Annotated in this window: 59 protein-coding genes, 1 tRNA gene and 1 pseudogene (2 of these 61 running past the window's edge); 20 read left to right on the forward strand and 41 right to left on the reverse strand. The window is 37.6% G+C overall.

Annotation, left to right across the window (positions count from 1 at the left end):
• Nucleotides 1–1,022: the 5' portion of a putative amidoligase domain-containing protein gene (locus ACO1DI_RS15755; protein WP_014461511.1), read on the reverse strand. It extends 1,600 nt beyond the left edge of the window; only the first 1,022 of its 2,622 coding nucleotides appear in the window; it begins with the start codon at nt 1,020–1,022; the stop codon falls past the left edge of the window.
• A 245-nt stretch (nt 1,023–1,267) separates the two neighbouring features.
• Here ACO1DI_RS15755 and ACO1DI_RS15760 point away from each other — a divergent pair, with 245 nt between their 5' ends.
• Nucleotides 1,268–1,942 (forward strand): hypothetical protein, encoded by a 675-nt coding sequence (locus ACO1DI_RS15760; RefSeq protein ID WP_226556132.1) that lies wholly within the window; start codon nt 1,268–1,270, stop codon nt 1,940–1,942.
• Between the two features lie 3 nt (nt 1,943–1,945).
• Here ACO1DI_RS15760 and speE read toward each other — a convergent pair whose 3' ends face one another.
• Complete coding sequence (gene speE, locus ACO1DI_RS15765) at nt 1,946–2,833, reverse strand: polyamine aminopropyltransferase (protein ID WP_042992322.1); 888 nt, start codon at nt 2,831–2,833, stop codon at nt 1,946–1,948.
• 360 nt (nt 2,834–3,193) lie between these two features.
• Here speE and ACO1DI_RS15770 point away from each other — a divergent pair, with 360 nt between their 5' ends.
• Complete coding sequence (locus ACO1DI_RS15770; RefSeq protein WP_014461515.1) at nt 3,194–4,375, forward strand: MFS transporter; 1,182 nt, start codon at nt 3,194–3,196, stop codon at nt 4,373–4,375.
• Between the two features lie 49 nt (nt 4,376–4,424).
• Here ACO1DI_RS15770 and nasC read toward each other — a convergent pair whose 3' ends face one another.
• Together nasC and nirB are read right to left on the reverse strand one after the other, a co-directional pair.
• Nucleotides 4,425–6,575, reverse strand: a complete 2,151-nt coding sequence (gene nasC, locus ACO1DI_RS15775) for an assimilatory nitrate reductase catalytic subunit NasC (RefSeq protein ID WP_406866636.1) — start codon at nt 6,573–6,575, stop codon at nt 4,425–4,427.
• 19 nt (nt 6,576–6,594) lie between these two features.
• On the reverse strand, nt 6,595–8,940 hold the full coding sequence (gene nirB, locus ACO1DI_RS15780) for a nitrite reductase large subunit NirB (RefSeq protein WP_226556134.1): 2,346 nt from the start codon (nt 8,938–8,940) through the stop codon (nt 6,595–6,597).
• A 337-nt stretch (nt 8,941–9,277) separates the two neighbouring features.
• On the opposite strand from nirB, the gene ACO1DI_RS15785 reads away from it, so the two are divergent.
• Nucleotides 9,278–9,712 carry a hypothetical protein gene (locus tag ACO1DI_RS15785; protein ID WP_016763097.1) on the forward strand — a complete coding sequence of 145 codons (435 nt, stop codon included), beginning with the start codon at nt 9,278–9,280 and terminating at the stop codon, nt 9,710–9,712.
• Nucleotides 9,713–9,767: 55 nt separating this feature from the next.
• Here ACO1DI_RS15785 and lrgB read toward each other — a convergent pair whose 3' ends face one another.
• The 12 genes from lrgB to ACO1DI_RS15845 all read right to left on the reverse strand — a co-directional run bounded on the left by lrgB (nt 9,768) and on the right by ACO1DI_RS15845 (nt 21,185).
• Nucleotides 9,768–10,448, reverse strand: a complete 681-nt coding sequence (gene lrgB / locus ACO1DI_RS15790; RefSeq protein WP_013055484.1) for an antiholin-like protein LrgB — start codon at nt 10,446–10,448, stop codon at nt 9,768–9,770.
• A gap of 33 nt (nt 10,449–10,481) precedes the next feature.
• Nucleotides 10,482–10,916 carry an antiholin-like murein hydrolase modulator LrgA gene (lrgA, locus tag ACO1DI_RS15795; protein ID WP_028407516.1) on the reverse strand — a complete coding sequence of 145 codons (435 nt, stop codon included), beginning with the start codon at nt 10,914–10,916 and terminating at the stop codon, nt 10,482–10,484.
• A gap of 162 nt (nt 10,917–11,078) precedes the next feature.
• On the reverse strand, nt 11,079–11,819 hold the full coding sequence (locus ACO1DI_RS15800; RefSeq protein ID WP_048020050.1) for a LytR/AlgR family response regulator transcription factor: 741 nt from the start codon (nt 11,817–11,819) through the stop codon (nt 11,079–11,081).
• A gap of 1 nt (nt 11,820) precedes the next feature.
• Nucleotides 11,821–13,572, reverse strand: coding sequence for a sensor histidine kinase (locus ACO1DI_RS15805; protein ID WP_014461521.1), 1,752 nt, complete (start codon nt 13,570–13,572; stop codon nt 11,821–11,823).
• Nucleotides 13,573–13,692: 120 nt separating this feature from the next.
• Nucleotides 13,693–15,021: a 6-phospho-beta-glucosidase gene (locus tag ACO1DI_RS15810; RefSeq protein WP_014461522.1), complete on the reverse strand. Its 1,329-nt coding sequence runs from the start codon at nt 15,019–15,021 to the stop codon at nt 13,693–13,695.
• A complete protein-coding gene (locus ACO1DI_RS15815; protein WP_014461523.1) occupies nt 15,018–15,347 on the reverse strand; it encodes a PTS lactose/cellobiose transporter subunit IIA in 330 nt (109 codons plus the stop codon). Before ACO1DI_RS15815 ends, ACO1DI_RS15810 begins: the two co-directional genes overlap by 4 nt.
• A 13-nt stretch (nt 15,348–15,360) precedes the next feature.
• Nucleotides 15,361–16,719 carry a PTS cellobiose transporter subunit IIC gene (gene celB, locus ACO1DI_RS15820; RefSeq protein ID WP_014461524.1) on the reverse strand — a complete coding sequence of 453 codons (1,359 nt, stop codon included), beginning with the start codon at nt 16,717–16,719 and terminating at the stop codon, nt 15,361–15,363.
• Between the two features lie 13 nt (nt 16,720–16,732).
• Nucleotides 16,733–17,038, reverse strand: coding sequence for a PTS sugar transporter subunit IIB (locus ACO1DI_RS15825; protein WP_014461525.1), 306 nt, complete (start codon nt 17,036–17,038; stop codon nt 16,733–16,735).
• Nucleotides 17,039–17,200: 162 nt separating this feature from the next.
• The gene (locus ACO1DI_RS15830; RefSeq protein ID WP_115653082.1) at nt 17,201–19,150 is read right to left on the reverse strand and encodes a BglG family transcription antiterminator; all 1,950 of its coding nucleotides are present in this window, start codon (nt 19,148–19,150) and stop codon (nt 17,201–17,203) included.
• 259 nt (nt 19,151–19,409) lie between these two features.
• Complete coding sequence (locus ACO1DI_RS15835; RefSeq protein WP_014461527.1) at nt 19,410–19,988, reverse strand: TetR/AcrR family transcriptional regulator; 579 nt, start codon at nt 19,986–19,988, stop codon at nt 19,410–19,412.
• Between the two features lie 4 nt (nt 19,989–19,992).
• Nucleotides 19,993–20,715: an MBL fold metallo-hydrolase gene (locus ACO1DI_RS15840; protein ID WP_014461528.1), complete on the reverse strand. Its 723-nt coding sequence runs from the start codon at nt 20,713–20,715 to the stop codon at nt 19,993–19,995.
• Nucleotides 20,716–20,846: 131 nt separating this feature from the next.
• Nucleotides 20,847–21,185: a general stress protein gene (locus ACO1DI_RS15845; RefSeq protein WP_014461529.1), complete on the reverse strand. Its 339-nt coding sequence runs from the start codon at nt 21,183–21,185 to the stop codon at nt 20,847–20,849.
• Between the two features lie 447 nt (nt 21,186–21,632).
• Between ACO1DI_RS15845 and ACO1DI_RS15850 the strand changes: the two genes are divergently transcribed.
• On the forward strand, nt 21,633–23,024 hold the full coding sequence (locus tag ACO1DI_RS15850) for an amino acid permease (RefSeq protein ID WP_014461530.1): 1,392 nt from the start codon (nt 21,633–21,635) through the stop codon (nt 23,022–23,024).
• Nucleotides 23,025–23,096: 72 nt separating this feature from the next.
• Here the strand turns inward: ACO1DI_RS15850 and ACO1DI_RS15855 are convergent, their stop codons facing one another.
• From ACO1DI_RS15855 to ACO1DI_RS15875, 5 genes are all read right to left on the reverse strand, one after another.
• Nucleotides 23,097–23,231 carry a hypothetical protein gene (locus ACO1DI_RS15855; protein ID WP_014461531.1) on the reverse strand — a complete coding sequence of 45 codons (135 nt, stop codon included), beginning with the start codon at nt 23,229–23,231 and terminating at the stop codon, nt 23,097–23,099.
• Nucleotides 23,232–23,360: 129 nt separating this feature from the next.
• On the reverse strand, nt 23,361–23,990 hold the full coding sequence (locus tag ACO1DI_RS15860) for a copper homeostasis protein CutC (protein ID WP_014461532.1): 630 nt from the start codon (nt 23,988–23,990) through the stop codon (nt 23,361–23,363).
• 64 nt (nt 23,991–24,054) lie between these two features.
• Nucleotides 24,055–25,500: a DEAD/DEAH box helicase gene (locus ACO1DI_RS15865; protein ID WP_182421375.1), complete on the reverse strand. Its 1,446-nt coding sequence runs from the start codon at nt 25,498–25,500 to the stop codon at nt 24,055–24,057.
• Nucleotides 25,501–25,694: 194 nt separating this feature from the next.
• Nucleotides 25,695–26,048: a hypothetical protein gene (locus tag ACO1DI_RS15870; RefSeq protein ID WP_423145460.1), complete on the reverse strand. Its 354-nt coding sequence runs from the start codon at nt 26,046–26,048 to the stop codon at nt 25,695–25,697.
• 160 nt (nt 26,049–26,208) lie between these two features.
• Nucleotides 26,209–26,280: transfer RNA gene (locus ACO1DI_RS15875), tRNA-Val, on the reverse strand.
• 130 nt (nt 26,281–26,410) lie between these two features.
• Between ACO1DI_RS15875 and ACO1DI_RS15880 the strand changes: the two genes are divergently transcribed.
• Together ACO1DI_RS15880 and ACO1DI_RS15885 are read left to right on the forward strand one after the other, a co-directional pair.
• Nucleotides 26,411–26,560, forward strand: coding sequence for a DsbA family protein (locus ACO1DI_RS15880; protein WP_423145461.1), 150 nt, complete (start codon nt 26,411–26,413; stop codon nt 26,558–26,560).
• A gap of 48 nt (nt 26,561–26,608) precedes the next feature.
• Nucleotides 26,609–27,364 carry an arylamine N-acetyltransferase family protein gene (locus ACO1DI_RS15885; RefSeq protein WP_115653079.1) on the forward strand — a complete coding sequence of 252 codons (756 nt, stop codon included), beginning with the start codon at nt 26,609–26,611 and terminating at the stop codon, nt 27,362–27,364.
• 27 nt (nt 27,365–27,391) lie between these two features.
• Here ACO1DI_RS15885 and ACO1DI_RS15890 read toward each other — a convergent pair whose 3' ends face one another.
• On the reverse strand, nt 27,392–27,841 hold the full coding sequence (locus ACO1DI_RS15890; RefSeq protein ID WP_014461537.1) for an Lrp/AsnC family transcriptional regulator: 450 nt from the start codon (nt 27,839–27,841) through the stop codon (nt 27,392–27,394).
• 172 nt (nt 27,842–28,013) lie between these two features.
• Here ACO1DI_RS15890 and ACO1DI_RS15895 point away from each other — a divergent pair, with 172 nt between their 5' ends.
• The gene (locus tag ACO1DI_RS15895; protein ID WP_014461538.1) at nt 28,014–28,634 is read left to right on the forward strand and encodes a YitT family protein; all 621 of its coding nucleotides are present in this window, start codon (nt 28,014–28,016) and stop codon (nt 28,632–28,634) included.
• Nucleotides 28,635–28,672: 38 nt separating this feature from the next.
• On the opposite strand, the gene ACO1DI_RS15900 is transcribed toward ACO1DI_RS15895, so the two are convergent.
• The 5 genes from ACO1DI_RS15900 to gnd all read right to left on the reverse strand — a co-directional run bounded on the left by ACO1DI_RS15900 (nt 28,673) and on the right by gnd (nt 35,306).
• Nucleotides 28,673–29,284, reverse strand: coding sequence for a DUF1349 domain-containing protein (locus ACO1DI_RS15900; protein ID WP_423145462.1), 612 nt, complete (start codon nt 29,282–29,284; stop codon nt 28,673–28,675).
• Nucleotides 29,285–29,438: 154 nt separating this feature from the next.
• Nucleotides 29,439–30,767 (reverse strand): gluconate:H+ symporter, encoded by a 1,329-nt coding sequence (locus ACO1DI_RS15905; RefSeq protein WP_014461540.1) that lies wholly within the window; start codon nt 30,765–30,767, stop codon nt 29,439–29,441.
• Nucleotides 30,768–31,035: 268 nt separating this feature from the next.
• Nucleotides 31,036–32,562 (reverse strand): NCS1 family nucleobase:cation symporter-1, encoded by a 1,527-nt coding sequence (locus ACO1DI_RS15910; protein WP_014461541.1) that lies wholly within the window; start codon nt 32,560–32,562, stop codon nt 31,036–31,038.
• A 277-nt stretch (nt 32,563–32,839) separates the two neighbouring features.
• Nucleotides 32,840–34,381, reverse strand: a complete 1,542-nt coding sequence (gene gntK, locus ACO1DI_RS15915; RefSeq protein WP_014461542.1) for a gluconokinase — start codon at nt 34,379–34,381, stop codon at nt 32,840–32,842.
• A 25-nt stretch (nt 34,382–34,406) separates the two neighbouring features.
• Entirely contained in the window at nt 34,407–35,306 is a 900-nt protein-coding gene (gnd, locus tag ACO1DI_RS15920; protein WP_014461543.1) for a phosphogluconate dehydrogenase (NAD(+)-dependent, decarboxylating), read from the reverse strand.
• Nucleotides 35,307–35,456: 150 nt separating this feature from the next.
• Between gnd and ACO1DI_RS15925 the strand changes: the two are divergent.
• Both ACO1DI_RS15925 and ACO1DI_RS15930 read left to right on the forward strand, forming a co-directional pair.
• A pseudogene (locus tag ACO1DI_RS15925) lies at nt 35,457–36,303 on the forward strand (MurR/RpiR family transcriptional regulator).
• A 167-nt stretch (nt 36,304–36,470) separates the two neighbouring features.
• On the forward strand, nt 36,471–36,950 hold the full coding sequence (locus ACO1DI_RS15930) for a GNAT family N-acetyltransferase (RefSeq protein ID WP_014461545.1): 480 nt from the start codon (nt 36,471–36,473) through the stop codon (nt 36,948–36,950).
• Nucleotides 36,951–37,075: 125 nt separating this feature from the next.
• Here ACO1DI_RS15930 and ACO1DI_RS15935 read toward each other — a convergent pair whose 3' ends face one another.
• Nucleotides 37,076–37,612, reverse strand: a complete 537-nt coding sequence (locus ACO1DI_RS15935; protein WP_014461546.1) for a phosphatidylglycerophosphatase A family protein — start codon at nt 37,610–37,612, stop codon at nt 37,076–37,078.
• Nucleotides 37,613–37,784: 172 nt separating this feature from the next.
• Here ACO1DI_RS15935 and ACO1DI_RS15940 point away from each other — a divergent pair, with 172 nt between their 5' ends.
• The 5 genes from ACO1DI_RS15940 to ACO1DI_RS15960 all read left to right on the forward strand — a co-directional run bounded on the left by ACO1DI_RS15940 (nt 37,785) and on the right by ACO1DI_RS15960 (nt 41,086).
• Nucleotides 37,785–38,171: a hypothetical protein gene (locus tag ACO1DI_RS15940; protein WP_050689356.1), complete on the forward strand. Its 387-nt coding sequence runs from the start codon at nt 37,785–37,787 to the stop codon at nt 38,169–38,171.
• A 387-nt stretch (nt 38,172–38,558) separates the two neighbouring features.
• A complete protein-coding gene (locus tag ACO1DI_RS15945; RefSeq protein ID WP_014461549.1) occupies nt 38,559–39,284 on the forward strand; it encodes an alpha/beta hydrolase in 726 nt (241 codons plus the stop codon).
• An 82-nt stretch (nt 39,285–39,366) separates the two neighbouring features.
• Nucleotides 39,367–39,879, forward strand: a complete 513-nt coding sequence (locus ACO1DI_RS15950) for a YjcG family protein (RefSeq protein ID WP_115653077.1) — start codon at nt 39,367–39,369, stop codon at nt 39,877–39,879.
• Nucleotides 39,880–39,884: 5 nt separating this feature from the next.
• Nucleotides 39,885–40,319: a GNAT family N-acetyltransferase gene (locus ACO1DI_RS15955; RefSeq protein ID WP_013055454.1), complete on the forward strand. Its 435-nt coding sequence runs from the start codon at nt 39,885–39,887 to the stop codon at nt 40,317–40,319.
• Between the two features lie 89 nt (nt 40,320–40,408).
• The gene (locus ACO1DI_RS15960; protein ID WP_014461551.1) at nt 40,409–41,086 is read left to right on the forward strand and encodes a DUF421 domain-containing protein; all 678 of its coding nucleotides are present in this window, start codon (nt 40,409–40,411) and stop codon (nt 41,084–41,086) included.
• Between the two features lie 77 nt (nt 41,087–41,163).
• Here the strand turns inward: ACO1DI_RS15960 and ACO1DI_RS15965 are convergent, their stop codons facing one another.
• On the reverse strand, nt 41,164–41,415 hold the full coding sequence (locus ACO1DI_RS15965; RefSeq protein WP_014461552.1) for a hypothetical protein: 252 nt from the start codon (nt 41,413–41,415) through the stop codon (nt 41,164–41,166).
• A gap of 378 nt (nt 41,416–41,793) precedes the next feature.
• On the opposite strand from ACO1DI_RS15965, the gene ACO1DI_RS15970 reads away from it, so the two are divergent.
• Nucleotides 41,794–44,112 (forward strand): ATP-dependent helicase, encoded by a 2,319-nt coding sequence (locus tag ACO1DI_RS15970; protein WP_115653076.1) that lies wholly within the window; start codon nt 41,794–41,796, stop codon nt 44,110–44,112.
• Nucleotides 44,113–44,378: 266 nt separating this feature from the next.
• Entirely contained in the window at nt 44,379–45,167 is a 789-nt protein-coding gene (locus tag ACO1DI_RS15975; protein ID WP_226700934.1) for a M48 family metallopeptidase, read from the forward strand.
• A 47-nt stretch (nt 45,168–45,214) separates the two neighbouring features.
• On the opposite strand, the gene ACO1DI_RS15980 is transcribed toward ACO1DI_RS15975, so the two are convergent.
• The 4 genes from ACO1DI_RS15980 to ACO1DI_RS15995 all read right to left on the reverse strand — a co-directional run bounded on the left by ACO1DI_RS15980 (nt 45,215) and on the right by ACO1DI_RS15995 (nt 46,687).
• Entirely contained in the window at nt 45,215–45,472 is a 258-nt protein-coding gene (locus ACO1DI_RS15980) for a stage VI sporulation protein F (protein WP_013055449.1), read from the reverse strand.
• A gap of 133 nt (nt 45,473–45,605) precedes the next feature.
• Entirely contained in the window at nt 45,606–45,728 is a 123-nt protein-coding gene (locus ACO1DI_RS15985) for a YjcZ family sporulation protein (RefSeq protein ID WP_423145463.1), read from the reverse strand.
• Nucleotides 45,729–45,815: 87 nt separating this feature from the next.
• The gene (locus ACO1DI_RS15990) at nt 45,816–45,995 is read right to left on the reverse strand and encodes a hypothetical protein (protein ID WP_014461555.1); all 180 of its coding nucleotides are present in this window, start codon (nt 45,993–45,995) and stop codon (nt 45,816–45,818) included.
• A gap of 305 nt (nt 45,996–46,300) precedes the next feature.
• Nucleotides 46,301–46,687, reverse strand: coding sequence for a hypothetical protein (locus ACO1DI_RS15995; protein WP_014461557.1), 387 nt, complete (start codon nt 46,685–46,687; stop codon nt 46,301–46,303).
• Nucleotides 46,688–46,948: 261 nt separating this feature from the next.
• Between ACO1DI_RS15995 and ACO1DI_RS16000 the strand changes: the two genes are divergently transcribed.
• Complete coding sequence (locus ACO1DI_RS16000; protein ID WP_208732728.1) at nt 46,949–47,686, forward strand: hypothetical protein; 738 nt, start codon at nt 46,949–46,951, stop codon at nt 47,684–47,686.
• A 140-nt stretch (nt 47,687–47,826) separates the two neighbouring features.
• Nucleotides 47,827–48,660, forward strand: a complete 834-nt coding sequence (locus tag ACO1DI_RS16005; RefSeq protein ID WP_014461559.1) for a hypothetical protein — start codon at nt 47,827–47,829, stop codon at nt 48,658–48,660.
• 47 nt (nt 48,661–48,707) lie between these two features.
• On the opposite strand, the gene ACO1DI_RS16010 is transcribed toward ACO1DI_RS16005, so the two are convergent.
• From ACO1DI_RS16010 to mgtE, 4 genes are all read right to left on the reverse strand, one after another.
• The gene (locus ACO1DI_RS16010) at nt 48,708–49,043 is read right to left on the reverse strand and encodes a DUF1360 domain-containing protein (RefSeq protein ID WP_033578057.1); all 336 of its coding nucleotides are present in this window, start codon (nt 49,041–49,043) and stop codon (nt 48,708–48,710) included.
• Between the two features lie 77 nt (nt 49,044–49,120).
• Nucleotides 49,121–49,633, reverse strand: coding sequence for a CotO family spore coat protein (locus ACO1DI_RS16015; RefSeq protein WP_014461561.1), 513 nt, complete (start codon nt 49,631–49,633; stop codon nt 49,121–49,123).
• Between the two features lie 458 nt (nt 49,634–50,091).
• Nucleotides 50,092–51,951 (reverse strand): monovalent cation:proton antiporter family protein, encoded by a 1,860-nt coding sequence (locus ACO1DI_RS16020; RefSeq protein ID WP_014461562.1) that lies wholly within the window; start codon nt 51,949–51,951, stop codon nt 50,092–50,094.
• A gap of 158 nt (nt 51,952–52,109) precedes the next feature.
• Nucleotides 52,110–53,486 (reverse strand): magnesium transporter, encoded by a 1,377-nt coding sequence (gene mgtE, locus ACO1DI_RS16025; RefSeq protein ID WP_014461563.1) that lies wholly within the window; start codon nt 53,484–53,486, stop codon nt 52,110–52,112.
• Between the two features lie 177 nt (nt 53,487–53,663).
• Here mgtE and prpE point away from each other — a divergent pair, with 177 nt between their 5' ends.
• A complete protein-coding gene (prpE, locus tag ACO1DI_RS16030) occupies nt 53,664–54,404 on the forward strand; it encodes a bis(5'-nucleosyl)-tetraphosphatase PrpE (RefSeq protein WP_423145464.1) in 741 nt (246 codons plus the stop codon).
• Between the two features lie 18 nt (nt 54,405–54,422).
• Here prpE and ACO1DI_RS16035 read toward each other — a convergent pair whose 3' ends face one another.
• The 4 genes from ACO1DI_RS16035 to ACO1DI_RS16050 form a co-directional block, all read right to left on the reverse strand.
• Nucleotides 54,423–55,331 (reverse strand): RluA family pseudouridine synthase, encoded by a 909-nt coding sequence (locus tag ACO1DI_RS16035; protein ID WP_423145465.1) that lies wholly within the window; start codon nt 55,329–55,331, stop codon nt 54,423–54,425.
• A gap of 14 nt (nt 55,332–55,345) precedes the next feature.
• Entirely contained in the window at nt 55,346–56,143 is a 798-nt protein-coding gene (locus tag ACO1DI_RS16040; protein WP_423145524.1) for an NAD kinase, read from the reverse strand.
• Between the two features lie 61 nt (nt 56,144–56,204).
• A complete protein-coding gene (locus ACO1DI_RS16045; protein WP_014461566.1) occupies nt 56,205–56,840 on the reverse strand; it encodes a GTP pyrophosphokinase in 636 nt (211 codons plus the stop codon).
• 27 nt (nt 56,841–56,867) lie between these two features.
• The gene (locus ACO1DI_RS16050; RefSeq protein WP_014461567.1) at nt 56,868–57,254 is read right to left on the reverse strand and encodes a hypothetical protein; all 387 of its coding nucleotides are present in this window, start codon (nt 57,252–57,254) and stop codon (nt 56,868–56,870) included.
• A gap of 216 nt (nt 57,255–57,470) precedes the next feature.
• Between ACO1DI_RS16050 and ACO1DI_RS16055 the strand changes: the two genes are divergently transcribed.
• Nucleotides 57,471–57,671: the 5' portion of a CYTH domain-containing protein gene (locus ACO1DI_RS16055; RefSeq protein WP_182421376.1), read on the forward strand. It continues 390 nt past the right edge of the window; only the first 201 of its 591 coding nucleotides appear in the window; it begins with the start codon at nt 57,471–57,473; the stop codon falls past the right edge of the window.

A 57,671-nucleotide genomic window follows, 5' to 3' on the forward strand; every position in this document is an offset into this window, starting at 1 on the left:
GGGTCGATAATCCAAGAGCTTAAAGTTAAATACTCAAATCCATACGGTTTCTCACGATAGCGTCCAAGACCTCCATGGTTCGTTTTTCGTCTGAGTTTAGCGGTCTTAGATTCTTCTATCAGCGCTACGGGAATAGCAAGGTAGTGGTCAAGAGCTCTTAATAAGGATAAAGAAAGCGGAATGCCAAAATGAATATGTCCTCCACATTGATACCCTGAAAACGGCATGCTGCCTGCTCGAAAATGAACATTTTCATATGGTACCTGTGCAGATGCTTTTTCTATTAATTTTTGGATATTCTCAAATAGCTCTGTTGATGAATTCGCTTTTTCAGGCCTAACTTCTACTAATGCATACTCACCGCTATCTTGCTCTATTTGTCTTTCATCACAGCCTACCGGACCTTCAACAGAAAAAAAAGTAGAAGCTGGTAGAAGCTCTCCATCACAACTTAACATAAACTCAACATCAGCACCCATGCTAAAAGGAAGACTAGGCTTTAATGGATTTTCTATCCATTCACTCTCTGATGAGTTAATATCGGTGACGATACACTCTCCATTTTCTAATACCCCCATTTTGACAAAGCCGCTTTTAGCTCCCGTTACGTAGAGCGCTCGAATGGCTACGTTCGTCAGCATTTCCGGTACATCCATGCTGTTTATCTGCTCTAATTTCCAACCGAAGGCTTGCGTTCGAATGGGTATTTCATTAAATACAACATGTTCACTGGTTACTACTTGTACTTTTTTCACGCTCAGTCCTTCTACTTCTAGACAATATTCTTTGTCTATTGCATATATTTTCGTAAAATAATCATATCCTTCATATATTGCTTGGTCCTTTGTATTGACGATAACAATATCTCTTCCGCTATAGTGACCATATTTCCTACCTATCACTGGATATGAACAGGTTTTTGGGTCAACTAATTCAACAGACGGTATATTATTCAGATTAAGAGTTTGCAACGTCATTTCTTTATCAGATAATATCCCTAACTCTTCTCTCATTGGATCCATTTTAAAGCCTCCTAGTTAGAACTTTCTATCGTATTTTGCTCCTTTAATGCCCTATAACAACAATCAGCTACTCATATAGTATGTAACTATACAAAATACTCCTGTACATATATCTATTTATTTCCACCACCTCCGAAAACTTTTTATGTATGTATTTAACTTCTGTAATAATTCACCGATTTTATTTTTACTGCATTTATTATAGAAAGGATAGATTTCAAACGATATAAAAGGAGAAATAGTAAATGACATTAAAATTCATTCATGGAAACTACTTAAAATACAATAAAGGAACTGGCTTTATAAGCTGTCATGTGGATGCACTTCATGCAGAACCACCCGCTGCTGATTTATTTACGGATAAAATTGTAGAGAATTTAGTCAAGAAAACAGGATGTGCAGGAATCGTTAGTACGGTTTCTAGAACCACAGCAGATTTAAATAGAAATCTAAATGAAACAAACTATGAGGGAATACAAGAATATAGAAGAACAATCCAAGAAATTGTTAAATCTTTAAAGATAGTAGATAGTAATAATTGCCTTCTGACACCCTACCTGCATTTATCTTTTCATGGAATGAAGGATACACATTACGGGCCTTATGCAATTGAAGTGGGGACTTTATATGGACAATCCTGCTCAAAGGAAGTTAAAGATTGGTTTCAACAGGCCCTGACTAAAAAAGCTGAAGATTCGTTCCCTAAAATCCATGTAATATTTGATAATAAATTTGTTGGAAACGAATCAATTGCCTTTCACAGACAAGGTGACAATAAGAACTATACAGGTTACAGTCATAATTTTAATACGTTTCAAATTGAATTATCCCGAACTCTGCGCAGCAAACACAGAACTACCATAATAAATATATTTTCCGAGATTATTGATGACTTTCAACAAACATTCGTCGCTACTTAGTTTTTAGGAATCTTTTCCGTCTACTATTTCTTTTATATATTTAGGTAAAACAAATGATGCACGGAAAATTTCAGGATCAACATATTGAGTATGTGTATGCTGTAGCTTCGTCAGATCGGCCTGAAGAGGATCCATTTTTTTAGAAGCAATTGTAAAACTCCAAATGCCACAAGGGAACAGAGGTATAGTCACTAAATATGTGCGGACAATTGGAAATAGCTCCTTTAAGTTTTTAATTGTGCCTTGTAACGTAGAAGTATTGTAGTAAGGAGATCCTGATTGAAAAACAACCACGCCATCATCTTTAAGGCTGTTGTAGACATATTGATAAAAATCAGGTTGAAATAGTTTTTTTCCCGGTCCAACAGGGTCAGGTCGATCAATTATGAGAACGTCATAAACTCCCTTTTGTTCTTGAATCCAATCTATTCCATCGCGATGTATCATATTGAGCCTGGTTTCACCATCGTAACAAGAAGCCGGAGTTAGCCATGTGCGGCAGATTTCTGTAACTTTTGGATCGATTTCGACTACATCAATTTGTTGAATTCCGTCATACTTCATTGCTTCACGTGCAGGACCGCAGTCTCCTCCGCCAATCATTGCAACTTTTTGGGGATTTGAATGCGTTATAATTGGCACATGGCTAATCATTTCATTATAAATAAACCCTTCTCCTGTTGAAATTTGTGGGGTACCATCTAGCACCAGCATTTTCCCATACCATTTTGTATCCACAATACTGATTTGTTGATAGGAAGATTGCTCATAGTGAAGCAGACTTTTTACTTTATACCCCATTTTCACTCTAGCCTGTCCAACGTAACTCCATATCCAGAGAACTCCATTATCATCCTTTTTATAACCTGAAAGAGGATGCTTTTCTGTCACTTTTTCCACCTTCTATTTCGAAAATTTGTGTTCTATATAAAATATGAATTATTTTTGATTTGGCTATAATTCGATAGCACAAATTTATAGGTGCTGACTCTATTAATCTCTCTCATTTTGAATTTCTTTCCCAATTTCCACTATATTTTCACTTACTTTTTTAAAGTCTTTTAACCGTTTCTTTATGAGCACTTAGAGTTTACGACTAGGTTATCCTTTCACTTTTTTCTGCATCCTTTCTCCAGTAAAACCACGGAAGAAAACCTAACACAAAATGATACATAACAAAGAAAGCGTAGTATCATAATTACCATATTGCAACAGCTTTGCGCTGCATATAAAAAAGGAGGTTTTTAAGCAATGTTTTCTAAACGGCCCTTATCTGTACTTCTTATCTCGACTTTATCTATGATTATTGCTTTTTCAGTATGGTCTGTCTTCGCACCTATCGCTGCAGATATTCAAGTGATGTATTCATTAACCAATGCTGAAAAAAGTATTTTAATTGCCACTCCCGTCTTACTAGGTTCTCTGATGCGAATTCCAATGGGGATTTTAACAGATCGCTTCGGGGGAAGAAAAGTGTATTCGTTGACTATGCTGGCTCTTTTGCTCCCCACCATTTGTGCAGGCTTTACTCATTCTTACTCCATGCTGCTCTTTTGGGCATTTTTTATCGGCATGGCTGGAACAACATTTGCTATTTCCATTACATATGTCTCTAAATGGTATTCACCTCAAAAGCAAGGTTTTATTTTAGGAATTGCCGGGATGGGCAACTTAGGATCGGCGGTAGCAAGCTTTAGTGTTCCACTTATCTTTTCTTCTTTTGGCTTGCCTTGGGTATTTTGGAGTTTAGCAATTGCGGTAGCCTTGATGGCTCTTTTATTATGGGTAGGAACTTCAGACCACCCTTCTGCTGCTTCTCCTAAAACGCTTCAGGAATCTTTATCGGTATTAAAGTTTAAAGAAACGTGGTTTTTATCCATTTTCTATTTTTTAACATTTGGTGGATTTGTAACGTTCAGCATCTATCTTCCTACCATTTTGCATGATCAATTCGATGCTTCAACTGTAGACAGTGGGCTAAAAACAGCTGTTTTTGTTATACTAGCGACGTTTGTACGGCCTCTTGGAGGATATTTATCGGATGTATTCGGAGCAAAAAAAGTACTCACCCTCGTCTTTACCGGAATGCTACTAATAGGGTTATTTATTGCATTTACCATCACGGCCTTCTCCCTATTTAGCGTAGGTTGTTTACTTGCAGCTCTTACTCTTGGTATCGGAAATGGAGCTGTTTTTAAAATGGTTCCATCTGTTTCGACAGGAAACATTGGAGCTGTTACCGGGATCGTAGGAGCATTCGGAGGAGTAGGCGGCTTTTTCCCTCCTATTGTGCTAGGCTTTATAAAAGATACAAGCGGAGATTACGTTGTCGGTTTTTCCTTGCTAGCGCTTTTTTCCCTATTCTGTCTCTTACTGAATTATTCTGGATTCAAAAAACAAGATGTACGTATTAACCAAAAGCACCTTGCCTGATTCCACGTAAAAAGCCTCTTTTTTCAAGAGGCTTTTTGCATCAGCATTTTTAATAGCTGCTTCTTTTTACAGAAGGGCTAATATTCACAGCACTTACTTTAAACCCCGGCATCTTACAGGCGGGATCTAATTTCTCAGAGACAAGGTTATTAACATTTTGAGAATCCGCCCAGTGAAAAGGAACAAATACGGTATCTGGCCGAATGCCCTCTGAAAATTTGCTTCTTACAACAATCCTTCCATATGAAGATTCAATTTGTACTAATTCTTGATTCGAAATTTCATATTTTTTCGCTGTTGAAGGGTGAATTTCCATAAAAGATTCGAAATTTCTAGCAGATAAAGACGCACTTTTTCGCGTTTGTACACCCGTTAAATAGTGTGACATCACTCTCCCTGTTGTTAAATAGAGAGGATATTTTTCTGTTATTTTTGCCTTAGGAACAATAGCTTGATTCGAGACAGGGACCATCATCGCTTTTTCATCACTATGAGCAAAACGCGTTTCAAACAGGCGCTCGGTTCCTTTATCTGTTAAGCTTCTGCATGGCCATAAAATTCCTTTTTCCTCTCGTAATCGTTCGTACGTAATACCGGAGTAATCAGCGATCCCTCCTTTACTTGCCGTTCGCAGTTCATTGAATATTTCTTCAGCTGATGAAAACGAAAAATGTTCCTCTTTCCCCAAAACTTTAGCAATTTCACATAGTATTTCCCAGTCGTGTTTGATTTCGCCGCGGCATGGAAAGCTAGCTTCGCGTAATGTAACTCTTCCCTCTACATTTGTCATGGTTCCTTCATCTTCCAAGTAGGAAGATGCTGGTAAGATCAAGTTTGCTAATTTTGCCGTTTCTGATTCAAACATATCTGCTACCACTAGAAATTCAAGCTTTTCAAAAGCCTTCTTAACAAAATTAGCGTTTGGATTTGAAACTGTTGGATTTGAACACATCAAAAACAGCCCTTTAATTTCACCGTCATGAATTTTTTCAATCATCTCATATGCAGAAACACCTTTTCTAGGAAGATCTTTCTCCTCTATGTTCCACACATCTGCTATATACATCCGGTGCTCATGATTTTCGATTGAGCGGTAGCCTGGAAGCTGATCCGCTTTTTGACCATGCTCTCGGGCTCCTTGCCCATTTCCTTGACCGGTAATGGCCCCATATCCGCAGCGGGGTTTACCGATTTTCCCAACAGAAAGTAGAATATTCAAAAAATTTCGCACCGCAGCACTTCCGTCTGTTTGCTGCTCTACTCCTCTAGCAGTAAAAATCATTCCTGTTTCTCTTTGACCAAACATACGGGCAGCTTGATACATTTCCTCCAGTGGCACTCCCGTTATTTCTTCAATGACATTAAACTCTAGAGACGCCACATATTGCATCACCTCTCTAAATCCATTAACACGTTCTTGCAGAAATCGTTCATCCAGATAATTTTCTTCAATAATGATCTTTAAAATTCCATTGGCTAATGCTGCGTCGCTTCCCGGTTTAAGTTTTAGATGTAAATCTGCTATTTTAGTTGTAGCTGTTTCTCTTGGATCAATGGCAATAATAAAAGCTCCGTTTTCTTTTGCTTTTTCAAAATAAGGCATAATCGTTGGCTGACATTCTGCAATATTTGTTCCAGCTAACATAATACATTCAGTAAACGGAATCTCTTGCAAGCTATTCGTAAATCCTCGGTCCATGCCAAATGTTTTACTAGCAGCAGAAGCAGCAGCCGACATACATAAGCGTCCATTGTAATCAATATACTTTGTTTTTAATGCAACTCGAGCAAATTTCCCTAATAAATAAGCTTCTTCATTTGTAATAGAGGCACTTCCATAAACACCTAGCGCATCTGCTCCATTCTTCTCTTGAATCTCTGTAACCTTTTCTTTAATATAGTGAAGAGCTTCTTTCCAAGAAATCTTTACAAACTCTCCGTTTACTTTTAATAAAGGGTATTGAATCCGATCTTTATGCAAAGGATGCTGATGCGCATTCATTCCTTTGATACATAACCTTCCTTGAGAAGTAGGGTTGTCTGTTCCAATTGTTTTATACGTTTTCCTTTTTACATGTGTTTGTTCAACTAACTGCATTTTACACTGCATGCTGCAGTAAGGACACTGCGTATTATAGATACGCTCGGTTTCAACATGCTTTTGCTGCTCACGAAAATATTTCAATAGCATCTCAGTCATCGTAGTTCACCCTTCTTTCCTATAATAAATATGTGATTGCACGAGAGCGTTCTGAGCTGAGCTGCTTCATTAAATACTCTCGATTGTCTACCTCAAACAAAACTTCTCTGACATGAACAATTCCTACTCGTTCGATCCAGCTCCCGACAGTTTCTAAATAGTTCCCCGTTTCACGGTAATATTGAATCAAAGAACAGCTGATTTCTACTGCTTCTTCGTTTGTTTCGGCCACATAAAACAGCTCCCCGCTTCTGGCTTCTGCGCTGCTTCCGCCAGCATATATTTCCCATCCTCTTTCTATTCTTCTTAATCCTATATCACTTGTTGTTACACTCTCTGCAATGTGAGAACACGAAGCAATACTGATTTTGATATCACATGGGGTCTTTACATATTCAAGCTGTTTATCCAATTCATTTGATAAAGCAAGAGCAGGTTCATACTGACAAATACACGTTCCTTTTCCTATATAAACAGATACATTTTTAACTGTACGTTCATATAGCTGCTGAAGTCCTCTATCTACTTCCTCACTTATCAACGGAAGATATTCTTTTTTCACTCCAATAAGTTGAATGCGCTGATCACTTGTTAAACGAATATTAGAGATGTTGTACCTTTCAGCTACATCTGCTATGTTCCTTAATTCCTGTACATTTGTCAGACCACCATGAATTTGCGGTACCACTGCATAAGTCCCATCGTGAAGCAAAACTGCCTGGTCATTCTCCGTAGTAAATAAAGAATGTCGATTGTTTTTATAATGAGGATTCATCATATCTAAATAGTAATGAAGACCGCCTTCACATAACGAACAGCCTTTCATGTCTTTAAACTTTAATATTTCTCTTACTTGCTGAACCGTTTCAAATTGATATTGCTGCATTTCTCTTACCAGCTCATCTTCTGATAAATGTGTACATGTACAAAAGGTTTTTTGTTCAATGATTTCATCAAACTCATCGCTTTGAATATATGTTAAAAGATCTGTTACAAGGGGTTTGCATCCTCCGCATGAACCAGAAGCTTTCGTGCAATTTTTTATTTCATCTACTGTCGTTAAATCATTTTTCTGTACTGCTTCAATAATGGCTCCCTTTGTTACACCGTTACAGTTGCATACGGTATCTGTAAGTGGCATAGAAGTTACTGCATTTTCTTTTTCATGTTGAGAAGGAAATAGTTGTACTTTTTCCGCTTGCGACAAATCCTTTTTTTCATTAATCATTTGTGACAGCTTTATAGCCTCACTGGTATCTCCAAAAAGAACAGCTCCCACTATTTTCCCTTCGCGAAAAACTACTTTTTTGTATATACCATCTAACATATTCGAAATCGTAATGGCTTTTGCACCTTGATTTTCTTTGAACTCTCCGACTGAGTAAACGTCTATTCCTGATATTTTTAATTGAGTGGAAAGAACGGACCCGCGATAACCATCGTTTGTTATTTGGCAAAGGTGTCTTGCTAAGACTTTTCCTTGTTCGTAAAGAGGAGCAACAAGGCCGTATGTCATCCCTCGATGTTCAGCACATTCACCTACTGCATAGATATCCGGGATGCTCGTTTCTAAATAATCATTTACGATAATTGCTCTATTTGTTTTTATTCCGCTTTTTTTAGCTAGATTAACATTTGGCCTCACTCCTGTAGCCATTACAACTAAATCAGCTGCAATTTTACTGCTATCGTTAAATCGGACGCCTTCTGCTCGGTTGTTCCCTATAATCTCATCTGTATGTTTGTTTAACAGAAAACTCATGCCTTGCTTTTCTAATTCTTCTCTTAACATAGCAGATGCTGCTCTGTCTAACTGTCGCTCCATTAAGAAACCCGAATGATGAATCACTTGAACGTCCATTCCCAAATTTAATAGTCCTCTAGCGGCTTCCAGCCCTAACAGACCTCCTCCAATAACCGCTGCTTTTTTATACTGTTTAGAAATTTCAATCATTTTTCGACAGTCTTCGATGGTACGAAAACCGAGGACACCTTCTTTGTCAGACCCTTTAACGGGGAGCATATACGGGCTCGAACCAGTAGCAATAATAAGCTTGTCGTACCTCGTCTCTCTGTTTTTATCTGTTTTTATTATTTTTCTCTCGGTGTCTATGTGCGTAACGCTTTCTCCTTTACATAAAGTGATATTATTTTCCTTATACCATGCAAAAGAATGAATATTTATATCTTCAAGCTTTGTACTACCTTGTAAAACGGTTGATAATAAAATTCGATTATAGTTAACGTGAGGCTCACTTCCAAAAACAGTAATATCAAAACAACCTGGAGAATGAATAAGAATTTCTTCAATACAGCGCATTCCCGCCATTCCATTTCCGATTAATATCAGCTTTTGTTTCGTCATATAAAAACCTCCAACACATAGATTCAGACCGTAAAATATACAGTTTTTATTATTTCATAAACTGCTCTAAAAGAAATGAACCTTGTTATAACTTCTAACACTAAAATCTGTTTAAAGCGTATGAGTACGCCGATACCGTTCGTTGAAAGCAAGCTTTTATATAGAAGATTAATATGCTTTAAAAAGGGGTAGAAAAAAGGATGCTGTGCTTATATCACCTTTCCCTACGCCTTATAAGTAATCTATATAAAATTTTGTTATCTTCTTTTTGCCTACTATTTATTTATTTTGAAATCAATTATGATAAAAGAAAGAGTCTGAATTGGAGGTTTAAAACATGTCAATAACCGTTCACGCCACTCAGTGGATTCATTTTCAGATTAAATTGTATAACCTTCATTCCAAAACGAGATCGCTTAAAGATCAAAAACTAGAATTACCTCTGCCAGAATTCCATCAAAACCTGATCATATTTACATCAGCAGCTCATCATGGCCTTACGTTTGGATATCAAGCCATTCAATGGGATACACCCTATACTTCCTGTCCGATTTACATAGAGCATCAGTCTATTCCATGGTCCACTTTAGAACAACGTTCCCATAAGCACATAACCGAACATATTACAGCTATTTTCTTAGAGACAATGTTTTATAGACAAAGTCAATTCAAACAATGTCAATTTTGTTTTGAATTTATCATTCCTGAGAGTCTTTTTGACCATACAACCTGTCAAAACTGCGCATCACGACATTTTGGAGTGGTGTATTAATTAACAAACAAAAGCCTGAAGGAGTCAGAGGTTCTCTGACTTCTTCAGGCTTTTGTTACATAACTAGCTGAACAAAAAGTGGAATAACGGCAACTGTAACGACGCCTACAATAACAACGGCAATACTTGCCATGGCTGCCTCTACTTCTCCCATTTCAATCCCTACGGCTACCCCTAATGCATGTCCAGAAGTTCCAAGAGCTAACCCTTTCGAAATTGGATTTTTCACCTTGAATACTTTTAAAAATAAAGCGCCAAGCGCATATACGATGACTGCATTAAAAATAACAGCAAAGGATGTAATAGCAGGAATCCCTCCAATATCTTGAGACAATGGAAGCGCAATCGCTGTTGTAGCTGCTTGTGGAAGCATTGATTTCATCACGACTTCGTCCATATGAATACCTTTAGCAATCGCAAAAATAATGGCTACCGAACAAACTGACCCTACCGCAATAGAAGAAAGAATTTGCCACCAGTACTTTTTTAATTTATCGGCTTGCTTATATAAAGGGATGGCAAAAGCAATTGTTGCCGGTTCTAAAAAGAAGCTGATAATCTTCCCACCGCTGCTATATTCCTCATAAGAAAAGTGACCAATTTTCAAAAAAGCAATTCCGAGTACCATTGCCACAAATAAAGGAGTAAATAAGAAAAACCCTTTTGACTTTTTAAATAAATACGTTCCAATGCCGTACGCAGCTAAAGAAACCACGATTCCAAAATACGGATTCATCTTTCCAACCACCTTGTCTCTTTATAATTGATGTTAAGCAATACCTTGTTTTTTTGTTTTTTCACTCATAGCTACATCTTTTATTTCTTCTTTTGCTTTATTATCTTTTGTCATGCCAAGTATAAGCTGTGAAAATAAGCCTGTAACACCTAACAAAATAATCGTTGCCACGATGATGACTAAACAAATTTGAATGCCGTACTGCTGCATAACACCTAATGAATTCATAACAGAAATACCTGCTGGCACAAATAAAAATCCGATCAAAGAAGTTAAAGCCGTTCCCAGTGATTCAACTTGCTCTAGTTTAATAATCTTCAAGCAGAGTGCAAGAAATAACAGCACAAGTCCAATGACTGAAGCTGGCATTGGAAAAGGCAAATGCTCTGCAATAAAATCTGAAATCAACATAATTACGGAAAAAATAAATGCTTGTGTTAAAAAGCCATACACTTTTTTAGCACTCATTTCTTTCACCTCTCTCTGTTTGTTGACTTCATTATATAAAATGAAAATCAATTAGAAAGCGTTTTCAAACCGAAGAGTCAAATATTTATGCTCACTTACAAAAATCGAGCCTTGAAATGCAAAAAGCAGCTTGCCAAAATGCATACGCAAGCTGCTTCTTACTTAAATTCCTAAACGTTTCTTCAATTCTTTAGCATATGTACGGCTGACAGGAACTCGCTCATCGTTTTTCATTACTAAATTATACGTAGAATTAAACCATGGCTGTACCTCAGAAATATGATGTACGTTGACGATATAACCACGGTGCACACGAATAAACGACTGAGAAGGAAGCTTTTTTTCTAGCATAGCCAGCGTATCAGCAGTATGATAGGATTCTGTTATGGTCTGAACCGTGACTTCTCCTTCTATCAATCCTGCAAATAAAATATCCTCTATATTCACTAACACAATCGAATCATCTACAGAAATCGCTAACTTTCCAGTTTGTGAAGAAGAATCTCCTATCGATTCTTCTTCTTTGACAGGGTGATGAGGAATACGCATTTTTTTATATTTATGAATGGCCTGCACAACTCTTTCTTCATCGAAAGGCTTCAAAATGTAATCAATTGCATCTACTTCAAAGGCTTGTAAAGCGTACTGATCGTACGCAGTTGCAAATATAATAGCAGGCGGGTTTTTCATTTTTTTAAGCCTTTTAGCAATATCAAAACCGCTGTCATCTGACAATTGTATATCTAAGAATAATAAATCCGGTTTTTCATCCATCATTTTATCCAACGCCTCTTCGATACTTTCAGCTTCTTCAATGAAGTCTACTTCTTTCGTTCGGTGCAATAAGTATTTTAATTCATCTCGCGCTAACATTTCATCGTCTACTATTAGTACTCGCAGCATATTACATACCCTCGCTTTTTAATTCAATTGGTATAACAAACGAAACCGCTGTTCCTTCTGTTACGTCAAACTCCAGCGCTGTTTCTTTTCCAAACAATCCATGTAAACGTTGTTTAATATTGTAAAGAGCCGTCCCCGTTCCTTTTTCTGAAAAAACGGGCTGATTGCCAAGCAGTTCCAATCGTTTTGTGTCTATACCTTGTCCATTGTCTTTTACCTTTACGTATACATATTTATCTTTTGTCTCAATATAAACTTCTACGCGACAGTGCTTTTGTTTGCGCGGAAATGCGTGCCGAATGGCATTTTCCACAAGTACTTGAAGAATAAACGGCGGAAGCAAGACATCATCTAGCCCTTCTTCAATATACATGTCAATTTCGTATTTATTAGGGAACCTGGCTTGTTCAAGCGATAAGTACGCGTGAACATGATCAAGCTCTTTTGATAACGGAATCAGCAGCTGCCTTGCACCTTGCAAATTGGAACGAAAATAAATGCTTAGCTGCAGTAGCAGCTTTCTGGCTTTTTCTACGTCCTGTCTGCACAGCGCCGATATCGTATTAATGGCATTAAATAAAAAGTGAGGATTCACCTGTGCCTGTAAAGCTTTAATCTCCGCATCTTTTAGCAATTTACTTCGAAGCTCTGCTTCGCCGAGCTCTAGCTGAGTTGAAAAAAGTTTAGCTAATCCTTCTGCCAGCTCTTCCTCCACCCGGCTTAACCCGCTCGCATCTTTAAAGTACATTTTTAGTGTTCCAATGGTAGTACCGTGAGAAGTAAGCGGCATCACAATAGCGGCATGAAGCGGGCAGTCTTTATGCTGACAATCAATTTGTTCTCTCGATTTTGCTTTCATAATTTTCCCCGTCTTCAGCACTTCATGAGACAGCCCGGTAATTAAACTATGGGAAGGAACGTGGTGATCAATTCCTTCTCCCACATGAGCTAAAATTTTGTGCGTATCAGTTAACGAAACAGCATCCGTACCTGTGAAGCGATGAATAATATTTGCAACATTTTCACATGATTCACTAGTGAGGCCCTGACGAAAATGTGGAAGCGTTTGATCCGCGATTAATAATACTTTGTGTGTCTGAAGCGCTCTCATTTGTTCCTCTTGCCGTAAAATGGACTGAATAATTGATAAGAAAATATAGCTTCCCGTACCATTTACAATAATCATTGGAATAGCAATGATACTCACTAGCGTCCATGCCGCATCAAACGGTTTAGCAAATAATAAAATAATCAGCATCTGAAGCGTTTCCATCGCTATGCCTACAAGTGCAGCAAAGCGCGGTGTAATCGTTCGACGTTTTTTCCGGTAGGCATAGCCGATATATCCAGTTAACACCCCTGCTAAAACGGACGAAACTGCACAGCTAAACGCCGTACTCCCTCCTAACATAAAGCGATGAACACCAGCAAGCAGTCCGACTCCTAAACCAACAAAAGGACCGCCAAGCAGACCGCCCATTTCCACACCCATAATTCGCGTATTTGCAATCGAGCTTGATGGATCTACTTTTAATAATAAATCTTCACTTCGAATAATGGTTCCTTGAATTTCAATTCCCGTGTAGTTACTAATAATGCTAAAAAGAGAAAAAATAAAAATAAGTACAGCCTTTCCTTTATACCCTTGCTGTTTGCGGAGAAATTGCCGAAAAACTTTTGTATGTGCCAGCAAAAAACCTAAAATGACAATAACTCCGACTCGTTCTACCATCATAATTAATAAGTGAATCATTTTTAGCCACCCTTTGCTGTCTGTTTCTATTTTATATTGTTACACTGATGGTGGCAGAAATCTAGCTTTACACATATAAAAAAGCTGTTCGAATACGTACTGTATTCGAACAGCTTGACTTTAAGCTTGAACCGTTTTAAAAAATTGAGGCAAGTAATCTTTATGAGCTTCTAGCATCTCATCGACAATTTGTTTAGCTAGTTTATCAGAAGCCACAAGAGGATTAATGGTTAATGCTAAAATAGCTTTGTCATAATCTCCTGTCACTGCTGCTTCAGCTGAAATCCGCTCAAATGACTTAATTGTTTGAACAAGACCTCGGACAGGTACGGGAAGGTCTCCGACTGAAATTGGTTTTGGACCATCTTTTGTAATGATACAGCTCACTTCTACAGCAGAATCAGCTGGAATGCTTGCAATAGCGCCATTGTTTACTGTGTTTACAGGTTGAATATCCCCTTTATCCGTATAAATGGATGTAATCAATCGTACCGCTGCATCACTATAATAAGCACCGCCGCGCTGTTCTAATTGAGGCGGTTTAATGTCTAGGTTAGGATCTTTGTACAGTTCAAACAGCTCTTTTTCCAACTGTTTTACGACTTCTGCTCTCGTTTCACCTTTTTCATAATTAACAAGCTCTTTTTCTACCATTTCACGCGTTTTGTAATAGTACATGTGATATGGACAAGTTAATGCATTCAGCGATTTTGTAAATTCCGGCTCCCACCCAAGTCCCGCTACATTCTTTACAAAGCTGCTGTTAGTTGGATCACTCAATAAATCAATAACTTGATCTTTGACACTTACCCCATCTACATATACATCTAATCCGTAGACCATGTGATTTAAACCAGCAAAATCAATTCGAATGCGAGAGTGGTCTACATCAAGCAGCTTAGCAATCCCCATTTCCATTCCGATTGGCACATTACAAAGTCCTACAATCTTTTTAATGTTACTATAGCGGAGCACAGCTTCTGTTACCATGCCCGCAGGATTTGTGAAATTAATCAGCCAAGCTTCTGGACATAACTCTTCAATGTCACGGCAGATATCTAAAATAACGGGAATTGTGCGAAGTCCTTTAAATAATCCGCCCGGTCCGTTTGTTTCTTGACCAAGCACCCCGTATTTAAGCGGGATTCTTTCATCTTTCGCTCGTGCATCTAACAAGCCAACTCGAAATTGAGTCGTTACGAAATCCGCATCTTTTAGTGCTTCTCTTCGATTTAACGTTAAATGAACCTCGATTGGCAAACCTGATTTTTTCACCATTCGCTTCGCTAAATTTCCAACAATCTCTAATTTTTCTTTTCCTTCTTCCACGTCTACTAGCCACAGTTCTCGAACTGGAAGTTCATCATATCGTTTAATAAACCCTTCTATTAGTTCAGGCGTATAGCTTGAACCTCCGCCAATCGTTACAATCTTAATACCTTTTGTCATAATGTAATCCCCCCAGAAATTTTGATTGCTTCATATAAATCTACAAATTCAGTAGCCATTTCTTTTACCGTCATCGCATTCATTAAATGATCTTGAGCATGAATCATGAGCAGAGAAATGTCTGTGCTATCCCCTCTAATTTCTCCTTGAATTAACGACGTTTGGATATGATGAGCAGCATTTAATTCTTCCGCAGCTTGTGTAAGCTTTTCACGTGCTTCTGAAAAATCCCCATTTTTGGCAGCCGCTATCGCTTCCATTGCTGAACTTCTGCCGTTTCCACCATGTAAGATTAATTTAAAAATATATTCTTGAACGCTTTCCATTCTTTATCCCTCCTCACACAATATCTTTCTGTGTATCATTCGGTACCCCTTCAACTGCAGGCTGTATACCATTTTCTTCAGTGAATTTTTGTTTATCCCACATTCTAAAGAAAGGATAATAAATGCAAACAGAAATTCCGATGTTAATAGCTTGCATAACTGCACCCGATAATTTTCCTCCTGTGGCCAAATAGCCAGAAATAATCGGAGGCATGGTCCAAGGAACCGCAATACCTGCTGGTTTTGCTACCAGTCCTGTCGACATGGCAATATAGGTTGCTACTACCGTCACAAGAGGGGTAATAATAAACGGAATAAGCATCATTGGATTCATCACCATCGGAAGTCCAAAGATGATTGGCTCATTGATATTAAAAAGAGCTGGCCCTATTCCTAATTTACCAAGCTGCTTCATTTGTTGACTGCGCGCTTTTAAAATCATGGCAACGACTAGAGCTAGTGTCGCTCCGCTGCCTCCGATATTAATCCAAATATCAAAGAACTGCTGTGTAAAAATATTTGGTAATGCTTCATGGTTAGCAAATGCAATTCGGTTTTCATCCATAGCTCCATACCAAATTGGAGCCATAATTCCACCGACAATATTCGCTCCATGAAGTCCACATGACCACATGAGCATAATAACAAGCTCGGCAACTAGCGTACCGCCTAAACTACCGCCTAACACACCTAAAGGCTTTCCAAGCAATTCTCCAACAATATTGTGAAGACTTCCAAAATGCGTTTGTTCTACTAACAAACGTAAAATCCAAATAAATGCTATTACCGTGAAGCCAGGAATAAGAGCGGCAAACGATTTTCCAACAGCGGGTGGAACTCCATCAGGCATCTTGATGACAATATCTTTTTGAATAAACCATCTGTAAATTTCCGTAGAGAGAATCGCGACAATCATTGCTACAAAAAGTCCTTTACTTCCCATTAAAGCGGTTGGAATTCCGCCGTCTACTAAAATAGCTTCTTTAGCGCCGCTTGGGAGAAAGGACACTTTATACGGAGTAGCAAGTAAAAAAGCAGCAAGTGAAATAGCACCTGCGGACAAAGCATCTACTCCGTATTTTTCGGCTAATCGATAGGCTATTCCGAAACAAGCAAGCAGCGCCATAATATCGAATGTAGCTCCAACTGGATAGGCCATTTTTGTTGCCCATTCTTTTCCGAAAATCCCTGCCATAAAGTCGTTGTAACCTGGTATCGGTAAATTCGACAGTATTAAAAATACTGAACCGATAATAATGAGCGGCATTGTCAGAACAATACCGTCTCGAAGTGCTTGTAAATGGCGTTGACCCGCCATTTTTCCGGCGATAGGCATTACTTTGCTTTCAAGCATACTATTAAATTTGCTCATGTAGTCCACACTCCTATTTTGAAACTAGTTGAACTGCAAATTTTAACACTTGTTCTCCATTACACGTTCCGTAGTGAACAGGATTTATAACGTCAACTGGCACTCCTTTTTCTTCACCTAGCTTCTTAAGCTGCGGCAGCAAGTAGCGCACTTGAGGTCCTAATAAAAGTACATCTGCTTGATCAATATGGTTGCGAACAGAGTCACCAGGAACCGCCCAAATTTTATACTCCGTACTTTGGTCCTGAGCACTTTTTTCCATTTTTGTTACTAGTAAACTTGTAGACATTCCAGCTGCACAACATAATAGAATATTCATTTGTCATTCCCCCGTTTTTTTATTTTGCTATCTGTTTTGTTGATAGTTTTATCTTAAAATAAAAGCGCTTACATTTATACACAACCTTTTTCCGCTACTAACGGAAAAATTATGTTTGAACATTCAGATAAAAAAAGAAGTCCCTCTCTCAGACTTCTTTTTTTATCTAATATTTTTCATAAACACCTCGATAAATTCCTCATAATCCTTGCACTTTACTAAGCGCTGCACGACCTGCTTATCATCCACAACGCGGACTAACAAACTGTACATCTTCTGCAAATCGCCTTGATTATTCGCTTTTACACTTAAAAGGCAAATAAATTGTACGAGGTTTCCTTCCCACATAATCGGTTTTTTCAACGTGCAAATGGCCCAAAACGTCGTATCCGTTTGAGGAACCATAGGATGAGGAATCGCAACGAGATTGCCAAAACTTGTTGGTGATGCAGCTTCTCTTTCAAAAACAGATTCTATAAATTGAGAAGGAACTAGTCCTAGATGAGTTAATTTCTCTCCTAAAAAATGAAGTACTTCTTCTCTCGTTTGAAATTCTTGCTGTAAATATACTAATTCTTTTTTCGTGTATTCTAACGAAGACTGCGGTTTATTCTTCATTAAACATTCAATTTTTTTAAAATCATTGTTTCCTAGAATTGTGCTTACTTGTACTACAGGAACAGGAAGATCCTCTGGAATTGGAATGGTACTAACAATAAAATCTAAAGAGTGCAGCGACATTTGGTGAAGCTTATAATACTGAGTTGTTCCTAAAATAGTAAGATTTAATCCAAACGTAGCCTGCAGCTTATATGATAATAGCTTGGCACTCCCTACTCCCGATGCACATACAATCAAACAGCGCTTAGGCTGATTGATAATTTTCCGACGTTCAATGGCCCCTCCAATATGTAAAGCTAAATAGCCAATTTCCGTTTCATGCATGTCAATTTCAAGGCGATTTTTTAAAACCTTCCCAGCAATAATTCCAGCTTCAAAAGCAAGAGGGTAATGACTCTTAATTCCTTCAAGCATCGGGTTTCGCAAATTCATTCCATATTTATAGCGGTTGATAGCCGGTTTCAAATGTAAGCTCATACCAAGAATCAGCTCTGAATCTTGACTAATTCCTAAATGAAGCTCTTTTTCAATTGCTTCTAATATAGCCGCTGTTAATTCATAAATATCTGCGGCAATAAACTGCTTCACTTCTTTGTCTTCATGATTGCTACTGTTGAGCATTTTTGTACCTAACAAATGAATGGCAATATACGCTGTTTCTGATTTCGGAAAACGAATCTTGAATGCCTTTTCAATTTCCCTCACAATTTCAGCTGCTACTTCATATTCTTTATGCTCCATAATTTCAAGCAAGTCTTCTGAATACAATGAGATAAAATTTTCTTCTTGTATTCGCTTACAAGCTATTGCTAAATGAATGATTAAATTGTTTAATCCAATATCTGAAACCATAATATTATATCGTTTTATTTGATTTAAAATGTGGGCTTTAATCGTTAAGATTGATTCTTGCGGCAGGATGGATATTTCATTGTATACCATATCTACTTCTTTATCTTTTCGGTTAAATATGTACTCAGAAATACAAAACCTCATTTTCATTTCGTCCCCTTTAGCTTTCAAGCCGTAGTTAGGACGTTTTTCTAAAAGAACATCATACTTACACAGCTGTTTTTTAACATCTCTTAAATCATTTTGAACCGTTGATTTGCTAATATACAACTCGTCTGCTAAATCTTCGAGCTTCAAATATTCGTCTGCTAGCAGCAGTCTTTTAATTAAATAATGCACACGGTCATCAGGAACGGTTGGAATAGAAGTTGAATCAAATAATTGATTAGCCGAAAGTTCTTTTAATAGCTGATGAAATTGTTTTTCATCTAAAACGCTAAGCTCATATCCTGTCCCTCTAGCTGATTTAATTTTGGCCCCGTACTGAGACAAAATGTCATCTAACTGTTTTATATCCGTTCGAATAGTTCGAGAAGATACCTGATTTACTGTTGCTAAATATTCACTCGTAACGGTTGATAATGTAGACTGTACGGACATTAGTTCTCTTAATATGACGATCATTCTTGAATTAAGCATGTTTGTTTCTCTCCATTCTCAGAAGATTTCCCCTTTATAACATAAATTAAAAGGGCTGGTTATTTTAAACAAAAGCAAAAAATACCTAAACAGCAACAAACAGAAACTATCTTTTCTGTCCTTGCAGCTTAGGTTTTGCCTGCTTCATCAGTAACAACCCTAAAACAATAGGAATAAATGTCTTTATTTGTAATCTATCATTCTTTCTGTTTTTTTTCAATTTCCACTAAAGCGTTAGGCTTAGTGGCATTAATGAAATTTATGGGGTCTGTTCATACCGGTGTAACCCCAATACGAACGTACGAATTAAAAAATCTAGTGTCTCATCAGTACTTAACGGCATCCCAAATCCCCCTTTTTGCTCCAAAGAAGAAAACCCATGTAAAATGCTGCGAAGACTTCTAACAGCATGAAGGGCTTCATTTTCCGGAAGATGATACGGTTTCAACACCTCCAGCACTAAAAACACGATGTTATCAGATGCTTTTTGTACTTCCTCATCCTGTATCCTTGGTGCTACCGTTGCCGTTGCTTCGTATATTCCGGGAGACTTTCTTACAAATGAAACGTACGCTTTACTTAGCTGATAAACAGCGTCTTCTGCAGAAGCATGTTCAACAGCACTTTTTAGAAGATAGTGTAGCTGCTGCAGTCCACTTAAAGCCAGTTCTTTGCGCAGCTCTTCTAACCCTTTTATATGGTTATATAAAGACGGTGGACGAACATTTAATTCTTTGGCTAATGAAGCAATTGTAACAGCATAAAATCCTTCACGATTGGCTAAATTTTCACCTGTTTGAATCACCTTTTTGAAATCTAGTCCTTGTCGTGGCGACATCCCTTCATCCCCTTTTCTCTATTTTTATTTTTGCTTGTTGTATTGCTTTTTCCATCAATTTTAGCGGCTGAGAAATAATTCTTCCGTGTCCAACAGCAAGAAGTGACGGATTTAATTCATATAACTTTTCTGCACTTTTAAGCGCTAGCTCTTTGCTCCACGTTCCAAAGGCAGGAAACGGAAACAGCGGTTTTAACTGACCTGATACCGCAACTCCTCCCCGCACTTGGAAAGAATCTCCGGCAATTAATGCGTTCGTTCTCTGGTCTAAAAATGACATAGACCCAGGTGTATGTCCAGGTGTAAAAATAGGAGCAAGTGAGCCTATATAAGACTCTTCTTCGATGAAATGATCAATTTTAGTTGAAATCTTTCCTGGTTTTGGTATTCCTCCACGGATTGGGTTTTGAGGTTCTTCAGAATTCAGTATGAAATCTCCTGAAAATAATCGATAATCTCTTTGCGACATATAAACAGAAGCATTCGGCAAACTTTTCTTCAAATTATCAATCGCTCCGATGTGATCTTCATGAGTATGTGTAAAAACAATGCGAGTAATCGGTTTTCCAATTTGATCTGCAGCTTTCAAAATACCTGACGCGCTGTAAGGAAGAGCTGCATCAATTAATGTAAGACTGTCTTTCTCTTCGACTAAATAGCAATTCACTGGAAAAAAGCGAGGCAAAAACGTCAATTGATACAACATTTTCTCACAAACTATTCTCATTTCCTCATCCCCTATTATCAAAATAAAAACTAATGCCATTAGTTTTTATTTTAACTAATGCCATTAGTTTTATCAATCATATATTGGAAAAACAGAAAAAAGATAGATGCACCAGCACCTATCTATCAAAACTAAACGTCTTTTCTTTCTCCCGTAGCAGCCACTACAATCGCACTACCTTTCTTTAACTCTTCTTCATATTTTTTAGTTTCGTCTTTTGATAAGCCTAGTGAAGCCATTTTTGTTCGAAGCTCATCTTCTCTTGTTAAAAATAAACTCGCTGCTGAATGTAAAGGACCTTCTTCAGACAGTCGAATAATATTTGTATCCGTTACTTCTGTTAAATTTTTAGAATTTTCCTTGTCATAGGTAAAAACGTATACTTCATTTTTCTCAAAACCTTTATCTGTAAATTGATTAACTGCTTCGTTAATATTCGCTCCGTTTTCTACTACTTCAACATGTTTCATAATTTATAACCTCCTGTTTCTATTGCGCATCTTTCTTTTATACTTAGGAAAAAAATAAACTTCTTACTACTATATATACCCGTTTTCAGAAAGGAAAACCCGCATTTAGCGCTTTACAGAGAGTTTGAATCTTATTTCATATTATCTTTTAATTAAATATATACCTCTTTTGATTAACGCATCTAAAACAATCATTCAGCTTATTTTCAGCTACCATTCATGAGAAATTCATCTACATTGCTTACTATAAGAAAGGGAAAAGACGCTAATCAGGTACTTTATACGCATAATGAATGTCTGTGTCAGAGTAAGCCAGATATGGATGCAACAATTCATATCCGGTTTTTTTACATGAAAGAACTTCTGACAATATCCTGTCCTTGCACCTTATAACATACTATAATTCTCCATATTAACTAAAAATTCAGGTTATATAGGAGGTCACAAATGAACAGCCATCCACAGCCACAGTTAAAAAAAGAGTTAAAGATCCGGCATATCACAATGATTTCTCTTGGAGGAATTATTGGGGCTGGATTGTTTATCGGAAGCGGATCACTTATTAACACCGCTGGACCTGGCTCTATTTTTTCGTACGCATTTGCTGGTTTGCTCGTTATTTTAGTCATGCGAATGCTTGGCGAAATGTCTACTGCAAATCCTTCCAGCGGTTCTTTTTCCACTTATGCAAAAGAGGCATTAGGCCCTTGGGCCGGCTACACAATTGGCTGGCTATACTGGTTTTTCTGGGTTATCGTTATTGCTGTTGAAGCCATTGCAGGTGCAAATATTATTCAATACTGGTTCCCGTTTTTGCCATCTTGGGGAGTAAGCCTGGCTCTTACTTTTTTATTAACAATGACCAATCTGTACTCTGTTAAATCTTTCGGAGAATTTGAATATTGGTTTTCCCTCATTAAAGTCGTCAGTATCGTTCTTTTTTTACTTTTAGGTATAGCTATTATTTGTGGATTCATTCCAGGAATCGATTCTCCCGGCACTTCCAACCTTTTGCACAAAGGCGGCTTTTTACCGAATGGAATTAGTTCTGTATTTTTAGGCATTGCCCTTGTGATGTTCTCCTTTATGGGAACAGAAATTGTCGCAACCGCAGCAGGTGAATCTTCTCAGCCTGAAAAAGCCATTACCATCGCGACCAATACCGTTATTTATCGCATTTTGTTTTTCTATTTAGGATCTATTTTTATTTTAGTAACCGTTCTTCCTTGGAATTCATCAAGCCTAATGAAAAGTCCATTTGTATCTATCCTTGAATTAGTGAATATACCTGCTGCAGCTCAAATTATGAACTTTATTATTTTAACAGCTGTTCTTTCCTGTCTGAATTCTGGTCTATATACAAGTTCTCGTATGCTGTTTTCCATGTCTCAAAATGGTGATGCGCCAAAAAGCTTTTCAAAGTTAAATAAAAAAGGCGTACCGGTTAGCGCGATATTAGCGTGTACAGTTATCTCGTACATCAGCGTCATCTTTAACTACATTTCACCGGACAAAATCTTTTTATTCTTGGTAAATGCATCAGGTGGCGTAGCACTTCTTGTCTATCTGGTTATTGCATTTTCACAGATTAAAATGAGAAAAAAATATGAAAAAGAAAATCCCGAAGCATTAAAAATTAAAATGTGGTTATTTCCTTACTTAACTTACGCTACAATCCTTGCCATCACTAGTATTTTTATAGCCATGGCATTTATTGATTCATTACGTTCTCAGTTCTTCTTAACTCTTTTAATTGCTGTACTCGTCGTAGGTTCTTTTTTCTTTCAGCGTACCAAAATGACGAGCGGCTTAGCAGGCAAAGAAAATACATCAAAATAAACGCGGTTGAGACATAACTAAATGAATCCAATCTAAAGACGAACAAGTGAGATAGATGAGCTGGACTGCTTATTACACCGCAGTTGATTTCCGTGCAAGGCTTCGCTTTCCGCGGGCGGCCGCTGAGCCTCCTCGTCGCTTGTGCTCCTGCGGGGTCTCATCTGTTCCGCTGTTCCCGCAGGAGTCTTCGCCTTGCCCTCCAATCAACTGCTAGAAGGAACGAAACACATAAAACTATATTTACCATCACAAAAAAACGAACCATCAATCAAACATGTTGATTAGTGGTTCGTTTTTCACTTTGACTAAAATATTTTTGTCCCAGCCTCTTTTTATTTAATCCGATAAATCTCCTACAATTTTTGTTCCGTGTAATTCAGCTGCTTTTGTTTCTTTCATAACCCGCTCTGCGTCGCCTTCATGAATTCCTCCGCCGGGCAAAATAATAATACGGTCATTAGCATATGTGATCAATTCTCGGATCATATGCAAATTTTGCAAAGCAGATCCTTTCCCTCCTTTGGTCAAAATACGGTCTGCTCCCAATTCACTAAGTATATCAATTGCTTTGTATTTATCTTTAATCTCATCAAATGCCATATGAAACGTAACGCTTAAAGGACGAGCTTCTGTTATTAACTCTTTAGTACGTCCGTAGTCGATTTCACTTTCTTCTGTTAATATGCCGAATACTACTCCATTTACTCCAAGGTTTTTACATGCTTTAACGTCTTTTTTCATAATTTGAAATTCTGCTCCCGAATATACAAAGTTGCCGCTTCTCGGGCGAATAATCACGTTGATATCTGTATCAAGATGTTCGCTTGCATATTGAATGGTGCCGTAACTTGGCGTAGTGCCTCCTTGACTGAGATTGTCACATAATTCAATGCGGTCTGCTCCTAGCTTTTCCGCTTTTTTTGCCTGCTCATACCCTTCTACACACGCTTCTTTTATGTACTTCATACTCTCAACTCCTTTATTGGCTGTATAAATAAAGCCCACCTTTAAAAAGATGGACTTCCTTCTGCTATTTAATCGCTTTATGAACTTTTAATTTCTTTCCTTTAATCGTTTTGTTTTTCATTGCTTGTAACACTTTTGGACCTTTTCCATTCAAAATCTCTACATAAGAGACATTTTCTTGGATCGTAATAATTCCAATATCGTCTGCGGTTACTCCGTCTAATTTCGCAATTGTTCCCACAAAATCAACCGCTCGAATTTTCTTTTTCTTTCCTCCGTTAAAATACAGCTTCATAATGTCTTTATTTAATGACTCACTTTTATCTTTTTTAACTTCTGGACGTTCATTGATTTTTTCAGTAAAAGCGAATGCTGCCTGCTGTACTTCTTCTTTAGAAGGAGGAGTAGATGTTGGAATTGAAAAACCGATATATTCTTCAATTTCCGATAGCATTCTCTCTTCATAAGGCGTTACAAATGTGATAGCCTTCCCTTTTTTACCGGCACGTCCCGTTCTTCCTGTACGGTGAACGTAGCTTTCTTTTTCTAACGGAAGGTCGTAGTTAATAACGTGTGTGATATTATCAATATCAATTCCTCGTGCAGCTACATCTGTTGCCACTAAATAGCGGAATTTACCTTTTTTGAAATCATTCATAACCTCAAAACGGTCTTCTTGTACCATTGCCCCATGAATTTTATCACAAGGATACCCAAAATCATCTAAATCGTCTAACAGCGTATTTACCTGCTCTTGTGTGCGGCAAAAAATGATGCAGCTGTCCGGGTTTTCTACTGTAGTTACGTCTTTCAGCAGTTCAAACTTACGTTCATTTTCTACTGTTATAACAGAATGGTCAATCGTGCTTGTTGTTAATCCGTTCGCTTTGATTTCAACATCAACCGGCTTCTTCATATATTTGCGAGACAGCTCTTCAATATCTTCAGGAAGCGTAGCCGAGAAAAGCATCGTTACACGCTCACTAGGAAGATGTTGAATAATTGCTTCCACTTGATCAATAAAACCCATATTTAGCATTTCATCTGCTTCATCAATAACCAAATAACGAATTTTCTCTAATGCAAGCGTTTCTTTTTCTATATGATCAAGCACTCGTCCAGGCGTTCCCACGACAATATGTGTTTTTTGCTTTAATTCTACTTTTTGCTTGGCAAATGGTGATTTTCCATAGACAGCTGCTGCTTTAATTCTCTTAAAACGGCCGATATTGGTAATATCTTCTTTTACCTGTGCAGCCAGCTCTCGTGTAGGCGTTAACACTAAGGCCTGAGGCTTATTTTCTTCCCAATTAACTAATTCACACAGTGGAATGCCGAAGGAAGCCGTTTTTCCACTTCCTGTTTGAGACTTCACGACAACATCTCTTTCTTCTAGCGCGATGGGAAGCACCTTGCTTTGTACTTCCGTAGGATGATTGTATTGCAGGCTAGAAAGTGCCTTAGCTACCTTGTCACTAAGACCGTATTGACTAAAACTTCTTTGATTCATTTTGTACCCTCATTTATTTTAAATTAGTGATTATCTTTATCATGACCTGATGCACTATGTTTCATTATACTTTAATTCTTCTATACGCGCTCAAAATTTCAAATCACATCAGCCGCTTTTGAATATACACTCATTTTTAAAGTCCAACTTATTTTCAGTTCATACACCTACAATATACAAAATCAGTAAACTAACTAAGAAATAATAAGATAATAGCGCGCACTGTTAAGAGTTTGTTTTGAATATGTAGCATAATCTGTGCAATCTATCCACTTGTATCTATCTAATTTCTTTTCTAACTTTTCACTAATTTCGTCTTCAACCTCGTGCATTAAAGCAACCGTTTCGTAAATGCTCATCCCAAAACGTTCAGCTGCTTGGTGGTGAGGAGACTGCTGTTTAAGAAGTGTTAAAAAATGTTCTTTCGTCTCAGCTTTTTGCGCTAAACGATCTTCGACTCCCTCAATGAATTGATACAGCATTCGCTTGTTAAAAGGAAGAGAAGCAATTATATCTCTTGCAAAAACCTCCATCATCTTTTCATTCATGGTCACTCCACCCTTCAACTTTAAAACAAATCATAGTTTTACTTATTTAGTTTTAATTATTATAAACGTAATGATTACGATTTACAATGTGGCATTCTTCCTAAACCAATGAAGAAAGTGAAAAAGCCGCTCTCTTATTAATAAGAAAACGGCTTTGGTATGAGCGATGAGGGATTCGAACCCCCGACCCCATCCCTGTCAAGGATGTATTCTCCCACTGAACTAATCGCTCGTAATATGTATTGACTATATTATAGAAAGAGTTATCCAATTTTGTCAACTATTTTTCCACAGTTCCCAAGTTGGAAGGATCGTCTTTACTTTTGATAAAATAAAAACATGCCATAAAGGAGCGTGATGGGATGAAAGCGCATATTGAATTTTATTTTGATTTTGTCTGTCCACTATGTTTTCTAGTAACTAAGCCTTTAAGAGAAGTCATTAAAGAACAAAAAGCTAAGATTAAAAGGATTCGCTTCCAAAGAGACAATCGAAAAAGCGCTGTTACATGAACATTCTGCTAAAGACAGAGAGAAATGATTCACTAAGAGGTGTATTTGATGAATATTAATTATTACTTTAGTCGGTTTTTAGCTAAGAAACCGGATAGCCCAACCTATGAAAACTTAGCTGCTTTACAGAACAAGCACATGCTTCATATTCCTTTTGAGAACTTAGACGTTTTGTCTCAAACTCCTATTATCATTGATTTAGAGAGGATTTTTCAAAAAGTAGTTATAAATTTGCGTGGAGGATTTTGCTACGAATTAAACGGGCTATTTGGCTGGCTGTTAAAAGAAAGCGGATATGAAGTCTCTTACGTTTCAGCTACCGTCAAAAAACCCGACGGCACGTGGACAATTGAAGGAAGTCACGCTACAAACCTTGTGAGGGTTGAAAATCAGTCTTACATCGTAGACGTTGGATTTGGAGATTCTGTTCGCAAACCAATGCCTTTAAATGGCGAAGTAGTAAGAGATGTAAGCGGCTCTTACCGCATGACAAACGTTGTTGAGCATACGTATGATTTGCAGCGATGGGAAGATGATGTATGGAAAACGCTGTACCGCGTGTCTACGCTTCCTAAGAAACTGACCGACTTTACTCCTATGTGTGAGTTCAATCAAACGTCAGCCGATTCTCCGTTTGTACACAAACGCCTTGTTACGATCGCAACCCCTACAGGGCGCATTACCCTCTCTGGTGAAACGTTAACTGTAACAGATGGCGAAAAAAAGACGAAAAGAAACGTTTCAGAAGAAGAAATAACTGATATTTTACAAAATCATTTTTATATTATTAAAGGATTTTATTAATATGTCCTTACACAAAAAACCGGCCTCTTATGGGGTCGGTTTTTGTATAGGGGTAATCATTCTGTTTTCTACAGGCGACTTTAAAATAATTGAGGTATTCACATTTCCATAAGGAATCAGTTCATCCACTAGCATTCGAAGTCCATCCATTCCAGATACGGCTGCTTTGATAAAGTAAGAAACCGGTCCTGTTACGCGATGACATTCAAGCACGTCTTCATTTCGCTCAATAAAGTCTTCAAATTCCTCTGGTTTTCTTTTTAATTCGCTTACTTGAATAAACAGCTGTGTATCTCTTCCTAAAGCTTTCGGAGACACCGTAGCGCTGAAACGTTGGATCACTCCTCGTTCCTGAAGACGCTGCAGTCTTTCTGATACGCTCGGACGGCTAAGAGCCAGCTTTTTTGATAAATCACTAATCGTCATACGCCCGTCCCTTTGCAAAATAGATAATAATTGTGCATCGATTTGATCCATACAAACCTTTCCTTTCAAAATGAATATAATAAATAAAATCTTTATTCAAGTTGATAACAGAACAATCATTATTTCCTTCATTTATACATGTGTTTTCTTTATTTAATATCCTATCATTAAAGTAGATGATTGAAAATGAAAATTCCGAAAAAACAAACAAAGGGGTTTATTTATGAAAAAAGTTTTATGGATTATTCTTGGATGTACGATTGCGAGTATTGGTGTTCTTATCTTGCGGCACTCTCACGTAGTGACGGGGGGAACAGCTGGTCTGTCTCTTAGCTTGTCATATGCCCTTCCCTTATCGTTTGCGGTGATCTTTTTTCTCATTAATATTCCTTTTTATCTCTTTTCCTTCTTTCAAATGGGATGGAAATTTACCGCCACAACTATAGGATCAGTGTCGTTGCTATCGCTTCTCACTTCACTCGATCACTTACTTCCTTCTTTTACCCTTCCCAGCCTGATGGGTGCTGTTACGGGCGGACTAATTGCCGGCCTTGGCTTATCCATTTTATTTATGAACGGAGCTTCTCTTGGGGGTGCTAATATTTTAGCATTATTCGCGCAGCGAAAATTCGGTTGGGATCCTGGAAAAGTGAATTTTTCATTTGATTTCCTTGTCGTGCTGTCGAGCATGTATTCAATTGGCCTTTCAAAAGGAATTTTTTCGGTTATGTCCATTGCGATTACAGGTTTTGTCATTAGCTATTTCAAGCAAAAGATTGCTTTACACAATCAACCGACATCTCCTTCTGCCACACAGCCTTTAGATAATGCGCTTTCTAAATAAAAACCACAATTTAGCTGTGGCTAAATCGTGGTTTTTATTTACATTTTTTCTACTTTTATAAAATCAAATTGGGCTTCATATCCTTCTCCTTGAGGACTACAAGCGTAAATGCCAACTTGAACAGGTTCTTTGGTTGAGTTCAATAAGTGAGCGAGTCGGAGCTGAGTCCAAGAATCTCCATCACTTGAATAACAAACGGTGCAATCATCGTTTTTGCGCTGAATTTTAAAATAAAGCGCCGATTTGTTTTGAGTAAAATTTTGACTGGACCAATCTGAGAAGCCATGGTTGGTTACGACTGCTCCTAATTGGTTAGGACCATCGGGATTGTATTCAACTGACGTTTTGATCCACGTATCTTTTGATACACGAATCATGAGACCTGCCTGATCGTAGCGATTAACTGGATATGTATGCACCTTTGTCATGATTTCAAAGTCGCCTTCTACTTCACGGTAAAGAAAGTGTCCATTGTCCGCTTCAAAGCCATAATGAGTACGCTGCCAAAAATCTGTTTTAGCGTCTGTTTTAATCACTAATCGATTCGTTTCCGTATCAATTTGAAATTGAGCTGGTGGACAATACCAAGAAACGTCTGAATCTAATTTTCCTTCTGAAAAGTTTGTGAAAAATACTAGTTGATTACTCACTCTCTGTCATTCCCTTCTTAGAAGCTATTATTCTCCTATTTCTATTCTGCCATAATTTAAAGAATAAATAAAATATTTTGATTATTTTTCTTGTAAATTCTTTTCTTTCATAAAAAAATAAGACTCTTTTACATAGAGTAAAAGAGTCTTACTTTTAAATAATTGCATTTAGAATAAGTGCTCCTGCAAAAGCAATAAAGGATAGAAGCGTTTCCAGAACGGTCCATGTTTTGAACGTTTCTTTCACTGTTAACCCTAAATATTCTTTCACCATCCAGAAGCCTGCATCATTCACATGAGAGAACATTAACGAACCCGCACCCGTAACGATAACAAGAAGTTCTAAGTTAACACCGGACATGTGCTCAATGATTGGTGAGACAATACCAGCTGCCGTTGTTAATGCAACTGTTGCTGAACCTGTAGCGATACGGATCAAACCGGCGATTAAAAATGCAAGTACAAGTGGTGATAGAGACAGATGTTCAGACATTTGACCAATCGTTGTACCGACTCCGCTATCGATTAATACTTGTTTGAAGCCGCCGCCTGCACCAATAATTAAAACAATAGATCCTACAGGAAGCAAACATTCTTCCGTTAGTTTTTTAATAACATCTTTTGTCATACCTTGACGTTTTCCAAGCAGGTAAAACGCTGCAAAACAAGCAATTAAAAGTGCAATTAATGGACTTCCTATTAATTCTACAAACTTCACTACGCCGCTTGGCAATCCGTTAATAACAGGTGCTATAGCTGCTAAGACCATTAATAAAACAGGAAGTAAAATAACAAAGAATGAAACTCCTGTACCAGGAAGATCTTTAGATGTTGTCGTGATACGAATTAAATCAGGCTCTCCTTCTGGAATTACTCGTTTGTTAACCCATTTTGCAAAAACGGGGCCAGCGATAACTGCGGCTGGAATAGAAATGATTAACGCGTATAAAAGCACTTTCCCCGTATTTGCTCCGTAAATACTAATAGCTGCCATCGCTCCTGGATGAGGAGGAACGAGACCGTGAACAATTGATAATCCTGCAATAACTGGCAGAGCAATCAATAATATATTTTGTTTTGTTGTTTTATGAATCGAAATAACTAAAGGCAGTAAGATTAAAATTCCTACTTCGAAGAAAACAGGAATACCAATAATGAAACCTGCTACTAGCATTGCCCATGGCAGTCTTTTCACACCGAATATTCTTACGAAATAATCCGCTACCTGCATGCCAGCACCTGAATCGGCCATCAGCTTACCTAAAATTGTTCCCAGTGCTAAAATTCCTACTAAGTGGCCTAAAACACCGCCCACTCCCGTTTCGTAAGCGGCAACAATTTTATCCATTGATAACCCAGAAGCAATTGCTAAAAACAAACTTGCAACCGTTAAACTAATAAACGCATGCCATTTAAAAACTGAAACACCTACAATAACAATAACAATTGCGGCAACTGTAATAGCTAATAAGTATGCATCCATCTTGCTTTCCACCTTCCCTTTAAGTAAACGCTTTCTCTATGTAGCAAAAAAGCTCTACACCCTGTAAATTTTAAAAAATAAGTTCAAATTATCGAAATCGTTTACATTAATTAATTTAGAAAACGATTTCATTTTTTTATTACTTAAATTATATGAAAAAAAAATTCTTAAATCAATAAAAAAACTCAAAAAAATTTTATCAATTTTCTTCCATAGCGTTTTAACATATAAAAAAATCCAATCATGTTAATGATTGGATTAACCTTATTTATTTGGTGATGGTTGGATCAGCCGTTTGACTATCGATAATCGTTTTTTCGCTTGTTTTTAACGTTATTTCTTCATATTCCCCCGGCGCTAATACACTTTTATCTCCTCTCATGAGATACGTGTAAGCGATGATAGAAATGAATAGACCAAATGTCCAGGCATTATCCCATAAAAAGCGCAGTCCAGGAATGAGTAAGCCTAAAACGGGTATGGCCACGCCAATTACTAATGCATAAATCCCGTTTTTATTAAAACCTGTTGAATAACTGTAGCGACCGTTTACCTCATATAAATCCTTTAATGCCATCTGTCTCCTTCTTACAAGCCAGTAGTCAGCAATGGCGATGCCGTCTATAGGGCCAAGCAGCGCTCCGTATGTTCCAAGCCAGCCGAAAATATAGTTCCCGAAATTAGACATGATGTACCATGGCTGAAGTAAAATAGCAAAAATACCGGTAACTAGCGCCCCCATCGCAAACGTGATTTTCTTTGGATTCAGATTCTCAATTGCACGGGCTGGCGCAACAATATTTGCTCCCACATTAATCGTTAAAGAAGAAAGCACGATAACGATTGTTCCTAAGAAAATGATAAACGGAGGGAATTTAGCTACTAACGCCACTGGATCCCAAATAGCCTCTCCAAATATAACGATTGTTGCTGAGGTAACAGCAATTCCAATAAATGAAAAAATACTCATCGTCAATGGCAAAGAGAAGGTTTGCGCAACCATTTGAGATTTCTGACTTCTAGCATATCGACAAAAATCAGGAATGTTCAAAGCGAGCGTCGCCCAAAATGCAATAACTCCCGTTAAAGCTGGGAAAAATACGGCTAGAAATTCTCCGGTTGATGTAAATTTAGAAGGCGTAGATAAAATGGGGCCCCACCCTCCTGAGTTTGTATAAGCCCATATAAAAAGAATAATAGCTGAAATACCAATAACCGGAGCAGCAATTGCTCCTAATACTTTAATTGCTTGCGGTCCTTTATATGCCACTCCTACATTTAAAAGCCAAAAGAGAGCAAATACAATGGCTGTATGACCTGCTAACCCATTCCAAGACGAAAACGAAGCGCTTAGCAGCGTATCAATTGCTTCCGTTCCAATCCATGTATTAATTCCAAACCACCCAGCAGCCACAATAGCCCTAGCCAGTGCCGGGATATGTGCTCCTTTATCTCCAAACCACAGACGGGCAAATACTGGATAAGGAATGCCAAACTTGGTTCCAGCGTGAGAATTAAGCAAAATAGGAATAAGAACAATCACATTTCCTAAAAAGATTGTACCAATTGCTTGCCACCAGTTCATTCCAAGCGTCATCATTCCACTTGCCATTGTATAAGCTGGAATACACAAACACATCCCAATCCAAAGCGTAGCAAAGTTAACTCCTTTCCAAGAGTGTTCCTTCATCGTAGTCGGACGTAAATCTTCATTCCAAAGATCGCTGTCGCTCAGCTGATTGTGCGTCTCATCTGTGAGCGTCACAATCCCATCTTGCTCGATTTGTGTTTTCATCCATAAAACCCCTTTTCATAAATAAGTTCATTCCAAAAAACTAATTTTATTTGAATTTTCTGAAATATAAAGGCGTTTGTGACGATTCCTTCTAGTATGTGATAAATACTAACGTTATCCCTTATTATATTTAATGCGAAACGGGGATACACTGGACAAATTGTAACATTATTTGAGGGAACTTTTATATATTGTGTAGTGTTAACTCTTTTGATTGTTAGATAACCTAACACACAAAAGATCATCGCCTGAAAGCTTCAAGCGATGATCTTTGAACTTAATGTACGTATTTTTTTTGAAAAGCCGTAATGCTTTCGTATTCTTCTTTAAATAAGCGAGCCAAACGAATATAGATAGTTGTTAACTCTTTATATACTTCACTGTTTTCTTTGATTGGATAATGGTGGTTAGTCGCTCCAACCATATCAGAAACAACGTTTAATGAGTCAACCTCGCCAAGGCTATATAAGCCAAGAATAACTGCTCCTAAACATGAACTTTCAAAGCTTTCCGGTACAGATACTTCTTGGTTGAAAATATCTGCCATCATTTGACGCCAAAGTGCGGAACGTGCAAATCCGCCTGTTGCCTGAATTTTTGTAGGCTCTCCAATTAACTCTTCAAGTGCCAATAATACCGTATATAAGTTAAAAATAACGCCTTCTAATACGGCGCGAATCATATGTTCTTTTTTATGATGCAAACCTAGGCCGAAAAATGAACCTTTCGCATTTGCATCCCAAAGCGGCGCACGTTCTCCTGAAAGGTATGGGTGAAACAATAAGCCGTCTGCTCCAGGTTTCACTAATGCCGCAATCTCCGTTAATACCTCATATGGATCTTTTCCAAGGCGTTTAGCGGTTTCGACTTCAGACGCTCCAAATTGATCGCGAGCCCATCTGAAAATCATGCCTCCGTTATTTACAGGGCCGCCAATTACCCAGTGGTCTTCTGTCAACGCATAACAGAAAATTCGACCTTTAGGATCAACTACTGGCTTGTCAGTAACTGCTCGAATAGCTCCGCTTGTCCCGATTGTTACCGCAACAACGCCTGGTTCAATCGCATTTACGCCTAAGTTTGATAATACACCATCACTTGCACCTACAATAAAGGGCGTATCTGGAAGTAAGTGCATCTCAACTGCAAGCTCTGGGTTTAGCCCTTTCACTTGATGCATAGTTGAAACAGGAGTGGATAGCTGATCTGTTGTCACACCTGCTACTTTTAATGCTTCTTCATCCCACGCAAGATTTTTCAGATTAAATAAACCTGTTGCTGATGCAATCGAATAGTCGATAACATATTCGTTAAACAACTTAAAGAATACATATTCTTTAATTGAAATAAATTTATGTGTTCCCTTCACTAATTCAGGCTGTTCATTAGAAAGCCATGTTAGCTTGGAAAGTGGCGACATCGGGTGAATAGGCGTGCCCGTACGTAAATAAATCTCATGGCCGTTGTATTCATTTTTAATTTTTTCTGTCCATTCTGCACTTCTATTATCGGCCCACGTAATACATTTTGTCAGCGGCTTTCCTTGCTGATCAACGGCAATAACACTGTGCATAGCTGAGCTGAATGAAACGCATAAAATATCCTCAGGTTTTACATCGCTTGTTTTTACAACCGTTTGAATGGTACGTACAACTGCTTGAAAAATTTCTTCAGGATCTTGCTCAGCCATCGCGGGCGTAGGCGAGTATAGTGGATACTCAATCCCATGGTTAGAAATGACTGTACCGTCTACTGAAAATAATACAGACTTTGTACTCGTTGTTCCGATATCTACACCTATTGCATATTTTTTGCTCATGCTGCTGTCCCCCTACTTTACTACTTTACTTATTTACAACACCGTGACCGCCGAATTCATTTCGAAGTGCTGCTACAACTTTCCCTGTAAATGTATCTTCCTCTAATGAACGATAGCGCATCATTAGCGATAAAGCAATAACAGGAGTTGCCGTTTGAAGATCAAGAGCAGTCTCTACGGTCCATTTCCCTTCACCAGAAGACTGCATAACTCCTTTAATACTATCTAGTTTAGGATCTTTTGAAAACGCATTTTCCGTTAGTTCCATTAACCAAGAGCGAACAACAGATCCGTTATTCCAAACGCGCGCTACAGCTTCATAGTCGAAATCAAACTGACTTTTTTCCAAAACTTCAAATCCTTCAGCAATGGATTGCATCATTCCATATTCTACACCATTATGAACCATTTTTAAAAAATGACCGCTTCCGCTTTTACCTGCGTACATAAATCCATTTTCTACGCAAATATCACTAAAAATTGGTTCAATTGTACGGAAGGCTTCAGCATCTCCGCCAATCATTGTACACGCTCCGTTTCTTGCACCTTCCATTCCACCGCTTGTCCCTACGTCAAAGAAGTAAATACCTTTTTCCTGAAGATCGTTAGCACGTCGAACAGATTCTTTATAATTAGAGTTTCCTCCATCTATTACAATATCTCCTTCTGACAGAAGTTCTTTTAGTTCTGTAACAACATTTTCCGTTACTTCTCCAGCCGGAACCATAACCCATACAACTTTAGGTGAAGCCGGCAGTTCGTTGACTAACTCTTCAATAGTAGCAGCACCAGCTGCTCCTTCATTTGAAAGTTTTTCTACCGCTTCTTTATTCACATCATAAGCTACTACTTCATGATGATTATCCATTAAATTTAATGATAAATTATATCCCATTTTTCCTAAACCGATTAATCCAATTTTCATTTTACAAACTCCCTTTGAAAAAAAATTTCACATTACCTCCATTATACGAATTATTTTTCATTTTGCAATCGTTTACAAGAAAATTTTTTTCACGCATATTTTTGTGCTATACTCTTTTTACTACTAAATTCGTGGAAAGGAACATCAGTTATGACGCAAAATTGCTTAGGAAAAATTCGTTCTCACTATGCTAGATTCAGTGAAAAAGAGAAGAAAATTGCAAATTATATTTTAGAACAGCCGGAACAAATTATTCACAGTACCATTAACGAAGTAGCAGACGATTTAAATGTAGCTGATGCAACGGTCTTTCGCTTTTGTAAACGAATTGGCTTCAAGGGCTATCAGGCGATGAAAATAGCGCTGGCTGCTGAAATTATGACGCCCATTCAGCAGATTCACGAAGAAATTGCTGAAACGGATAATGAAAAAACGATTGCTGAAAAAATCTTTCGCTCTAACGTGCGAACGCTTGAGAATACATTACAAATACTAGAGGGCAATGCCATTGAAAAAGCCGTCAAACTTCTTATGAAGGCTGATAAAGTTCAGTTTTATGGCACTGGAGGCTCTTCAGTAGTAGCTATGGATGCTTTTCATAAATTTGTGCGAACAGGAATTAAAACGTTTGCATTTATCGATTCCCACTTCCAGCTTATGTCCGCTTCTCAATTAACGAAACAAGATGTAGCGGTAGTGATTTCTCATTCGGGAACAAATAAAGACACGATGAACATTTTAAATACAGCAAAAGCGAACGGTGCCAAAACAATCGGTATCACGGGTTTCCCTAAATCTCCATTAAGTCAAAACGTTGATGTTTCTCTTTATACAAGTTCAGAAGAAACCGAATACCGATCTGAAGCTTCTCGCCTCGAGAATTGGACAGCTAAGCCTCATTGACGCTTTGTATGTTAATGTAATGATTGCAAATAAAGACACTTCTAAACACTCGCTTGAAAAAGTACGCGATGCCATTGCTGAAACGAGAATTTAATGTTTCATCCTTATATTCTTCAATTCCAACATCAAACAGAGCATAAAATATATGCTCTGTTTAGTACGGTTCTTCACTTGAAATTTTCAGGTTTTCATTCTCATTTAACATTTTCTAAGTTGCTACATATGATAAAGCACAACTTTTAAAAAGTAGGTGAAGTGTGTATGGATATTATCTATCGCACTGCAAAACTAGATGAGTATGCAGAAGTGAATAAAATATTAGGGGAATCACTAGAACTCCACGCAAATGCGCTTCCTTCTATGTTTGATAATCAAATGGCTGTTTTATCTCCCGAACAATATCAAGCTACTCTTTATTATGCAACCATTGATATTCTTGTAGCTCAATATCGGAATCAAATTATTGGGGCTTCTGTTGTTGAATTAAAATATAACCCTCCCACTACATTAGCTCCTCTTTCCTACACAGCATACATCCAATATTTTGGTGTAAAAAAAGGCTTTCAAAATTACGGCGTAGGAAAAGGTCTTTTTTCTGCTACAAAACAGTGGGCTGTACAAAAAGGAGCAAATGATCTCCAGCTTACCGTATGGGCATTTAATGAAAAAGCACGTGCTTTTTATGAAAGTCTTGGACTGAAAAACTTAAGCTACCTTATGACTACTTCACTACAGCCATAAATTGTTCCATTAACGGAGACTAGGCACGTAGGTGATACGTGCCTAGTCTCCGTTATGCAAATAAAAGACTAAATCATTTCGACGTGTTAATTTACGCAGCTTGTATACATACTAAAAGAAATTTATTACGTAGCTGGATTTCCTTCTTGCAGCTGTTCTTGTTCATCACGCTGACGGTGAGCTAAACGACTTGCCGCACTAGAAGCTACGCTCGCTACCAAATCATCTAAAAAGGTATTAACTCCTTTTTCTTTTTTGCAGTCCAGCTTTTCAATAATGCCTACTTTTACTTTATCTAAATAGCCAAAGGTCGTAACAGCGATACTGCCATAGGTTAAAACGGCACCTAAAGCAATCGTTTCATCAACACCAAACAACCCTTCGTCTTGTTCTACAATACTTTGAAGAGGTTCTGATAATTTATTTTGCTCAGCTAACTTATCAAGTTCGATTCCAACTAGAAGCGCATGCTGAATTTCTCTCTTTTGCAGTACTCTTTCTACGCTTTCAGCGCATTCCTGAATGGTTAGAGCTGGATGATAAGGAAGCTGTAAATCATACACAATTTCAGCAATATCCAAAACTGTTACGCCACGCTCTTGCAGCAAATCAAATGTTGCCTTTGCTACTTCTTTGCTCGTTGGGATTTTTTTCGCTGTCATGTCTCTCTCTCCTTTTCAAGTTGTTGTCTCTCTTTATACTAAATTCGATGAGAGGCGCTAAAAACCTTTTTTGTTCATCCGCCTGAGTTCATAAACTCGTCACATATCTCTTTAGGCGCTCATTACATTTACTTGCTATAATGAAATTATCTAATCAGGAGGTTTGTCTACTGTGGAAGAAAAACAAAGTAAATTTAGCAGAGGCTTATTATTATTTTTCATTGGCGCAACAGCCCTTTTCTTTATCGTCTTAATCGTTCTGTTTCTCATGTCTACTTTTGGAAAAAGCGAAAAAGAAGCCGTAGCTCTTCTAGCTGGGAATCACTACGCTATCGTTAAGGAAGAGAATTCATATACTCTTTATGATCAAAAAGAAAACAAGCCTATTTTAGAAGATGTAAATGGCTATTTCGGTGCTCGCAATATCCGAAGTTATGTAAAAAATGACACAGAATTGGTTTCAATTGATGAAAAAGAAGAAGAATATACGAAAAAGCCGCTAGAAAAAGCCACTCAAGCAGAAAAAGATATGTTTAAAAAGATGAAGAAATTAGATTAACGAAAAGAGGCTTGGACAAAAGTAGTGTAGCCGAAGTAAAAAACGAATCATTAATCAAACTGTTTGATTAGTGGTTCGTTTTTTTTGTTAAAGTGGACGCAAATTTTATCTGTTTCGTTCCTTCTAGCAGTTGATTGGAGGGCTCCTGCGGAAAGCGGAGTCTTGCACGGAAATCAACTGCGGTCGAGCAAGCTGTCCAGACTATATATCCAGATTGTTCGTATTTGGATGAAATTCATTTCGTGATGTCCCAGGCTCTTTTTTAGCGAATGCCTCTTTCTCGTCATTCGCTAAAAAATTCGTTACAATAAAATAAAGAACGGTTATTAGAAAATGTGTTACAATAAAGGTAACGCTTTCATTCAAATGCATAGGAGTCGATTATTCATGTCAGAAAGTAAGCGGAAGTTAGAAGAAATTTCTTTTTATAGTGACGCACTACAAGAAGATGTTACGTTACTAGTCTATTTGCCGTCAAACTATTCTACGCTCTATAAGTATTCTCTACTTATCGCCCAAGACGGAAAAGATTATGTTATGTACGGGCGTACACCTCGTTTAATCGATGATTTAATGAACGAGTCAGAAATCGATCGTACTATTTTTGTTGGAATTCCATATAAAAGCGTGGAAGACAGACGCGATAAGTATCATCCAGAAGGAAAGCAGGTAGATGCTTACATTCGCTTTTTAGCACATGAACTTGTGCCATTTTTGGATAAAACATATCCTACATATCAAATGGGAAAATCACGTGTTCTAATTGGTGATTCGCTTGCTGCTACAGTTTCACTGCTGACGGCCATTGCGTATCCTCACACGTTCGGGAAAGTAATTATGCATTCTCCTTTCGTGAACGATGCTGTATTACAAACGGTCAACTCATTTGCTTCTCCTTCACTTCTGGATTTGTATCATGTTATTGGAACGGAAGAAACGGATGTCAAAACAACACAAGACGGCATATTGAATTTTATTGAGCCTAACCGCCTGTTGCACGAACAAATGAAGCAGCGTAGATATTCTGTTTTCTACGAAGAATTTAATGGAAATCATACCTGGAAATACTGGCAAAAAGACGTAAAGCGGTCGCTTCAATATATGTTGAAGTAGAAAGATATCATATTTTTTGAAAATTTGTTATAATAAGCTCGCTTTATACATATTTTATGATCTTACTTTGGAGGGATTTTTTATGAAATTTGGCGTTGTACTTTTTCCATCTAAAAAATTGCAAGATGTAGCGAATTCTTATCGAAAGCGCTATGATTCTCACTATTCATTAATTCCGCCTCATCTTACATTAAAAGAAGTCTTTGAAGCTACAGAAGACCAAATTGATGAAATTGCGGCTAACTTGCGTAAAATTGCCCAAGAAACAAATCCATTTACATTAAATGTAACGAAAGTAAGCTCATTTTCACCAGCCAATAACGTTATTTACTTAAAAGTGGAACAAAAGCCAGAACTGACGTCACTTTACAATAGACTGCATGAAGGCAATCTCGAACAGCCAACTGAGTATTCATTTATTCCGCATATTACAATTGGTCAACGCCTTTCAGATGATGAGCACTTAGATGTGTATAGCCAGTTGAAGCTTGTAGATGTCGCTCATGAAGAAACAGTAGATCGCTTTCATTTAATGTACCAGCTTGAAAATGAAACATGGACTGTGTTTGAAACATTTCGTCTTGGAAAGGGATAAGATACGTGAACATCAAAGTACTAACGAACAAACAAGATCATTCTGATGCTTACTTCGTACGTCAAAAAGTATTTGTAGAAGAACAGCAGGTTGATGTAGAGCAAGAAATCGATGAATACGATTCCGAAGCCTTGCATTTAGTTGTATATAAAGGAACTGCACCAATTGGTGCAGGACGCTTCCGTATGGTAGAGGACTATGGAAAAGCCGAACGAATCTGCGTTCTTTCTTCTTATCGAAAAGACGGTGTAGGAAAGCTTTTGATGGATAAGTTAGAAGAGCTCGCAGCGGAGCATGAGATTGAAAAGATTAAGCTGCATGCTCAAACGCATGCGGAAGGATTTTATAAAAAGCTAGGCTACGTAACGGTTTCGGGTGAGTTTATGGATGCTGGAATTCCACATGTAGAGATGGTAAAGAAACTAAGTAAAAAACACTAGGAATTGAACCTGGTGTTTTTGCTTTTTTAAAGGATAAGAACCTTTGCTTTGCTTATACTAATACCTAATCATGTGAATTAGGTGAAAATATGGATGAACTTATCGGAATTGCACTAGAACTCTTTATCGGATTTATCTGCTTGTTTATTTTAACTAAATTTTTAGGCAGAGCGACGATCACTCAGCTTACCACTTTTGATTTTATCTCTGCTCTTGTATTAGGAGAGTTAGTAGGAAATGCGTTATATGACTCAGAAGTAGGAATAGGCAAAATTTTATTTGCTGTTATCTTTTGGGGAGCGCTTATTTATGTCACCGAAGTTATTACTCAAAAAAATATTCGCCTGCGTTTGTTTTTAGAAGGACGGCCATCTATTATTATTCGAAAAGGGAAAATTTCGTACAAAGAACTTAGCAAAAATCGATTAGATATCGATCAGCTTCTTCATATGTTGCGTTCAAAAGACATATTTTCCATTCGTGAAGTTGAATATGCGATTTTAGAAACAGATGGATCACTAAGCGTATTGCCAAAATCTGATTATGCTAAGCCAACAAGAAGCGATCTGCAGCTTCCTCCTTCTGAACCTGTTTTATCTATCGCCTTCGTCAGTGATGGACGTTTGCTTTTGAAAAACTTAATTCAGTCAGGCTTTGATGAAGACTGGCTAAAGACACAGTTGAAAAAACAGGGATTTACCGATTATAAACAGGTGCTTTATGCTGAATGGCAGCAGGGCCGTACACTTTTTATTGAATCTTACTAAGGTGTTTTTTTACTTGTTCATTACTTTGTGAAAAAATCGTGAGCGCATTTATTCTGCTGCGTTCACGATTTTTTCTATTATACCCGTGTATTAATCACTAGGCCCTTATTTGTCAGCTTGCTGTATACACGCTCTGCTGCTTGAAGCTTTTTTCGCTTTTGTACTGAACTTGGCGTCAATTCCAGTGAGTGAGAACGCGATTGAAACTCTTCGTCAAAGCTTTTTTTCTCAATAGGCCAAATACGATTTGAAAAAGAAGCATTATTTTTTTGAAGGCGATTTGCATATTGAATAGATTGATAAGGCGTGACGGGCAGTATATATCCCATATGAACCCTCCTCTTTTTCAAGATACATTCTACTTCCAGACCTCAGTATTTTTCTCAAGAAGTATCGACATTGAAACAGGTCACTTAAACCCTCTACTTTAGACTTGTTCAAAACAGATGACCCCTTGTATCTATACCGCCTTTTTTGAACATATGTGAGGTCTTATTCAATATATACCCTTTTTCACATCCTATCCCTCCAAAAATATCCGTGCTCTTTTTAAAAAAAGGTGATTTTGATATGATAGACTTTGACTATAAAACAAAAACTGTGCGTATACACACATCTATATCGATGTAGAACGAGAGCGGCTTCTTGCTTTAACTCCCTCTTATTTACTATTGATTGTTCATGTTTTAAAAAGGAGGCCATGTTTTTTGCAACGTGCACTTTATCAAAATCAGATACTTAATCTTTCTATAACGGCTAGAGACCGATTTCAATATTTATATGAAGCTAGTCTCCGAGGAGAAATGACGTGTGCTCACTGCGGAGAATCAGTTAAATTATATCTGGGGATTGAGCATTCTCCTTACTTTTATCATGCTCAAGTTCCTCATGAAAGAGAAGAGTGTTCAGACACACTATCAGAAACAACAGCTGTACAACAAATAAAAGAAAATCCGGCTGAATACAGAGAAACCAATGGATTTCGTATTCCTAAAGGACGAGCTATCGGTGAGAAAAGTTCAACTGTAAAAGAGAAAGCGACATGGAGGTCTTCCGCACCTTTTTCAAGTGTTCCTGCTTTTCGCTTAAAACCAGCTGTTCCTAAACACTCTGACTCTCCTTATTTAAATGAATTTAAAGAGAGCGGTATTGAATTAGATTCGAACCAATGGAAAGCTGTTACACATTCAGAAGGACCGCTCCTTATTCTAGCCGGTGCAGGAAGCGGAAAAACGCGTGTATTAACAGCGCGCACCGCATATATGATACAAGAAAAACAAATTGATCCAAAATCTATTATGCTGGTGACTTTCACGGCTAAATCAGCTAAAGAAATGAAAGAACGATTGGCTACATATCCAAAGATGTCCGGCTTACATCTTCGTCAAATGCTAGTTGGAACTTTTCACAGCATTTTCTTACGTATGATTGTTCATCACAATCCTCAAGCGTGGCAAATGGATCGCCTGCTAAAATGGGATTGGCAAAAAGAACAGATCGTGAAAGAAGCAGCAAGAGAGCTCCACGTGGATGAAAAAGATTTCCCGTTTGATCAGGCTCTTCAGCAAATCGGCTATTGGAAAAACACGCTTGTTGGCGTGAAAGATGTTCGCCCAAAAGACAAATGGGAACAAGATGTGCACTTTTTATATCGTCGCTATGAAGAAGTCAAAAAGCAAAAACAGCTATTCGATTTTGATGACATGCTGTATGGATGTTATGAAATGCTAAAACAAAATCCCGATTTACTAACTCGTTATCAAAAAAGGTTTCGCTATTTTTTAATTGACGAATTTCAAGATATCAATAAAGTTCAATATAAAATTATGAAAATGCTAAGTGAAGACTCTAAAAACTTATGTGTCGTAGGAGATGATGATCAATCAATTTACGCTTTCCGCGGAAGCGACCCTTCGTTCATTTTAAATTTCGAAAAAGATTTTGCTAATACAACTGTTATTACGTTAAACCAAAATTATCGTTCAGCTCACGCCATCGTTTCTTCCGCTAATAAAGTCATTGCACGAAATACAGCGCGCCGACAAAAAGAAATGGCTGCCCAGTTTGATAATGAGTTGCGACCTACCTTCTTCTTTCCATATGACGAAGAAGAAGAAGCAACAATGATTGTAACGGATATGAAAGAAAAGATTAAGCAAGGGGCTTCTCCAACTGACTTCGCGGTCTTGTACCGAACTCACGCTTCTTCACGCGCCATCTTTGAACGTTTATCGCAGTCAAACCTGCCATTTTCAATCGAACAAGATGCGGATTCGTTTTATAAAAGGCGAATGGTTCGAAGTTTACTTTCATTTCTACGTTTAAGCGTGAATCCAAATGACGCAAGTTCGCTTCAAGATTTAGTAAACGCACTCTTTTTAAAGAAAACAGCAGTCAACGACTTAAAAGCAGCAAGTATTCTTCATGATGGTACATTTATTGATGCGCTTGAATATCTTCAAGATTTAAAACCGTTTCAGCAAAAAAAGCTCAAGAAAGTAATTCCTTTATTCAAGTCGCTAAAATCAATGTCTCCTTCTTTGGCACTTGAAACGATTTCTAAAGATATGGGATTCGATGATTTTGTCAAAAAACGCGGAAATGAAGGAAATATGATGGAAAAAGGTTCGGATGACGTACGGGATTTAAAAGTTGTAGCACGTAAATTCAAAACCGTACCTGAACTGTTAGAGCATGTGGATCATATGATTGCCATGAACACAGAGATGAAAGCTTTAAGCAAGCAATTTAATGAAAGTATTCAGCTAACCACTATTCACCGAGCAAAGGGTCTTGAATATAAGCATGTATACGTACTGAGCAGCGTAGACGGAGGATTGCCTCATGATTATGCACTCGAAGCTTATCGAGGCGGAGATGATGTGCCGCTTCAAGAAGAACGCCGTCTTTTATATGTAGCAATGACGCGTGCACAGAATTCACTTTATTTATCTGTTCCTCAAACTAGAAGAGGTAAAACCGCTTATCCTTCAAGGTTCCTGAAGTCTTTTATAAAAAAAGTATAAAGTAAAAAGAGGCTGGGATAAAAGTATTTTAGTTAAATTGAAGTACGAACTGTTAATCAGAATTATTGATTGACGGTTCGTATTTTTTATTGTCATGTGAATGTAGATTTAATATGTTTAGTTGCTTCTAGCTGTTGGTTGGATTGATTTCGTTACGTCTCAACATCTATTATTAACCAAATATTCCACTAAGAGGTAGATATTCATACATAGATGCGTTACACTACGTTATGTACTGTACTACTATATTTTAGGAGGTTCCATTATTGAACGCAAAGCTTATTCATGAAAATGAAAAGATTTTTTTCATTCTGTGTATGGTTATCAGCTTATTAACCTATTTGTTTTTAATTATTTCGCTCGTTGGTATTATCTACCTTGTAATCGGTTTTTTAATTACATTTATACTCCACGGTTTCTCTATTGCTCAAATTCGCAATGATGGGGTTAGATTGACAGAGAAGCAGTTCCCGCACACTTATCAGCAGGCAAAACAGTTATCTTCAGAGCTGGATTTAGAGCTGCCCGATATTTATATTGTTCAATCAGGCGGCTTGTTAAACGCGTTTGCTACACGCTTTTTTGGACGTCACTTTGTCGTTTTATACTCCGACATTGTTGAAATGATTGAAGATAATCAAGAAAAAGAACTTTCTTTTATTATTGCCCATGAATTAGTTCATATTAAACGTAAGCATACATTCTACCACTCACTTATTCTACCTGCTCTTTGGATTCCTTTTTTAGGAAAAGCTTACTCTAGGGCCTGTGAATATACGTGTGATCGCATAGCTTCCGTTGCGATTGGTAATGCCAAAGCTGCCACTCAAGCACTCACTATACTTGCGGTTGGTCATTGCCTAAATAAAAAAGTAAATCAGGAGGAATTTGTTCATACGCACTCACAGGAAAAAGGTTTTTTTATGTGGTTGAATCAAGCTACTTCAACTCACCCCCCTATCGCTCATCGTATTAAAGAAATTAATTACTTAGCACAGCATCCGGAACTGTTTGATCTTGATTCTAACGCATTTCAAAAAAATGAAATTGCATAAATGGAAAAAAGCCCTGACACGTCAGGGCTTTATATAAAAACATTAAATTATTTTTTCTCATTTAGCATTTTAGCGATGGTCGCAAAATCAATGGATTGATTATTGTTTGCAATCGCCTTAACAATTTGTTCCTCTTTTTGTTTTGAAATTGGCTTATTCGCAATTTGTGCTACTCGCTTCACAATATTACGTACCGTTTGCTCATCTTTAAAGTTAGCATTTTGTACAGAATTCGCAAGTTCAAAAATATCCTTCATATTAACGCCTGTTTTCTTTTCTATATTTTTAAACATATTATTATCCATTTTGCATGACCTCCTTTATTTATACTTCATCGTATGCACCATGTGCCTAGATGGTGCCCTTTACATTTAATAAAAAAATAAAATGCGAGTGAAACTTCACCCGCACTTTTCGGTGCCTTATTCATAGAAGGGATTAATTGTAAAAACAAACACAACCAACAATAATTAATAGAATGAATAATACAACGATTAACGCAAAACCACCGCCGTAGCCACCACCGTAACCACAACTACCGTAGCCAAATCCGCAGCCCATAATATTACACCCCCTCTGTTTTACTCTCTATACTGTATGTTCACTAATATGATTTTGTATGGGCTTTTCAACTGTGTACATTAAATTTCATTGTCCAAACGGATCTTCAGCATCTTGCTCATCAAGTCTTTTTACATTTTGCTGCAGTTTCCTCTCTTGCTGTTCCATCTGATTTTCTGCTTTTTCTACTTCTTTCATTCTCTTTCGATGTTCTCCCATCATATGCTGTTCAAAAAACCGTTCAAATTCATCGAAAAAATCTGGCATCTCTACACCTCTCTCCACTCCATGTAAAAAAGCATTGTCCGAGTGACAATGCTTCTATTGCTTATCGCTTTGGTAACTTTGAACCGCAGCCGCAACCACCTTGTTTTGGAGAAGGGTACTGGACTGGCTTAGGAATAGCATGCCCTTTCTTCACCGATTGTTTTGTCATTGGTTGTGGATGATAAGGCAGGGGCTGAGGGTATTGATTAGGATTATAATTATAATGATAATACATCATGTTTCCCTCCTTTTCACAGCATCCTATCTATAACATTATATTCAGGACTAAAGAAAGACGTTCTATCTTATTTGTCCATTTTGCGCTGCAGGGACAAAAATAAATCCGTGCTGTTTTTTGGTTTCCTCACTCTCGGTCTTTCTCCTCCCTTTTGCTCTGTCACTTCACGCAGCCGATTTTGCAGTTCTTGAATTGTCCCTTGAGCTTGATGATTGTACTGTACAATGGAATGTTCGGTTTTTGATTTTTGTTCATTGACGCATGCTTTAAGCCAATCTATTTTTTCCTCTAGCTTCTTTTTTTCTTCTTCATGCTTTTGCTGTAATTCCAATAACTCTTCCTTAATATCTTCATATTCAAATTCTTGGTGCTTGAATTTTTGATATTCTTCTTTATAAAAAGCCAACTCCGACTTCAATGAAGCAATATATTGTTTTGTTTTTTCCTCGCTCATGCCCTTCACTCCTCCATTATAAATAACCCACAGCTTCTAAAAAATCAGTTAAAGATGAATAACACTTTTTATTAACATGAATATGCTGTAATTGAGTTTATTATTTCCTTCATTTTTTATGCTCGCTCCAACTAGGATTTATTCCGATAAATTCCGCTTTTACTAAGGAACATAAAAGCAGGTCATTCATACACTATAGTAGTCCGATACCTAGTAACGAAAAGCGTAAAGGAAGGACAATTACAATTAGGAGGTTTAAAAATGGCAGAACTTTTTGAATCATTATGTATCCGCGTACCTAAAGTGTACGACTGGGTTAGACGTCAAGTTGTTTTACCACAAATCTTTACGAACGACACTTCATTATTTGAAGAAGAAGCACTTAAAGATTTAGGCCATGACGTAGAAGTGGAAATTGTTTTAACAGATAGTGAAGGTCACCCTGTAGATCCTTCAGATGAAGACGCACTTGATAACGTGATTGAGCTTGTGCCGCACGGTGGTCGCAGACCTAAAAAAATTGTGTTACCAGATGGAGAAGTTGTTGTTCTTCATGAAGTAAAATTATCAATTAGCGGCTTTTACCGAGTTAAGTTAATTGAATTGAATGGACATCACAAACACGATGAGGTTGAATCTAGCGTTATTCCTTGGAAAATACATCAAACATTCTATTTATGCGCCCCGGAAGGAACAGAACCTGTTGTCCACCTTGAATCTTTTGAAGGAACTGACGGTTCTCTCAGATTATCAGATTGTCACTTACAGCAATTAAGCTTTGATCTTATGTTATGCCTAAGTGTTCAAATTGAAAAAGATGTTAAAGTTGAAGTAGAAGGAAGCTTCTGCTACCCTCGCCCTGAAATCATTTCTACAAGCAGCTGCTCACCTATTGAATATCCACCTCAATGTGATGCTATTTTCCCTGGAAGACCACATCACGATGATTTTGATGGAGACGATGTAGAGTCAGGCTTCGACCATCACGACTTTGATTAACAAGACAAAAAGCCAGAGGAGAATATTTCTCCTCTTTTTTCATCGTTTACAAGCTTTGTGCATACATATAAATAAAACTGCTGTGGGCAGCTTAGGTTTACAAAATTAATTCATAGCTCAGCAGGAAAGGAGACTACTAGATGAGTCGTAACTCCCCTTCCCCTAAAGATGATTTAACTCAATTAAAACAAAAGCTCATTCACTATAAATCGGAAATTCGGCACGTACAAAACCAACTAAAAAGCTATGAACGAGCTTTAGAGCGAGAAAAAGAAAATACATCGTTTTGGAAAAAGAAACACGCTGAAACGCTTTCTACATCTGAAAAAGAAGTAGAAATTGAAGAATTAGAAAAAGAACTGGATCTACTGAGAAACGAGCTTTCCGAACAAAAAATTATTGCCGAAGCGTTTCGAGAAAAAGCTTCAAGGAAACAGCCCGTTATTGAAGAAAAAATCGTGGAGAAAGTAATTGAAAAGATTGTAGAAAAACCCATAGAAAGGTTCGAAAAAAGCGATATCCTCTGTTTCTTCCAACATTCCATACTGCTGCCAGAACAAGATGAAAGCGAGCTGATGATGTTCGGCAACGTAATTATTCAAAATCAAACGAGCAGTACTTTATACTCTCCAACACTTTGCTTAAAAATGAAGCCTACTGCTTCTGCTATGTTAAGCGGGAAGATCATTGATGAAAAAGATATTGAAGCTTCTAGTATCCCCTCTTCTTCTTTAGAATGGCGCTACGCTCATCCGAAATGGAACGAAAAAATTCAAAATGACGGTGAATATTGGATTAAACCCATTAAGCAAACAGTATTAAAGCCCAAAGGCAAATTACTATTTGACTCTTTTCAAGTAGTCATTCCTCTCTCCACTGATACGACTTCGTTTATTCTAGAAGGCTTTTTCTATAGTGAAGAGTGGCAGGAAGGTATTCCTTTTTTAAATAAAGTTGTGCTAAATTTCCCTTAATCATTAAAAGACATATTGACGATCAATATGTCTTTTAACTCGTCCATTTATTTCATAAAAGATTCTATAATTCCTGCACACCCTGCAATAGCTAAGATCGTAATAATAGGAATAGCAATGTGCGGGACCGCTACATAACTAAAATAAATTCCTACCGCACACCATATGCCTGTACACCAATAGCAGCTGAGCAGTTCTCCAATCCACCTTTGCAGCCCCTTCCCTTTTATCTCCAGGTACGTTACCGTATTTCCTTGTTCATCTTGATCTTCTACAATTTTGTGAAACGGCTTCCGAATAAAAGCCGTAATTTTATCAAAAACAATTAGACGAGTAAGTCGAAACGTTGCAAAGATAAATAGCGTTAGATAAATCCATGTCATCTTCATTCCTCCGTACATTCACAAACTTATGAAAATAAAAGCTAACGTGCTTTTTCACTGTTAGCTTTTAAAATTACTTAAATTTTAACGATAGATATGGTTTGAATATCATTAAAGGTCAATACTGTTTTTTCTTTATTAGGAGGAACGCTTACATATAAACTTCCTTCTTTTAACTCTAGAATTGTTCCTATATATTTTTGATTTTGGCACGTAATTTCACAAATTGGCTGAGACATATGAGGCGGGAAGCTGCATAGAAATTCAACTTTTTCTTTAATCGTCATAGACTGAAACATTTTATTTGGCTTTTTAGTCTCTGATTGCGGTATATCCACGGGAACAATTGAACGCTCTTCCTCTTTTTCTTGCTTAATCTCTTCCACTTTTTCTACGTCAGGCTCTTTGACTTCTTGAATGGAAGAAAAGCTGGGCTCTTCTTTTAACACAGGATCTTTCTCTATTCCTTTATTGTCTTCCTGTTTTGAACTGAAATAATATTGCATAGAACGCTGATTTTGCGTAGCGTTTGGCTGGACAATGTACATTAGCGGCTCGTTTTCTTCTGACTTAGATTTTGAGTTAGTCATGAAGCATACCTCCAATTGCTTGTTATCGTTCTTTTAAAAATGTATGCTTGCACACGGAAAAACTTGTTTATTTTTTTGCCGCAGCTCTTTTGGAAACAAAATCAGCACTGTACTTTTGTATCCAGCATTTGAGAAAACACAATAAAAAAGGTTGAAACATAACGAAATTAATTCAATCTAAAGACGTACAAATGAGGTACACGAGCTGAACCGATTGTTACACCACAGTTGATCTCCATGCAAGACTTCGCTTTCCGCTGGAGTCTTCGCCTTGCCCTCGGATCAACTCTATAAGGAACTAAACAGACGAAACCTACGTTCACCATAACAAAAAAAACGAACCACTAATCAAACATGTTGATCAGTGGTTCGTCTTTCACTTGGGCTAAAATACTTTTGTAACAGCCTCTTTCTCTCATTCAATAAGGTAAAGAATTAAACCTACTACCTAAATGTCTTTATCTAATTTTATACTCAAGAAGCATACGCAGTTCATTCACATACGAACGAGACCCTGTGACAATCAAACGATCATCAAATTCAAGCTCTGTATCGCCATGAGGTACAATGGAATCTTTGCCCCTAAAGATTCGAACAAAAATCACATCTCCTGTAAATGGGAACTTACGAAGCTCTACCCCCTCGTATTTAGGATTACGCATATTGATTTGATAAAGTGCTGTTTCTTGATTCGTTAAGATATTTAGAATATTTGGCGATTCGATTAATGCTTTTAGCAATGCAGTTGTAGATAACAGCACAGAAAAAACTTCAATGTTATTTTCTTTCATCTTTTCGTCTAATACAGGACTTTCTACGCGGGCAATAACCCGTTCTGTACCATATTCTTTTGCAAATAGAGCAATGTCGCTATTTCTCTCTTCTTCCCCTGTTGTTACAACTAATACATCCGCATCTAAAATCCCCGTACGCTTTAACGTTTCTTTACTGTACCCATCGATGTCGACGATATTAAAAATAGAATCAGACGTACGGTTTTCGATCTTGTCCTGAGTAGGGTGATAGATCGTCACATCATATAAATCAAGATCCATTTCTCGAATAACCGGGAGTGTAAATTGATTTGCACCAAGCATATTAACCTTCAGCTTTCTGTCACTGATTTCTGGCTTTGGAAACAGCTTTCTAAAGATAATAGGTGTAATAATACATGTAATAATCGCCACCAAAATCAGCGCACCGGACATTTGTGAATCAATAACACCAATATTTTCACCAACCGTTGCTGCCGCAATAACGAGTGATAAAGTCGATGTTAAAAGAAAACCCGATGCCAAAACAGTTTTCATATCATACCATTTTCTTAAGATTAACGCTGGGACTAGCTTGGATATTAATAATGCAATGAATAATAAAGGCATTAAAATCAGCACTTTTTTATCACTGAACAATGACCAAACGTCAAGCTTCACTCCTACCATCACAAAAAAGATAGGAATTAAAAATCCATAGCCAAACGAATCTAATTTATGAACTAAGTTTTTGTTAGGCGCAAGAAGAGAAACGAGTGCCCCCGCTAAAAAAGCGCCTAAAATGTTCTCAACGCCAATTGACTCCGAAAGACCCACCAGAATAATAATGAGTGCAAATACGGCGCGCGTGTCGATTTGAATTGTACCTTTAGACATTGTCTCAAGAAACGATCGGTTTTTAAACTGCTTCCCTATGAAGTATAAAATCACTCCTACTCCAAACAAAATTAAAATCAACCATGTATTGCTATTTCCTGATTTATCATAGACAGAAGCAAATACGGCTAGTAAAATCATCGTGACTAAGTCCGCAATAACCGCAATCAATAAAATGGTTTGTCCAATCGGCTTTTTCATAATCTGTGCATCTTTTAAGGTCGGCACTACTACTCCTAGTGAAATGGTAGAAATAATAAGCGTCATCAAAAAGGCATTATCAATAAAACCGGTCCATACAAAAACATAGGACAAAAATAGTGAAACCGCAAAGATAGCTGCAAACACTAATATAGAAACGGAAAAAGCATTTGGCACCTTCGCTCCTGATGCCTTTTTGTCTTTTGAATTTCCTCCAGCAAAAGCAGAAAAATCAATTTCTAAACCACTTAAAAACATCAAAAAGATAAAGCCTAAAGTGGAAAGTGTTTCAAGCCACATATCCTGCTCCACAAGGTCAAAACCACTTTTCCCTATAATTAATCCCATAATAATTTCAGCTACGACTACAGGTATAATGTTGAGTTTAAACCGATGCAACAGTATAGGCGTTAAAAAGGCCAAACTAATGACGATAACAAGTGATGTAAAGGACGCGTGCTGTTCCATTAGATTCCCCTCCTTTTACCTTCGCTATTTATAAAACGAAGACGTTAGTATTCAAAATTAAAGGTTAATCATAAAAGCTTGAAGGTTCTCTGTCAACTATATGAACTGATAATGAAAATCCGACATGATTACTCATGTCGAATTCTAAAGTCCCTTCATTATTTTAAATAACTCATAAATGTTGTCGCTAGACCGAAGTAAATTAAAATACTGATAAGATCATTGATGGTTGTAATAAATGGCCCTGATGCGACTGCAGGGTCAATTTTGAACCTGTGCATGAGAAGCGGGATAAACGCTCCTGCTAGTGTAGCCACAATTAATGTTGAAAATACAGAGACGCCTACCAAAGCGCCTAAAATCAGATCTCCTTGCCAAATATAAACAATTAATACAACTAAAAGTCCACATGATGCGCCCGTAATCATTCCGGTAGCTGCTTCTCGGATTAACAGCTTAAATTTGCTTTCTTCTTCGATTTCTCCCGTCGCCAGTCCGCGAACCGCAACGGCTAGTGCTTGTGTTCCTGTATTACCAGCCATACCGCCAATCAAAGGTATAAATACAGCTAAAATAGCTACTTGATTCAACGTATCTTCAAAACGTCCAATTAAGCTCGCTGTCATCATTCCTAAAAACAGCAAAATGATAAGCCAAGGCAGCCTCTTTTTGGCCGCTACTAAAGGATTGTGGTCAATCGTATCATCTACATCACTAATACCGGCTAATTTAGAATAGTCATCCGATGCCTCTTCATCAAGAACATCCATCACATCATCAACCGTAATAATCCCGAGAAGATGCTGCTGAAAATCAACAACTGGAAGCGCAAGAAAGTTGTAATCGCGCATAATACGCGCAACTTCTTCTTGGTCTTCTGCTACTGACACGGATACGACTCGTTCATTCATAACTTCGCTTATCATCGTATCTTCATCTGCTATAATTAAATCACGAAGAGAAATAACACCTGCTAGATGCTTTTGTTCATCAATAACAAATACGTAATAAATCGTTTCCGCTTCTGGAGCTTCCCTGCGTAGAATGTGCATAGCTGAATGTACGGTTTGATTTTCACGAATGGCCACAAACTCAGTCGTCATAATACTTCCAGCGGTATATTCCTCGTAATGAAGCAGCTCTTTAATTTCATCGGCTGCTTCTTCATCCATAATTGTTAAATAGCTCGCCACTTGTTCTTTATCCAATTCATTTAATACATCAACGGCATCATCCGCCGACATTTCCGACAGCATGTCTGCTGCAAAATTGGGATGCATTTCTGAGAGAATTTCTTGATAATCTTCTTCTCGTATCTCTACATTTTCAAAGATATCCGCCATTTCTTCCGGAGATAACATCTCGTACAGCGCAAATCTAGAAGGCTCATCTAATTCTTCAAAAAATTGAGCTTGGTCATACGTATGCATATGTAAAAATTCTTCACGAAATGCATCGATTTCATTTTTTTCTAAAAGTGATAATAAATGTTCGGCGAACCATGCTTTTTCTTCTTTTTCAATTGAATCTGTCATGTCTTCAACCTCCCTGTCGTACAAAACTCATTTAACTTTATGATGAATTTTGTTTTTTTTCAACTCACAGCTCTTTACTCTTTTCCCAATAATATATAAGTTCTACACATAGTTTGCTCCATATAAGGGTAATTTTATATCGTCAAAGGAAAAACCTTTTAAGGATGTGGATAAAAGATGAAAGTAGATATAATAGGTGATATCCATGGGTGCTATGATGAATTAAAAGCGTTAACAGAAAAACTTGGGTATGAGTGGCAAAATGGGATTCCTGTCCACTCTGACGGACGGCGCCTTGGATTTGTAGGTGATTTAACAGACCGAGGACCTCATTCACTAAAAGTAATTGAACTCGTATGGTCACTTGTAATAAAGCACCAGCAAGCTTACTACTGTCCAGGCAATCACTGCAATAAGCTATATCGCTTCTTTTGCGGTAACAAAGTGCAAATTACTCATGGGTTAGAAACGACAGTTGCTGAGTACGAAGCTTTACCTTCCAGAGAACAAAAATTCATTAAAAAAAAGTTCATTGAGCTTTATGAACAATCACCTCTATATGTGCAGCTTGATCAAAACCAATTAATTATTGCTCACGCCGGTCTTAAAGCTGAATACATTGGCAGAACGGATAAAAAAGTAAAAACCTTTGTGCTATACGGAGACATTACGGGTGAAAAACATCCAAATGGCATGCCTGTCCGACGGGATTGGGCCAACCATTATAACGGAAAACCTTTTATCGTGTATGGACATACACCTGTAGTAAAAGCCAGAAAAATTCATAATACCATTAATATTGATACAGGCGCAGTTTTTGGAGGGGCTTTAACGGCGTTTCAGTATCCTGAAGGAAATATTATATCGGTGCCTTCATCTATGCCTCATGTAGAGGAAAAATTTAATCACTTCGTGTAAAAAGAAAGTCGCTTTTCATTAAAAAAAGCGACTTTCTTTTACGATTTGAAGTTTCTGCATATCTGGCGGCAAAGGTGCTGTAAAAGACAAAGTTTTTTGTAAAAAAGGATGAAAAAAAGTGAGCTCATAGCTGTGAAGAGCTTGACGAGAAATAAGATGATTCGTTCCGCCATATAAGGTATCTCCAAGCAGTGGATATCCTTTATAAGCCATATGAACACGAATTTGGTGAGTTCTCCCTGTCTCAAGCGAAAGAGCAACTTCTGTAAAAGAAGAATACTGACGAAGCGCCGTGTAGTGTGTAATAGCAAATTGCCCATCTTCTCTTACTTCTCGTTCGATGATACTTGACTCTTTTCGGCCAATCGGAGCCTCTATCGTTTCTTTGCCAACAAGCTTACCATGAACAAAAGCTCGGTACACGCGTTTAATTTCATGTTCTTTTTGTGCTTTAGAGAATAAGTAATGAACGTGCCTATGCTTAGCGACAATAAGCAGTCCAGATGTGTCTCGGTCCAACCTATTTACAAGATGAACAGTCGAGTTAATGTTATTTTCCTCATAATAATAGAGCACAGCATTACTTAGTGACCACGTTAGATGTTCTCGAGAAGGTATACTTGGCATGTTTGGCTGCTTATTCAAAACTAAAATATACTCATCTTCGTATATAATATCCAAAGGTATAGCTTTAGGAAGAAGGCTTTCACTTGCTTTTTCTGGTGGAAACGCCACCTTGATTTCGTCACCTTTTTGCAAAATATATCGAACAGTTGCATGCTTTCCATTTACTTCAATTGCTCCTCCTCTAAACTTAATGTCCGTCAGAGAAGCTTTGGAAATATCATGTTTTTTTAAAAATTCACGAACCGCTACACCCTCGAAAGAATGATCTACGGTCCAACTCAACGTAAAAACTTGTTTCATTCTCTTCCCTGCCTTTAATCATCACATACAAAAGAGTCTCTGACACGCTGCCAGAAAGGAAACGCACGAAAGCGAGCAAATCGAATTTTTTCGCTTGCTACCCGAAATTGAATCGACTTTACATCTTTATGTAAAAGAGTTAAATGATCAATGGTAATTTGAAAGTCTGCGTCGTTAACAGGCTTTAACAGCGCTGTATGATGTCCAGGAAGAACCAATGGAGAACCTATCGTACGGAACACTCGATTGTTAATAGAAGCCATTTCAGCAATTTGAATAGCTTGAAGCGAAGGATGTAAAATCGCGCCTCCAAGGGATTTGTTATAAGCTGTACTTCCCGAGGGCGTGGATACGCAAAGACCGTCTCCTCGGAAGGTCTCAAATCGCTGCCCTTTAATTTCCACATCCATTACTAAAGAACCTTCTACACTTTTTACCGTACATTCATTCAGAGCTAAGTATTGAGCTTCGCGTCCACCGTTTGTGTAGCGAATAATCACTTCGAGCAGTGGATACTCTACAGTCTGATAGGGTGTCTTTGCAATAGCAATCACCAGCTTCTCAATCTCATCAGGTGTCCAATCTGCGTAAAAGCCTAAATGGCCGGTATGAACCCCAATAAAAGCCGTCTTGTCAAGTCGGTTTCGATAGCGGTGAAACGCATAGAGAAGCGTTCCATCCCCTCCTACTGACACTACAATATCAGGCTGGTTTTCATCATATTCTAAATGAAAATCTAATAAATACGTTTTCATTTTTTGCATAAGCGTATTTGATATTTGGTTGCCTTTTGATGTAATAGCAAATTTTATTTTCTCCACCTAATTCTCTCCCCCTATCCATCCAATGTACAAAGCTGTTGCTGAGTCATACCTAAGATTCTTCCGCCGATTCTTTTTTTCGTGAGAAAATAGCCTGAGCTTCTTGAATCTCACCTCGTATTTGAGACATTTCTTCATCGAGCTGAGTAGCCGCTTCAGAAGCACGCTGAAGTCGCTTTTTGATATTCTCAGGAAATTTCCCGCTGTACTTATAATTTAAAGAATGCTCAATTGTAGCCCAAAAATTCATAGCCAGTGTACGAATTTGAATTTCCACTAAAATTTTCTTTTCACCTTTAATTGTCTGAACAGGATAACATACGACCACATGATATGAACGATAGCCGCTTTCTTTTTTATGAAGAATATAATCTCTTTCTTCAATCAATTCAAAGTCTGTGCGCTGACGAAGGAGCTCTACGACCGCTTTAATATCGTCCGTAAATTGACACATCATACGGAGTCCCGCAATGTCCTGCATCTCTTCCTCTAAGCGATCGAGAGAAATTCCTTTTCGAGTTGCTTTATCCAAAATACTGGCGATAGGCTTTACTCGTCCCGTCACGAATTCAATAGGTGAATGCGTAGACTTCATATCATACTGTGAACGAATTCCTTTTAATTTCACCTTAAGTTCTTCAACGGCTTGTTTATACGGTGCTAAAAATAAATCCCAATGCCTGATCATTAATAACACCCCCCTTTTTTCTCTCTATTACTTATTTTCTTTATCTAAAAAAACTTCCTCTACTCTTGCTACCATCTCGTCTCCATAATTCACATTTCCTTCGATGTTACTGATGAGATAAGATAGCTCTTCTTTAACGGCTGATAGCTCAATTACTTCCTTATTAATTTCTAAAAATACTTTCATATCTTTATGTAAGACGTGCTTTAAATTTGCCCAAATATTATCACTAAGGCCAACATACATAAATTGATCATTAATATCTACAACATATACAAATGACATGTTATCTGAGTCAACAAGCATTTGTTTTGTATCTTCCAATTGTTCAATTTCCGTCTCAATAGGGTCTGCTTTTAAATGTAATTCATTTGATTTCATCACACAGGTAGTGATGTCAATTCGATTGTGCATAAATAAACTCCTTCCAACTATACAATTCGTTACTATTTTAACACATTCCAGGAACGTTTAATAAAGGTAAAACCTAAACAATCCGTATTTCTTCATTTTCCAAGTTCCCCATATGGATATTCCTGTTAGGAAATGTAGTTTTACTGTCTCAAAAAGTGTGATAAATTAAGATGGAAAGTGACTTACCAAAAGACCTAAATTAAAAGGATGATTTCATTGAAACAAGAAATTGAAATTGAATTTAAAAATATAGTAACGAAAGAAGAGTTTGATCGTCTCCGCTCACACTTTCAATTAACTGAAGATCAGTTTGTTTCTCAAGAAAACCACTATTTTGATACACCTGCTTTCTCATTAAAAGACTGCGGGGCTGCTCTGCGAATTCGAAGCAAAAAAGATAAGTTCGTTCTCACGCTC

The sequence above is a fragment of the Priestia sp. 40 genome (assembly GCF_049368575.1).
Lineage (GTDB): Bacteria > Bacillota > Bacilli > Bacillales > Bacillaceae_H > Priestia > Priestia zanthoxyli.

Bases quoted from the DNA above. Each gene is read 5' to 3' on its own strand.
- ACO1DI_RS15760 (WP_226556132.1), top strand. From the start codon at position 1,268: ATGACATTAAAATTCATTCATGGAAACTACTTAAAATACAATAAAGGA.
- ACO1DI_RS15770 (WP_014461515.1), top strand. From the start codon at position 3,194: ATGTTTTCTAAACGGCCCTTATCTGTACTTCTTATCTCGACTTTATCT.
- nasC (WP_406866636.1), bottom strand. From the start codon at position 6,575: ATGACTGAGATGCTATTGAAATATTTTCGTGAGCAGCAAAAGCATGTT.
- nirB (WP_226556134.1), bottom strand. From the start codon at position 8,940: ATGACGAAACAAAAGCTGATATTAATCGGAAATGGAATGGCGGGAATG.
- ACO1DI_RS15785 (WP_016763097.1), top strand. From the start codon at position 9,278: ATGTCAATAACCGTTCACGCCACTCAGTGGATTCATTTTCAGATTAAA.
- lrgB (WP_013055484.1), bottom strand. From the start codon at position 10,448: ATGAATCCGTATTTTGGAATCGTGGTTTCTTTAGCTGCGTACGGCATT.
- lrgA (WP_028407516.1), bottom strand. From the start codon at position 10,916: ATGAGTGCTAAAAAAGTGTATGGCTTTTTAACACAAGCATTTATTTTT.
- ACO1DI_RS15800 (WP_048020050.1), bottom strand. From the start codon at position 11,819: ATGCTGCGAGTACTAATAGTAGACGATGAAATGTTAGCGCGAGATGAA.
- ACO1DI_RS15805 (WP_014461521.1), bottom strand. From the start codon at position 13,572: ATGATTCACTTATTAATTATGATGGTAGAACGAGTCGGAGTTATTGTC.
- ACO1DI_RS15810 (WP_014461522.1), bottom strand. From the start codon at position 15,021: ATGACAAAAGGTATTAAGATTGTAACGATTGGCGGAGGTTCAAGCTAT.
- ACO1DI_RS15815 (WP_014461523.1), bottom strand. From the start codon at position 15,347: ATGGAAAGCGTTCAAGAATATATTTTTAAATTAATCTTACATGGTGGA.
- celB (WP_014461524.1), bottom strand. From the start codon at position 16,719: ATGAGCAAATTTAATAGTATGCTTGAAAGCAAAGTAATGCCTATCGCC.
- ACO1DI_RS15825 (WP_014461525.1), bottom strand. From the start codon at position 17,038: ATGAATATTCTATTATGTTGTGCAGCTGGAATGTCTACAAGTTTACTA.
- ACO1DI_RS15830 (WP_115653082.1), bottom strand. From the start codon at position 19,150: ATGCTTAATTCAAGAATGATCGTCATATTAAGAGAACTAATGTCCGTA.
- ACO1DI_RS15835 (WP_014461527.1), bottom strand. From the start codon at position 19,988: ATGTCGCCACGACAAGGACTAGATTTCAAAAAGGTGATTCAAACAGGT.
- ACO1DI_RS15840 (WP_014461528.1), bottom strand. From the start codon at position 20,715: ATGAGAATAGTTTGTGAGAAAATGTTGTATCAATTGACGTTTTTGCCT.
- ACO1DI_RS15845 (WP_014461529.1), bottom strand. From the start codon at position 21,185: ATGAAACATGTTGAAGTAGTAGAAAACGGAGCGAATATTAACGAAGCA.
- ACO1DI_RS15850 (WP_014461530.1), top strand. From the start codon at position 21,633: ATGAACAGCCATCCACAGCCACAGTTAAAAAAAGAGTTAAAGATCCGG.
- ACO1DI_RS15860 (WP_014461532.1), bottom strand. From the start codon at position 23,990: ATGAAGTACATAAAAGAAGCGTGTGTAGAAGGGTATGAGCAGGCAAAA.
- ACO1DI_RS15865 (WP_182421375.1), bottom strand. From the start codon at position 25,500: ATGAATCAAAGAAGTTTTAGTCAATACGGTCTTAGTGACAAGGTAGCT.
- ACO1DI_RS15870 (WP_423145460.1), bottom strand. From the start codon at position 26,048: ATGAATGAAAAGATGATGGAGGTTTTTGCAAGAGATATAATTGCTTCT.
- ACO1DI_RS15880 (WP_423145461.1), top strand. From the start codon at position 26,411: ATGAAAGCGCATATTGAATTTTATTTTGATTTTGTCTGTCCACTATGT.
- ACO1DI_RS15885 (WP_115653079.1), top strand. From the start codon at position 26,609: ATGAATATTAATTATTACTTTAGTCGGTTTTTAGCTAAGAAACCGGAT.
- ACO1DI_RS15890 (WP_014461537.1), bottom strand. From the start codon at position 27,841: ATGGATCAAATCGATGCACAATTATTATCTATTTTGCAAAGGGACGGG.
- ACO1DI_RS15895 (WP_014461538.1), top strand. From the start codon at position 28,014: ATGAAAAAAGTTTTATGGATTATTCTTGGATGTACGATTGCGAGTATT.
- ACO1DI_RS15905 (WP_014461540.1), bottom strand. From the start codon at position 30,767: ATGGATGCATACTTATTAGCTATTACAGTTGCCGCAATTGTTATTGTT.
- ACO1DI_RS15910 (WP_014461541.1), bottom strand. From the start codon at position 32,562: ATGAAAACACAAATCGAGCAAGATGGGATTGTGACGCTCACAGATGAG.
- gntK (WP_014461542.1), bottom strand. From the start codon at position 34,381: ATGAGCAAAAAATATGCAATAGGTGTAGATATCGGAACAACGAGTACA.
- gnd (WP_014461543.1), bottom strand. From the start codon at position 35,306: ATGAAAATTGGATTAATCGGTTTAGGAAAAATGGGATATAATTTATCA.
- ACO1DI_RS15930 (WP_014461545.1), top strand. From the start codon at position 36,471: ATGGATATTATCTATCGCACTGCAAAACTAGATGAGTATGCAGAAGTG.
- ACO1DI_RS15935 (WP_014461546.1), bottom strand. From the start codon at position 37,612: ATGACAGCGAAAAAAATCCCAACGAGCAAAGAAGTAGCAAAGGCAACA.
- ACO1DI_RS15945 (WP_014461549.1), top strand. From the start codon at position 38,559: ATGTCAGAAAGTAAGCGGAAGTTAGAAGAAATTTCTTTTTATAGTGAC.
- ACO1DI_RS15950 (WP_115653077.1), top strand. From the start codon at position 39,367: ATGAAATTTGGCGTTGTACTTTTTCCATCTAAAAAATTGCAAGATGTA.
- ACO1DI_RS15960 (WP_014461551.1), top strand. From the start codon at position 40,409: ATGGATGAACTTATCGGAATTGCACTAGAACTCTTTATCGGATTTATC.
- ACO1DI_RS15965 (WP_014461552.1), bottom strand. From the start codon at position 41,415: ATGGGATATATACTGCCCGTCACGCCTTATCAATCTATTCAATATGCA.
- ACO1DI_RS15980 (WP_013055449.1), bottom strand. From the start codon at position 45,472: ATGGATAATAATATGTTTAAAAATATAGAAAAGAAAACAGGCGTTAAT.
- ACO1DI_RS15985 (WP_423145463.1), bottom strand. From the start codon at position 45,728: ATGGGCTGCGGATTTGGCTACGGTAGTTGTGGTTACGGTGGTGGCTAC.
- ACO1DI_RS15990 (WP_014461555.1), bottom strand. From the start codon at position 45,995: ATGCCAGATTTTTTCGATGAATTTGAACGGTTTTTTGAACAGCATATG.
- ACO1DI_RS15995 (WP_014461557.1), bottom strand. From the start codon at position 46,687: ATGAGCGAGGAAAAAACAAAACAATATATTGCTTCATTGAAGTCGGAG.
- ACO1DI_RS16000 (WP_208732728.1), top strand. From the start codon at position 46,949: ATGGCAGAACTTTTTGAATCATTATGTATCCGCGTACCTAAAGTGTAC.
- ACO1DI_RS16005 (WP_014461559.1), top strand. From the start codon at position 47,827: ATGAGTCGTAACTCCCCTTCCCCTAAAGATGATTTAACTCAATTAAAA.
- ACO1DI_RS16010 (WP_033578057.1), bottom strand. From the start codon at position 49,043: ATGACATGGATTTATCTAACGCTATTTATCTTTGCAACGTTTCGACTT.
- ACO1DI_RS16015 (WP_014461561.1), bottom strand. From the start codon at position 49,633: ATGACTAACTCAAAATCTAAGTCAGAAGAAAACGAGCCGCTAATGTAC.
- ACO1DI_RS16020 (WP_014461562.1), bottom strand. From the start codon at position 51,951: ATGGAACAGCACGCGTCCTTTACATCACTTGTTATCGTCATTAGTTTG.
- mgtE (WP_014461563.1), bottom strand. From the start codon at position 53,486: ATGACAGATTCAATTGAAAAAGAAGAAAAAGCATGGTTCGCCGAACAT.
- prpE (WP_423145464.1), top strand. From the start codon at position 53,664: ATGAAAGTAGATATAATAGGTGATATCCATGGGTGCTATGATGAATTA.
- ACO1DI_RS16035 (WP_423145465.1), bottom strand. From the start codon at position 55,331: ATGAAACAAGTTTTTACGTTGAGTTGGACCGTAGATCATTCTTTCGAG.
- ACO1DI_RS16045 (WP_014461566.1), bottom strand. From the start codon at position 56,840: ATGATCAGGCATTGGGATTTATTTTTAGCACCGTATAAACAAGCCGTT.
- ACO1DI_RS16050 (WP_014461567.1), bottom strand. From the start codon at position 57,254: ATGCACAATCGAATTGACATCACTACCTGTGTGATGAAATCAAATGAA.